The following is a 57200-nucleotide window of genomic DNA, read 5'->3' as shown; positions in this document are numbered from 1 at the left end:
TTCCACCTTCAATATACTTTAATATAATTGAACGAATGAGTGATATATGAGGTAGCGATAAATATGTCTCCGTCTGCTCAAATTGCTCATGAAACGGAGTATGGCCATAACGCGGTAAACCATATTGTGATAAACAAGAACGAATATTAAATTCCTCTCCAACAATACGTATACCATAATACGGTCTCTTCTCAATTTGTAATTTATAGCGGCCACATATATCTGTAACATCTTTCATAATTAAATTGACCGTTGATTTGCTCACATAAATCTCTTCTGCTAATTCTGAAAGCTTCACATATCCCTCTGTCGTTAAAACACGCTGCAGAATATACGCTATTCTTTCTTCATAAGAAGTTGGGATCTTTTCCGTCTGTTTTTGAAATAGGCTCACACAAAAGTCTTCAAATTTCTTCGTTTGTATAATTTCTAATTCGTACCCAGTCCCTCTTTGCGATTCGATTTTCGCTCCGTTTTCTTCCAATATATCATTTAATAATTTTATATCCTTTTGAATCGTCTTCGTCGATACATGTAAACGGCCCGCTAAAAAAGCTCGATTTAACATCGATTTCTCTTCTAAAAACTCCTCTAAAATAGAAATTAATCGCTGATGCACCTTTGTCATAGCTCTTCCTCTCGCTCTTTATATATAAAGGGGGAAAAGCTGCTGAAATCAGTAGTTTTTCCCCTTTATATTCCCTCTATTTCTTTAACGTGAATCCAAATTTATCCCATGCTTGTAAATAGTCTAGTAAGAAAATCTCTTCTTCTACAATTCGACCAACTACATTTGTTTTTCCTGTATTCACCATATCTTTTAATGCAATTTGTAATTCGCCTTTATACTGGCCATATTGTTCATTATCAATTAATAAATCTCCACGCTTAATTTCACGCGTATTATGAGGTTTAAACTCTTCTTTTTTATATTTCACACGACTTTGTGTAGAACGAATCATATATTCAGATACATCTCCGCGATAAAAATGTGGTTCGTCTAATACGATAATTCTTTCTAGTTCTGTCGTTGTATCATATATTTCTATATCAAATGTTTGTTTCTCTTTATTTAATGCACCTAGTGCTTGTAATTCTTCTTCTGATGCATATGCGTTTGCAATAATAACATCATCAATTAATTCCGTCGCGAATAAATGCTTTGCCTGTGTTGTCATCGGTAATTCACGATGCTGCTCTAACGTACATAATCCTTCTGTTACTGGCCAAGGTCCATATGTTGCATCAAATGATGAAATAAAAGCAGCCGTTCTCATACCGTAATCTTTAAATTGTTTCGAGCATTTAATAAAATGATCGTATGATAATCCTGAATAACGATGCGGATAAAAATTATGGCAACCAATTAAATTTTCGCGATTTGGTCTATGGCTCATAATGTTATCTACATACTTCGTACCATTGCTCATATTAATCTCAATTTTCAAACCATATGGATTATAAGTCATAATTGATTCTTCTAATCCTGAGAAACCGACATCTAAACGAATACCGTACGCACCTAATTCATGGAAGAATGATAAATCATTATACGAAATACCTAATTGTTCAAAAACAGACGGACTAATATCAACTAATACCTGAAACCCTAATGCATTCGCATGAGAAATCGTTTCTTTAAATTCTTCTATAATTTTCTCTTTTTCTCCATCCACAGACAATAAACATGTGAACACACGTGTAAATCCATATTTACTTGCTAATGTTAAATACTCCTTATCTTTCTCTACTGTTGAATGTTCTGGATAAATAGAAATACCTAATCGTCTCATATGTACACGCCTCTTTCTTCATCATATTGTAAACCTTTTCAAATATATGTAGTGAAAAAGTATATCTCCCCTTCTTGTTCACTACTCTTTTGAATCCGCTTTCTTTAAAGAAAAAACAATTTCTATCATTCTTAACACCTACAAGTCTATACATCTATACTTTACATCTTTTTTTCATAGTTGTGTAGCTTTTACACAAATTTGTCAGTTTTTCGCCTTAAAAATTGTTATCCGTTTTCAAGACACCTTCCTTGACTGTTGCATTGGCCAATACATATACTCGAAAGAAAAGAGATACAGTGAAACTTTAATCAGTGAGGGGGGTGTTCATCCCCCACTGATTATTAGTTGAACCAATCGGGCATTTACGGGCAGTTGATCTCCCACCTAACTTCTTTGCTCCAGTCCGATTTTGAGGTGGGAGTTTTACTGCCCGTTAATAGCGGGAAAATTTTATATAGGGGATGAATATATGGGAGAAGCAATACTCGTAAAACGAGAACCGTTATGGACAAAAGAGTTTGTTGCTTTAATTTTTGCAAACTTATGTATGTTTTTAGGGTTTCAAATGTTAATTCCAACCTTACCTGTTTATGTGAAAGAAATTGGTGGCACAAGTTCCAATATCGGATTGGTTGTCGGCATGTTTACCGTTGCGGCACTTTTTGTTAGACCGCTAACTGGGAACGCCTTGCAAAAATTTAATAAAAAAATCATCTTAATGATCGGTACTGCTATTTGTTTACTCGCTATGGGCAGTTACCTTTTCGCCTCAACAATCTTTCTCTTGCTTGCTGTTCGTATTTTACACGGAGCTGGTTTCGGTATTACAACGACTACATATGGAACTGTCGTTTCTGATTTAATTCCCTCAGCTCGCCGCGGAGAAGGCATGGGATATTTTGGTCTTTCTGGAACAATCGCAATGGCCCTCGGTCCACTTATCGGACTATGGCTTATGCAAACATATAACTTCACAATTCTTTTTTTATGTGCATTATCGTGCACAATTGTTTCATTAATATTAACGAAACTACTTCAAATCCAAAAAACGAAACAGCCTCCACAACAATCATCTAGTTCTTTTCTCGATGGATTTATTGAGCGTAAAGCTTTACTTCCTTCATTATTAATATTATGTATTACATTAATGTACGGAGGAATCGGAAGTTTTATAACACTATTTGCTACAGAAGTCGGCATAGCTGATATTAGTCTCTTCTTTTTATGTAACGCACTAGCAATCGCTGTAACTCGTCCATTCTCTGGAAAGCTATATGATGCGAAAGGCCATACATTCGTCATCATTCCGGGAGTTATTATAACGTTTACAGGCATTATTTTATTGTCGTATACGACGACAATTCCGAGCTTAATTATTGCTGCAGCATGTTACGGAAGTGGTTTTGGAGCGATCCAACCTGCACTACAAGCATGGATGATTGACCGCGTAGCACCGCATCGACGCGGCGTAGCAACAGCTACATTCTTCTCCGCATTTGACCTTGGAATCGGCGCTGGAGCGATTATATTTGGATTTATGGCTCATTTTACAAACTATGCAACTGTATATCGTTACTCCTCTCTATTACTTATTGCTTTTCTCTTCATTTACATTACAAGCATAAGAAAACAAAAGTATGGCGATAAAAACACGGAAAAAGCTGCTGGATAATTCAGTGGCTTTTTTATCGTGTAAAAAAAATTGTTTTCCCTCGTTTTACCGTTATAAAACTACATGCATTTTCCTACATATTTTTTTAACTTTCATCAAAAAATATACGATGAACTCGCAGACACTTTCCTTGATATTCAACTGAACAATACTATTCTAAAAAGTATGATTTCTTTACAAAATTAAGTTTTATACAAGATGAAAACCAATAAAATACAGCTGTTTCTTTAAGGTATTGTAAACTTTTCTACCCTTTGTAAATTTAGTGTAAATTTTACTAGCAAACCGTTTACAGTGAATCAAGGTTCAGTTAATAATTACATCGTACATGAAATTTAAGGAGTGGAATGCGTGGAATATAATGTTCAAGATATGATCTTCCAGTTCATTGGTGGATTAGGTATTTTCTTATTCGGGATTAAATACATGGGCGATGGACTGCAACAAGCAGCTGGAGATCGTCTTCGCGATATTCTAGATCGTTTTACAACAAACCCACTCATGGGTGTACTAGCAGGTATGTTAGTTACGGTATTAATCCAATCAAGCTCAGGAACAACCGCTTTAACAGTCGGACTTGTAAGTGCAGGATTTATGACATTAAGACAAGCAATTGGTGTTATTATGGGTGCAAACATCGGTACGACAGTTACTGCATTTATTATCGGAATTAAAATCGGAGAATACGCTCTCCCAATTATGGCAGTTGGAGCTATCTTATTATTCTTCTTTAAAAATAAAAAAGTACATTCTTTAGGTCAAGTTATATTCGGCTTTGGTATGTTATTCTTCGGTTTGGAATTAATGAGCGCAGGTATGAAACCTCTTCGCTCCTTAGAATCATTCCAAGAATTAACGGTTAGTATGAGTGATAACCCAATTTTAGGAGTTGTTGTCGGTACAGTCTTCACTTTAATTGTACAAAGCTCAAGCGCAACAATCGGTATTTTGCAAGAATTATTCGGTCAAGGTGCAATTGATTTACAAGCTGCCCTTCCTGTATTATTCGGTGATAACATCGGTACAACAATTACAGCTGTATTAGCAGCAATCGGTACTTCTATTGCCGCAAGACGTGCAGCATTAGTTCACGTTATCTTTAATATCGTCGGTACAATTATATTTACGATTTTATTAGTACCATTTACAAGCTTAATTCAATATTTCCAAACATCATTAAACTTAAATCCAGAAATGACAATTGCATTTGCACACGGAACATTTAACGTAACAAATGCAGTTATTCAATTCCCATTCATCGCTGTATTAGCATGGATTGTAACAAAACTTATTCGCGGCGAAGACTCTGCTATTGATTTCAAACCGCAACATTTAAACCCAATCTTTATTGAGCAATCTCCAGCTATCGCTTTAACAGAAGCTCAAAAAGAAATTATCCGTATGGCTGAGTTTTCATTACATGGATTAAAAGAAGCAAACCAATTTTTAAATACACAAGACAAAAAACACGCTGACATGGCTACTCAATTAGAAGGAGCTATTAACAATTTAGATAAAAAAATTACCGAGTATTTAGTTCTACTATCTGAAAAGCCGCTTTCACCTACGGATTCTGAAAAACATTCCGTTTTAGCAGGTGTTGTTGGAGATATTGAACGTGTTGGTGATCATGTAGAAAATCTTGTAGAACTTGTAGATTTCCAAATTTCAAATCGTGTTTCACTATCAGACGAAGCATTAGGTGAATTAAACGAAATGCTGGAATTAACGATTTCAACACTGCAAGACTCAGTTGAAGCTTTAACAAACTTCGATACTGAACTAGCTCAAACTGTTATTGCAAAAGAACGCAAAATCGACCAAATGGAACGTGTTCTTCGTAAACGTCACGTATTACGTCTAAACGAGCGTAGCTGTTCAGGTGATGCAAGTGTCATCTTCGTCGATATGGTAAGTAACTTAGAACGCATTGGCGATCACGCTGTAAATATTGCTGACGGTGTTTTAGGTGAACAAGGAAAAATCACTTTAAAACAATCATTATAATGAAGAAAAGAGACGCTACATTAAGCGTCTCTTTTTTCACTTTATTTTAACAACTATTCTTCCTTTTAACTTTCCTTGCAATATAAGTACAAACTTCTCATCTAATTCTTCTAATGTACATTCTTCTGTATAAGACGCTAACTTTGAATTTTCCCACTCATCCGCTAACAATGTCCACACATCTCTTCTCACATCTACTGGACATTGCACTGAATCTACCCCTAAAAGGCTTATGCCTCGTAAAATAAACGGATATACCGTTGTTTGTAGTTCCTGGCCTGCCACATTACCGCATGTCGTTACACAACCACCATACTTTACTGTTTTTAAAGCTGTTTCTAACATACGTCCACCTACAGTATCGATAACTCCGGCGTATATCCCTTTTAACATCGGTCTTCCTGATTCATCATTCAATTCCGCGCGATGAATCACTTTTTTCGCTCCTAGACGTAGTAGCATATCTTCCTCTTCCATTTTTCCTGTCGCTCCTACTACGTTAAACCCTAACTTACTTAATATACTAACAGCTACACTGCCTACGCCGCCTGTAGCACCCGTTACTAAAACATCTCCCATACTAGGCTTGATTCCTACTCCAATAAGCTTATATACCGACAAAGCAGCAGTAAAACCTGCTGTCCCATACATCATACTTTCCTTTAATGACATTCCCTCTGGTAAAGGGACAATCCAAGATGCCGGCACGCGAATATATTCTCCGAAACCACCAGAAGTATTCATCCCTAAATCATATCCCGTTACAATGACTTGATCTCCTACCTTAATAGTAGCATCTTCACTACTCACAACTTCCCCTGCTGCATCAATTCCTGGCGTATGAGGATATGTTCTCGTAACACCTTTATTACCAGTAGCTGAAAGCGCATCTTTATAATTTAATGAAGAATAATGAACCTGTATTAATACGTCCCCCTCAGGCAAACTATTTACTTCTCTCTCGACAACGTTTCTTACAAACTGCTTATTTTCTGTTTCGTTCACAACGATTGCTCGGAATGATGTATGATTCATTATGTCCTCTCCTTTATCCGTCAAATTCTTCTTTATTATATAGAAGAAACAAGTAAACCTACTCATTTCTTCTTGGCTATATTTCAACAAATCTTACTTCCCTATCACTTTCTCATAATATATGTTTTCATTTCTACTAAAAGCCCTTATACTTATTCTACATCTAAAAAAGAATATATAGAAAATCTGACTTTTTATAAATAAATTGAATTTTTACGAAATGTAAATGATTTGTAATGTTTTTTTTCGCTAAATTTCATTATAATAAGTGGATATGAGTGTCGTATTTCAATCCAAATGAAGGAGTACAGGAAATGGAGCAAAACCCATCTTTGCAAGAAAATACACGCAGTAACCCGAAAAAAAACAAGAAAAAAATAAAAATTATTATAAGCGCTATACTATTCGTTCTATTAATAGGCGGCGGTTATACTTGGTTTTTAGTAAATAAAGCATCTTCTGCTGTTCGAAATGCCGCACACGATTTAGCACGCGGTGATAAATCAGATTTACGAGATAAAGCTGTAAAACCTATTACAAATAACGTCTCTGTTTTAATAATGGGTGTTGATGAAAGCGATGTCCGAGGAAAAGAATATGGGGAAGCTATAAGAACAGATGCGCTTTTACTTGCAACATTTAATAAAGATAGCAAAACTGTTAAACTATTAAGTATCCCACGTGACACATATACTTATATTCCAATAGAAAAGAAAAAAGATAAAATTACACACGCTCATGCATTCGGTTCTGCTAAAAACGGGAAAAATGGTGGACCACAAGCAAGCATTGATGCAGTTGAAAAATTAATGAATGTTCCTGTCGATTATTTTGTGAAATTTAACTTTAAATCATTTATAAAAATCGTCGATGACTTGGGCGGTGTTGAAGTTGATGTACCAGTTGAATTTACTGAGCAAGATAGCAATGATAATGCTGAGGCAATTCACCTAGAAAAAGGTGTTCAAAAGTTAAATGGCGAAGAAGCTCTTGCTCTTGCTAGAACAAGACACATCGATAGTGATGCAATGCGTGGACAACGTCAACAACTCGTTATCGAAGCTATTTTAAAGAAACTAACAAATGCTGGTTCTGTAACAAAAGTTGGCAACATCATTGATGATATTAACGGACAATTCGTTACAAACTTAACGTTTGATGATATGCTTTCATTCTATAAGTACGGATCGGATTCGGAAATTGAGAAATTACAAATCCAAGGTGATGATTGCTATATGGCAAAAGGTGACGATACTTGTAGCAAATCTGCTGGTGGTGGTCGAACTTACTACTACAATCCAGATAAAAAAGAATTAGCTAATGTTACAAATGAACTTCGTACTCATCTTGGGCTACCTGCATATACAAAGTCTGACTCAGACTCTGATTCGAAAAAGACAAAAGAATCTAAGTCTGAAAATTCAAGTGAACGCGGATCAAGTAACAATGAAGTGAAAAATAAGAACAAAAATAGCAGTGAAGATACAGAAACATCGTCTAACGACAATGAATAGTAAAGAAGCCGTACTCTATGGAGGTAGAGTACGGCTTCTTTTTATTTCTTCAGAATCAAAAATCAGAACTTTCTAACTATCTTTTTTAATATTTTTAAATTATAATAAATAGTAGCAATCTATTCCAATTATCAGGGGGCTCATACATATGAAAGCTGCAGTAAAACATAACATCTCAGATTTTAAAGACTACTTAAAATCCAACGATATATACATGGAAGAAAATATAGATGAAAATGATGGCTCTGTTCATTTTTCAGTAGGATTAGAGACAGAAGCTGGCGCAAAAATTCAACTTATCGCCGCTTTCCAAAACGAACATCCTACGGTGGATATATACTGCTTCAATGTTGCTCACGTGCCTGATGCAACATCAACAAATGATATTTTACATGTCATCAATGAATTAAACACATCTTATCGCTTTGCAAAATTCACATTAAACAAGCAAAACGCAATTGATATTTCAGCATCTCTTGCATTCTCAGAACCAAACTTTAATCCAGCACTTGTCTTTGAACATACGAGAATGCTATATAAATTAGCAAATGACGAATATAAAAACTTAATGAAAGTTATTTGGGCATAAAGTAAAACTATAATCCGTGAGGTTTACGGGCAATAAATAAAAGGATGGGCTGTAAGCAGCACCATCCTTTTATTTTGATATCATATCGATCCACATCTTAACAGCAGTGCCGACAATTAAAATCGATAACATATATTGTAGTACTTTTTGATTTATCCTCTTCCCAACTCGCACTCCAAGCGGCGCAGCAAAGATACTTGCAACCGCAATAATAAGGGCTGGAATTACAACTACTTGCCCAGTTATCACTTTTCCAGTCGTAATCCCTACTGAGGAAATAAACGTAATAGCAATAGAAGTTGCTATCGTCATGCGCAGTGGTAATTTTAAAATAACTAGCATAATAGGAACTAGAAGAAATGCACCGCCAGCCCCAATAATACCGGAAACACCTCCTACAATAAACGCTAACACACTTGCTAACCATTTATTATAATTAACTGCTCCGCTATTATTTTTCTTCGGTACAAACATCATCATAGCTGCAATGGTCGCTAATACTGTATAAACAACATTTACAGCATGTTCATTTAGTAGATTTGCACTAAAACTTCCTATAAAACTTCCTATTAATATACTAGCTCCCATATACACAACTAATGTTTTATCCATATCATTACTTTTCCGATAGACCCATGCCCCTGCAAAAGTTGCAAAGAATACTTGCACCGCTGTAATACCACTCACTTCGTGTGATGTATATCCCGCAAATCCTAGCAATGCCGGAATGTATAAGATCATCGGATAATTAATAATCGCACCGCCAATTCCAACCATTCCTGATATAAACGATCCTATAAACCCAATTATAAAAAGTAATACGACTAAACTCACCTTATATCCCCCGCCTTCTAAAAAGAAGGTGATTTAAATGAATAAGTTCACATTCCCGTCCGAAGCATCTGCTAAATATGCCCCTACACCTGCAAACTCTACCCCTTCCATAATCTCTTCCTCTTTTAACCCTAATAAATCTACTGTCATTTGACAAGCTACAAGTTTAATCCCCTGTTCTTTCGCCAAATCTATTAAATCTGGTAAAGGCATCGCATTATGTTTTTTCATAATACCTTTAATCATCTTTGGTCCCATACCTGCAAAATTCATTTTTGATAATCCCATCTTATCAGCACCGCGCGGCATCATTTTTCCAAGCACTTTTTCTATAAATGTTTTCTTTACATTCACATGTTCATCTTTCCTTAAAGCATTTAATCCCCAAAAAGTATGAAAAATAGTCACCTCTTGATCATACGCCGCTGCACCATTTGCAATAATATAAGTAGCCATCGCTTTATCATAATCTCCGCTAAATAAAACGATTGTTGTCTTATTCTGTTGTTCCATGTTGTTCTCCCTCCAATTACCTATAGGGGTATTTATTTGTTTATAAAAAGCTGAAATCATTTACCCCATTCTTATACGACTTTACCTTCCCACGCTAACATACCACCTACCATATTGATTGCTTGAAAACCGTAGCTCTCTAAAAACTGAACTGCTCTTGCACTTCTTCCGCCAGAGCGACAAACGATAATATACTCTTTGTTTTTATCCAACTCATGCATTCGAAACTCTAGTAATCCTAACCTAATAGGAATCACTCCTGGCATTTTTCCTTCCGCCACTTCTTCTACTTCACGAACATCAATTACATGTAACTCTTCATTTCGTAACAATCTTTCCTCTACTTCTTTCGCTGTTATTTCTTTCATTTTTCTATTCCTTCCTTACAAAGCGTTCATACCACCTGAAACATTCATAACGTGCTGAAACCCTAATTTCTTTAATACCTTTGCTGCTTGCTTACTTCTCATCCCGCTCTGACAAATAACGATTACTTCCTTATTTTTATCTAATTGATTTGCTTTACTAGCTAACTCATTTAACGGGATATTCTGAAATCCTTTCATATGATTTCCTCTATATTCACCTACTGTACGAACATCGATAAGTTGTTTCTCCTTTTTTTCCACTATATTCTTTAATTCTTTTCCACTGATATTTTGCACACCTTTCACTGGTAAAAATCGTGAAATAACAAACCATGCAGCAAGTACAATGAAAAGCGTACTTACTATTGTGTTCATATAACCACCCTCTCTGCATTTATAACAATATTTTTTCCTACGCCTTCTTAATCCAAAACTTCAGCACATCAGCTTCTTCTACATGCTTTACGATGTCATGACCAATTTTATTTGCCCACGCTGGAATATCCTTAATTGACCCTTTATCCGTTACATGTATTTCTAACACTTCTCCAGTGTGTAAAGCATCCATTGCTCTCTTTGTTCTTACAATTGGCATTGGACATGCTAAACCCTTCGCATCTAATACTTGTTTTATATTCATCATCAATTCCTCCAATTTGTTATTTTTATAATGACTCATGCACTGCACAACGATTTGGACCAATCTCCATTTCACGCTCTTCTTCCACACTCGGATGAATTTTCCCCATATTCGTTTGACGAATTTCTTCATATGCATTTGGTTGTGGCGGTAAGTTTTCTGTCACAGTTTTACGAAACTCTACTTCATCAGCAATATTTAACCCTACATTCTCTTTAAATAGATCTTGTAAGCTCGCACTCACAATGCCTCTTTCATCCATTTCACTTATTTTTGAATAATGAGCTGGTAAAACAATTAAATCTTGAGACAGTTCCTTATAAAATGTATATAACGTATTTCTTAAATCACTCACCCAATCTTCAGCCTTACCAGCAAGATCAGGACGCCCGATTGAATCTACAAATAAAATATCGCCTGATAATAAATAAGAATCATCTACAATGAATGACGTACTTCCAATCGTATGCCCTGGTGAGTATAACGCGTCAATTTCAATTTTTGTACCCCCCACCGTAATAACAGATCCTTCTACAAGCGGTTCATATGAGAAAGCGACTTCCTCGGCATCTTTTGGCGGTAACCAATACGTACCACCTACCTTTTCAGCTAACTTACGTCCACCAGAAATATGGTCTGCATGTAAATGTGTATCCATTACATTCGTAATCGTAACGCCATGCTCTTTCGCAAACTCCTCATATGCTTCAACCGTTCTTACTGCATCAATAACTGCTGCTTCACCGTTTGAAACGACCATATAAGATAAACAGCCTTTTCCTAGGCGGTTAAACTGATACATACTTCCGCCATTTTTTAAATCTCCAACTTTTATAGGCTTTACATATTCACTCCAAGCCTTCATACCACCAGCTAAATAATAAATATTTTCTAATCCCGCCTCTGTTAATTGCTCTGCCACAAATATAGAAGACCCTTCTTTTGCACATACTACTAAAACATCTTTATCTTTAGGTAATTCACTTACAATATGATCTACACCATCTAACAAGTCAAAATAAGGTTCATTAATAGAAGAAACTTGTTTCCCTTCAATTTTCCAATCTTCATAATCCGCCTCATTACGAACATCTAAAATGAATAACTCTCCGAATAAAACTTTCTCTGCCACATCTTTTGCTTGTAACGGTTTAACATTCATTTCATTACCCCCATAGGTATATTTTTATTCAAAAAAATTTACTTCTCTATATTCCCTTGCCACTCTACCATACCTGGAATGACATTTTTCACATTTAAATAACCTTTCTCATTCAACATTTGGCAAGCTACATCACTACGGTTACCCGTTCGACAAATAACATAAATTTGCTTCGTCTCATCTAACACTGCGCTGTCTAATTCACCTAATGGTACCGAAATGGCGGATGGAATATGGCCAAAAGCAAATTCCGCTGCTTCGCGAACATCTAATACAATGCTCTCTTCTCCATGAGACAATATAGACTGTAATTCTGCATTCGTAATTGTATGAGGATATTTCACAATTTCATTCACTTCATGCTCGTTTGCTCTCCTAACATAATGCACCAATACATCACCCTCGTGTTTCGTCCCGATATATTGATGTCCTACTTTACTCGTCCAACTTTTTATATCTACCGTAGATCCTTTATCTGTTGCCTTAACTTCAATCACCTGCCCTGGTGCTAATCCTTCTATCGCCTTCTTCGTTTTCACAATAGGCATCGGACAAGCCAAACCTTTACAATCTAAACTCATATCCACTTTTATACTCATAATCGATTCCTCCACAATTTATATGCATATACCTGTAGGGGTATATTAAAATGTTTTTGAAAATCTGTCAACACTTACGTTTGACAGATTATCGGCTTTTTACAAGTAATTGAACAGCTTCTTTAATTAACTCTTCATTTGAACCATTGCCACTTTCAAACTGTTCACGTAAACAATGCTCTAAATTCGTTCCAACAACGAGTCCAATTGTACGATCAAGGGCAGAACGAGATGCCGTTAACTGTATAATAACTTCTCGGCAATCTTTTCCTTCTTCCATCATACGAAGCACACCACGAACTTGACCTTCAATGCGTTTCAATCTATTTTTCATATCTTGATTATATTCCACTGTAGACCACCTCCGTATTTATAACTATATTATACATTACTTTGTAACTTTGTATAACATCATATACCCTAAAGGGTATGTCGTAAAGTTTTTAATTTTTAGCCTAAATTTTATACTTACTTCACACTTTTTCTAAATCATATAAAAATAGGCCGAATCAACCATATAATTGGTTTCGGCCTATTTTTATTAATTTACGTTAATCATTATTAATTCAACTACATTTCTATCATTAATCACAATCTCTTTTTTCTCATTATTCGGCAGTAAAATTATATACTTTCCTTTTCTAGGAGTCTTCCAAATCAATTTTCCTTCCTGATTAGTTTTCCCTATCGAAATCACGATTTCTTTACTAGGCTGAGGTGATTCATCTTTTATAAGCATAATTTCAAAGTCTTTTATCTGTTGTTTCTCTTTATTTTGAACACAGAAAGTTATAGGATTAACAACTTTACTAACATTCTCCTCGTTATTTGCTATATAACTAGACATCATGATTATGACCAATATGCAATACAAAATCCAAATAGAATTACTATATTTATTCAGACCATTTTTTAATATTATTAAACACATTGTCTGTTATCCGATTTCCAGAATTCTTATTTTTATTTCCTCTTGTATGAATAGCTATTATTTTGATACCTGTATCAAAATAATGGTATACAGGTGATCCACTTTGCCCCTCATAAGTATCAATCTTATATGTTAAAATTCTAGGGTTAACGCCTTCAATTGGACCATAGTCTCTCCACATTGTGTAACGTTCATTTCCTACCTTATCAGCTGGATATCCAGGAATCACCGCAAGTAAACCTTTTGGTGAATCTACATAGGTAGTTCTATATCCCAACCAACCTGTATAATCTCCAGGAGACCCATTTAATTTAATCGCTCCATAATCATAATTTGAATTTTCATTATCAGTCCATCCACTTACCGAGTAAAGTTTTGTTCCTTTATATGGTAAATACGGTACTTGTCCTCCATTACGTCCTGGAGTTACAATAACATTTGTCGCCCATCCACCAATTTCTTTATTGTAAATACAATGTCCAGCTGTCAGCACTGTATCTTTACTAATTAGTGCCCCTGTACATCCATAAATTTCTCCGCTATTATACTGAGTTGCTATATGGACTATGGCGCTATACGGATATGAAGTTGTATCATTAACCCGTATTCGATCATCTATTCCTATAACAGAATAGGTAAGAATGTTAGGTGAATAATTTAACTTTGTATTTTCTAAAAAGGCTCCCCAATCTTCCCTATTATGTTTACGCCCTTCAAATGAAGGTGAAACAAGATCTTCTCCCCTTCGATCATTACTATACAAAGATTGTTCTTGAAAAAGTACACGTTCTCCCTCATTTGAAACTGATGTCCACGGTACATCTTCTGCATACACCTTCTGATTCACAAAAAATACTATACAAAAAAAGATAAAAAGAACACCAAAACTATAAAGAGCCAACCTACATCTTATAGAAATAAAGCTATCCAACATAACTTACCTCCTATACAAATGATAGCGAACAATTGAAGATCCCTTTATAAATTCTAGTTTTTCTTTTTTTAGAAGTCAATGTAAATAACAATGATTATCATTATTATTTACGTTGACTTAACAAAATCAAACAATGAGTCATATTCTTTACTCTGCGTTCAAAAATCTGTCTCATTAAATCTTAATTTTATTACATAAACCCATAACCTTCTTCACAATTAGCTCCGCAGTATTTTCCTCCGGTGGCATCAATAAATTCGTAACAGGCCCATATACAACAGGGTTTAGCTCTACTTCGTATCCACCATATGTAAACTCTTCCCTTGTCGGTAAATAACCAATATATCCATTCGTATATCCACCAAGAAAAACTATTTCATTTTGAAGACTCTCTTTCATTTCTAACGCAGTCTCTGAAAAAGGTTCCATCGGTATACCAGAGAACATACCATCATTAACTTGAAACAGTTGAACTTCTAAATCAATACGTAACTGCCGAATACCTTGCTTATATTTCTCTAGAATGATAGTAAGCCATTCATCTGTATTCACACCCCACTGCCTCTTCGCCAATTGAGCCATGCTTCGTATCTCATTCATTTCAGGAATATCTTTCAACTTCATTTGTATCGTACTCGAAATTGTTCTTAAATTTACAATTGGGCTATATACAACTGTTGGCAACATCGTTAATACATGTCCACTAAGTGTATAAGCCATTTTCTTTAATGCTTCTCTTGAACCACGATACTTCGCATTTACATTACCAGCAGCTCCTTGCACAATAATAACAGGACAGTTTACAATCTTTTCAAGAATCTCTCTCGTCATTCCCGGATAATCCGCTGACAATACATCGCTATCACCTTTTAAAACATTCGGATGCGCCGTACAAAATACTACAATCCCAGATAGCCCCTTCGTTTCAGCATTTCTTATTGCTAGCATACCAATTCGTTTATCTACAACACCCTCTATATTTGTTCCCATCTTTGCTCTTCCATCAGATGTTCTCTCTCTTCGGTTGACCCCAATATCACCTGTCGTAACACCCCAGCCAACTTCACATAGCTTCAAGTTGTTATTCGCAGTAACCGCACCTTGCACTACATTATTTACTAAAATCGTTTTATATGACTTTACTAAAGGTTGCTCACCGACTGTTTCTGGACCAGAATGTGTATGTGTATAAACAACTGTTATTCGCTCAAATGGCACATGAAGCGTACTCGCTACTCGCTCACGAATAATATTCGTATCTTCTACTAACATCCCAATATTATCAATACTTATAAACACAGTTTTCATTTCATCTTTTTCAAATACAAAAACTGTCCCATAAATATGCTCTTCAATATTATTTATTCCTGTCTCTCTGTAATATCCGACAAAATCAATACCTACAGGAGGCGTAATATCCATCTTGCATACCCCTATTTTGCTCATTTGAATCGCTCCATTTCTCTATGTAACTCCCTTTTTTCAAGAATAGCATATTTAACCTTGTTCCAAATAAAAAGAACGGACATAGAATTCTACGTCCGTTCTTTTCATCACACATACTTCCGATGCACCATCTTCCCATCATAAGAGAACACAACGCCCTTACTCTCCACAATTGACTCCATATGCACCGTCCTTCCCCATAACTGATGAATGTATGGCAGTACTTTTTCTAAGTATTTTAAATCGAGCTCAATTCCTTCATAACTATGTTTAATGTACAACTCTCCGTTCTTTAAGTAGTCACCATCTTCTACTACTAAGTACGGGAAGCCACCATTTGTACGCATATTTACAAGCTGATCACGTACATGTTCCCACTCTTTATCTATTACTTTATATTCTTTTCCTTGGCGCTGGAATAAGTACATATCTTCTCTCATTACGAGATCTTTGTTTAAGTAGTTCCTTAAGAATGATACATCCCATTCGATCTCGCGTACTTCAAAGATTTTGTCACGGCCAGATCCTGGTTTTACACCGCGTCGTTTCATTTCTTCTGTCGGGTTATTGTAGCGCTCCTCTATATCTTCAAACATTTTAATACCGAGGTAGTATGGGTTAATACTTGTTTTAGATGGTTGAACTACACCTGCATTAAGCTTTGCGAATTCAATCGCTTCAGAAGATGTTAAGTCCATTTCACGGAGTATGCGTTGATGCCAGTATGATGCCCAGCCTTCATTCATAATTTTTGTTTCAAGCTGCGGCCAGAAATATAGCATTTCCTCGCGCATCATCGTTAATATGTCTCGCTGCCAATCTTCTAGCTCACGGCTATATTCTTCAATGAAGAGGAGTAAATCTTTCTCTGGTTGCGGCGGAATTTTCTTCTTTTTATGCATATTAGGTCGTTCTCTCTTTTTGTTTCGATCATCTAAATTCCATAAGTCATCGTACTGTGATATCTTTTTCTTTTCTACATCCTCTTCTAAATCTTCAATACTCCACGCAAGTTTTGGACGCATAATCGATGGGTCAATATGCTCTTGAATGGCAAGTACGGCATCTAAAAATGTTTCTACCTCTTCCTTTCCATACTTATGCTCATATGCTTTAACACGGTCCGCTGTTGCCGCCATACTTTCTACCATATCTCGCTTCGTATTTGAAAAACGAATATTATTTTTGAAAAAGTCACAGTGTGCTAAAACGTGCGCTACAATTAATTTGTTTTGAATTAAAGAGTTCGTATCTAATAAAAAGGCGTAACATGGATCAGAGTTAATAACGAGTTCGTATATTTTACTAAGACCTAAATCGTATTGTAATTTCATTCTGAAAAACTGTTTTCCAAAACTCCAATGTGAAAACCGCGTCGGCATCCCATATGCACCAAATGTATAAATAATTTCCGCTGGACATATTTCATAACGCATCGGATAAAAATCAAGCCCAAATCCAGTCGCAATTTCCGTAATTTCCGCAATCGCATATTGCAGTGCTTTATCGTCACTTGCTCTCATTATTTTCCCTCCTTACACTTTCCCTTAAGAAAGTGTATGATGGAGAACAAGCTTTCATGAGGATTGATTGCATAATAAAAAGACACCCCCGCAAAAACGAGAATGTCTTATCTATTAACCTTCAATAATCTCCATCTTCTCCGTAATCGGAGTACGAGCTTTTCCTTCTGGTGCTTTATCGAAATAGCCAAGGTGAAGAATTCCAACGATACGTTGACCTCTTGTTAAACCAAGTCCTTCTATAAATAATGGATTATAGTTTAATCCGCCTGATTTCCAAACACAACCTAATCCACGTTCCCAAGCAAGAAGCTGAAAGTTTTGCATAAATGCACATGTTGCAGCGTAATCTTCGTCACGTTGAATTTGACGTGGGTCTTCATTCATGTAAACAACGATTTGTGCAGGCGTGCTTAAGAAACGATCTGATAAAATTTTACCGCGTTTCGCTCTTTCTTCTTCTGTGAAAGAGTTTAATACTGCGTCTACTAATTTCTTGCGGCCGTCCCCAATGTATAATTTACAATTCCATGGCTCACGGTGTTTATGATTTGGTGCCCATGTTGCATCGTTTAATAGTTCAATTAATAAATCTTTTTCTACTGCTTTATCTGTAAATGTACGTACAGAACGCCTTTCTTTAATCACATTAGCGATGGAAGTATATGTAGTCATATTTATCTCTCCCTTATTTTTATCTATATGTATAAGTTTATTGTTAGTATTGATATTGATTTTCAATTTCGATTATACCTTAGTTTTTTACTATTAATCAATGTTTTATGTTGGAAAACTTCTAAAAACGTCATTTCATGCTGTGAATAAAAAAACTTAACTTGTTCACAAGTATTTCACATTTTATGGAAATGATATGTGTACAGTTTTCCACATTATCCATCTAGGAGGAGTTTACATGTACAAAAAAATCGTAGTAAGTATGACTATGGCAGCATTATTATGCGGGATATCCACCTTCCCTACTTCCGCTGCCACGCCAAAAGAAGTAACAATGCATCACCATAAACCAATTTCAGAAGAAGAAATGCAATCGCTAGAAAAACTTGGCTACAACAAACATGAAATTTGGAGAGCTGCTCACATTGCAAGAATTAGTAAAAAAGAAATAAAAGATGTTTTATCTTACTATAAGCAAAATAAATCTTGGGAGAAAACAGCCGAGCATTTCGGTGTAGATCCAAGTAAGCTGAAAAAGCATCATATGAGTAAAGAAACAAAGCAAGCACTGCTACAACAGTTAGCAACTATGCAAAAATCCACACCGGAGCAGCTAAAACAAAAAATGAAAGAATATAACATCAAATTGCGTCATCTTACTGTGTTAACAATCATCTCTCAAAAGAGTAATACCCCTCTTGATGATGTATTAAAAATGAAAAAAGACGGAATGGACATGAAACAAATCGCCGAAAAATTAAATGTAAAAAGAGAAGATATAAGAGCGGAAATGATGAAATTAGTGAAGTCTATTAAAGAAACGAAAACAAATTAACACGCCACAAAGGAAGAGGTATTCACTACTCTTCCTTTTCTTTATAAACTTTCAACTTTGAAGTATAAATTCCCGTCTTTCCCAAAAACTAACACAAGTAAATGACGTATGTTAGGGGTGAGAAAATGTTCGGTTTATCATCTAAGAAATCAAAAAAGACTAATACAAAAACACTTTGTTCTATTCCAGAATTTATACAAACCATGAAAGAATCAAGCGATTTTGTCTCTTATAACATACTTAAAGATGAAACGTTGTGCCTGTTTTATTATAAATCTGTCGTGGAAGCACTTATTATTAAACAATTCATTTTAACTCCTATAAAAAAGGAATCGGAACAAATCCAAAACATCTCTGATTTATGTAATATCATCTCTATTGAAGACATTATTACCTCCCCTTCTATTGATAATATTCGTGAAAAATTATTAGGTGGATATATTTTAATACGCTTAAAAAACAATTCGAATCCTGATCAATATGCTTTAATTCGTGCCGAAAGTACTGTTTTAGGAAAACGATTATATAACGATACAGAAAATGAGTATAGCGTAATCGGGCCTAAAATCGGTTTCGTTGAAAACCTTGATACAAATATCCACTTATTACGCCGAAATATCGTAACGGAGCAACTCATTTTTAAAGAAGTTACCGTCGGATCTATATCAAAAACGAAAGTAGCAGTTGCTTATATAGAAGGAATTACAAATGAACAATTTGTCAACACCGCACTTCAACGGCTAGAAGACATTGACTTTGATGTCCCATTTGATTCAACTATGATTGAGCAATTTATTAGTGATAATAGCAATTCACCTTTTCCTGTTCTATTACCTACAGAACGATTAGATCGAGCTGTATTTGCATTAATTAACGGGGAAGTTTTAATCTTAACAGATGGCTCTCCATATGCTTTATCAGGACCAACAACGTTACTGGATTTTTTCATTTCACCAGAAGATTATTATTTACCGTGGATGATTGGATCGTTCTTTCGTATTATTCGTTTTTTCGGAGCTATATTTTCTCTTTTTTCCTCCGCTATTTATACAGCGGCTTTAACATATCATTATCAAATGATTCCTGCCGATTTACTAGGTCCTATTATTTTCTCGAGAGCTAACGTACCTTTCCCTCCTATTCTAGAAGCACTCTTTTTAGAAATTACAATTGAATTGCTTCGTGAAGCAGGAGCGCGTTTACCGACAAAAGTCGGACAAACGATTGGGATTGTTGGGGGGATTGTAATTGGCCAAGCATCTGTTGAAGCGGCTTTGACAAGTACAATTTTATTAATTGCAGTTGCTTTATCCGCTCTTGCATCATTCACAACACCAACCGTAAAGATGTCTTCTACTATTCGATTATTACGCTTTCCGCTTATTCTTTTAGCCGGTGCGTTCGGAGGATTAGGCCTTATTGTCGGATTTGTATTTATTTTAGCTCATTTAATTAAATTAAAATCACTTGGATCACCTTATTTATTACCTTTATATCCATTTCGTGGTTTAGGTACAGCAGAAGGTTTTCTTCGATTACCATTTAGTCAAACGGCACAAAGACCTTCTTTTCTTAGACCAAAATCAAAATGGCGCTATAATCCAAACAAATCGAAGCAAAAACGTGATGGTGAGAATGAATGAAAAAAGTTTTATTGCACCTTATCATTATCTTCTTCGTTTTACAAACTGGCTGTACACAAACGTATATAGTGGATGCACAGCGTATTATTCATATTGCTGGATTTGACATCACAAAAAACAAAAGATTCCAAGGAACTATTCTATTCCCAGAGTACACACATGGTGTAAAGTCTAAGCCAGAGACTCAAACAACATCTGCCCGTTCACTTGAAACAATTGCTTCACGATTGAATGCGAAATCTCCTCACAATGTTGTTGTAGGTCAAATGCGTGTTGTCCTATTTGGAAAGGCTCTAGGAGAACGCGGAATGGGAGAAATTATTACTAACTTACAACGTGACCCAAATATCGGGCGTGATGTACAACTAGCAATTGTAGATGGATCGGCTGAAGAGCTTTTAAATTACGGAAAAAAAAATGGGTCTTTATATATTGCTGATTTACTCGAGCAAAATATAAGAAATGAGAACATTCCACAAACTGAATTAAACATTTTTTTATATAATTATTACTCTTCTGTATGTGATGCCTATGTTCCTTATATTAAAATGGACGATAATCATTCTGTCGCTGTCAAAGGACTTGCCTTTTTAAAAGGCGATAAAGTCGTCATGTATACGGATAAAAGACATTCTGTTTTAGCAAAATTACTTATTAACCCTACGAAAAATGGACGTTACGAAGCAGCGATAACAAAGGATAAACATAAAGGTATGGTTGTTATACAAAACTTAGCTGGGGAAAATAAGTATGATATAGATCAAACTGGCGACATACCAAAAGTAAAAATCCATTTAAAATTAAATGGATTAATTAAAAACTCTCCTAATTGGATTGATCTAAGAAAAAAACAAATATCAACTATATAAAAAAACAAATTGAACGAAATGTCGAAAAAGACTGTGAAGATTTAATAAAACAATTTCAAGAAAAGGAAATTGATCCTTTAGGAATACGAGATGAAATTAGAAGCCATACGAGAAAATGGAATATAAAACAAATTCGAAATATGTATAAAAATGTAGCGGTGGATATAAATTTAGATCTTAATATTGTACAATCTGGAATCGGAGAATAGTGAGGTGAAATAAGCAATGAATACAATGAATAAAACAAAGACAGTCTCTCCATATTTTGCATTTATTTTATTGCATTCTCTCCAGATTGGTATAGGAATTCTCGGATATCAACGTGTAATTTTAAAAAACGCTGGTTATGATGCCTGGATTTCTCTTATTATTGCGGGAATTACAACTCATATTGTGCTGTTTTGTATGTTAAAAATGCTTGAAAAAGACGGAGATTTAATTAGCATTCATACAACAACCTTTGGAAAGTGGTTTGGCTCTATATTTTCTGTAATTTTCACTCTTTATTGCTTATTATTTTGCCTTACTGTTCTTCGTACATATATGGAAGTGATACAAGTTTGGATTTTCCCTACCATTAAGTTATGGAAACTTACGCTTATGTTTTTATTAGTCACTTACTACATTATAAAAGGTGGCTTCCGTTCTGTGACAGGGATATGTTTTTGGGGTATTGTTCTTCCTATTTTCGTTGTATTCTTTTTAATCTATCCAATGAAATATGCTCATTTCCGTAATATTTTACCTATTTTTACACATTCACCTTTTGACATGCTTATATCTGCAAAACAATCCGCATTGGAATTTCTGGGGTTTGAAACAATTCTTATCTTTTATCCCTTTATTGAAAAAGGAAAATCTTTAAAGCGATGGGCCCATGCTGGAATTGCTTTTAGCACCTTAATTTATGTAGTTTTAGCTATCGTATCTTTTATGTATTACAGCGAGGGACAATTAAACCGTACTATTTGGCCTACTTTAACGATGTTAAAAATAATTAAAGTTCCTTTTATCCAGCGCTTTGAATATATTATTATTTTCGTTTGGTTTTTAATTATTTTACCAAACCTCTGCTTAACCATTTGGTCATCATGTCAAACGATGAAGCGTTCCTTTCATATTTCATTTAAATTTACATTACCGTTTTTTATTTTCATCATATTTTCAGCTTCTCTACTTTTCACAAACCGTGAAAGTATCAACACATTAAATACCGTACTATCTCAAGCGGGTTTATATATTGTATACGCTTATATCCCTATTTTATTTTTATTTCATTCACTACGATGGCACTTCAAAAATCGTTCAAAAAAAACTTCTCCCTAGGTGTCCCTTAGTCTGATACAATTTGATTAATACATTTGTAAAGGGGACAAGCGAATGAAAAAGTATGTATTTTCTTTACTTGCAGTACTAAGCTTAATTCTTGCTGGATGCGGAAGTACTGGTACAAATGACCAAAAATCTTCTGAATCAAAAAAAGAAGAACATGACCACGCATCGCACACTCAGCAAGCTGACATTCAAGAGAAAACAAAAGGAGTCGACACACTTCCGACCTTCCTAGATAAGCTTGATCCACAAATGAAAGATATCTACACCGTCGCTGGACAAAATGCAGAGCTATTAGATTGGATTCCATGCTATTGTGGTTGCGGTGAAAGTGTAGGACATAAAAATAATAAAAACTGCTTTATTCGTGAAATTAAAAAGAATGGTGAAGTTGTTTGGGACTCCCATGCAACGACTTGCGTCAATTGCCTAGAAATCGCAGTTGAATCTGCTTCCATGAAACAAAAAGGAAAATCAACGCTTGAAATTCGTAACTATATCGATAATAAATACAAAGAAGGCTATGGCAAACCAACACCTACGCCAATGCCAAAAGCTTAAAAAACGAGGAAACTCCTCGTTTTTTCTTTTCATTCACTTTTTTTCTTAACAAATTCTTTCAAGTGTATTTCTCCTTACTTATCACACACTATATATAACTCTCGGTAAGGAGGGTACACAGTGCAAACATATAACGACTATGATAAAGCTCTCTATTACACGTATTGCTGTAATTGGGATAAATTACTCGTTCTCATGGTTCAAACGAACGATCAATTATTTTCTAAGCGTATTGAGCATTTTTTACACGCTTATCAATACAGTAAAGAACTCCCAGAAGTTGATAAACAATTGCAGCTCCTATTTCAATATATTGACCACGCATCCCAAAAGTCGCATGTAGAAGAAGTAGAACAAATTCAAATGTAAACTATAGCGCTATTCTCTTCCGGAGAATGGCGCTTTTTTAAAATATTTATATCAATAAAAGTTTCTCCTTATAAAACTTTTATTGATAAACATATTTTTCTTTCTTTTCCATACCACTTCATACTATAATTTAGTATGTAACTATTATAAGAGAGGTATAAAATATGGGACGAGAAAAAAAGCAAGAATATGCTTTACTTACCGCATGGGGAGCTTCTTTTATTGCTACACTAGGAAGTCTGTACTTTTCCGAAATCATGAAATTTGAGCCTTGTGTTCTTTGTTGGTATCAACGTATTTTTATGTATCCATTCGTTTTATGGCTCGGTATCGCTGTGGCAAAGAAAGACTATCGCATCGCAAATTATTCTTTACCAATCGCAACTATTGGTGCTTGTATTTCTTTATATCACTATGCAATTCAAAAAGTCGCAGCATTTTCAGCCGCTGGGGCAGCTTGTGGACGTGTACCATGTACGGGAGAATACATAAACTGGTTCGGCTTTGTGACAATCCCGTTTTTAGCACTTATCGGCTTTATTACAATCGCTGTTTGTAGCTTTATTGTCATCAAAAACAAATAAGGAGATGAAAGAATGAAAAAAATGCTTATATTTGGTGGTATTATTATCGCCTTGTTTGCGGCAATTTTCGCTGTAACACAAATGGAAGAAAAAAACGCTTCAACTAGCCAGAAAATTGATAATCCTGCTGAAAGTAAGACAAACGGTCCTGACTACTACACAAATAAAATTTCTCTTTCAGATCTTCAAAAGAACTTAAAAGAGAAAAAAGAAGAAACAGTATACTTTTATCAAACATCTTGCGTTCATTGCCAAAAATTATCTCCTGTCCTAGTGCCAATGGCTAAAGACTTAAACGTTGATATGAAAGTTATGGATATTGAAAAATTAGATGCTCCTTGGGATGAATATAAAATTCAAGGAACACCAACAATCATTCATTTTAAAGATGGCAAAGAAGTGAGCCGTATTAGCGGTGAACAGCCGAAAGATAAATTAAAAGAATGGCTTGAGCAAACGAAAAAGTAACGAGAAAAGGAAACTCCTTCTACACATGAAATGGGTGTAAAATCCCACACTAATGTATAAGGAGGGGGTTTTATGCCAGAAGTAAGATGTTCTGTTTCCAACTGTTCTTTTTGGGGACAAGGTAACTTTTGTCAAGCAAGTGCGATCGTCGTTCAGCCTGATGCAGATGAAACTGGTCAAACTGAAAATGATTCATATACAGCTGCTGTTTTAACAAACGAGACGCTAGAAAGTTCTGTAGCAACGAGTGTAGAGACTTGTTGTCATACATTTAAGCCTAAATATTAAACATAAAAAGCATACGATTCATCGTATGCTTTTTTACATCCCTCTCCAAAAATCATGCATAATAAAAAAATACAAAATAACGAGAACGGCCGTCCCGCATAGGGTAATGCGCCGATATATACTCTTCTCTCCTTCCCTCGCTTTCACAAACGCCCAAATAAATCCGAAGAATAATATTAAATCAACATATGGAACATAAAAAGAAAAGACGAGAAACGCATATAAATACACGATAAATAAACAGGTCGTTACTAAGAAAACTTTAAACGCAAATTCACTTTTCATAATATAACCGCCCCCTATCTGTACTGTATTATATTCAGCAAAATACAATAGTTGCAGTTAAACTCCAAGTATAAATAAGCTACCGTCTATAATACGGTAGCCATTACGGAACATTGTATTTCCGTTTATATATATTACTTAAAATCGAAGAAGGAATTTGCTCGTAACGAATTTTCTCTCCTGTTTCATCTATAATATACGAATTGTTTCCTATATAATATATTCCATCTTTTCGTTTTGAGTACACTGGATATCTTTCATTTGGCAATACCGTTTTCACTTTCGTTAACTGTCCATTTGGCTCTTGCCAATATATATCCGCGCGGTCTACTAACGTAAGTAGTCCAATTTGTTCTTCTTCTATTTTTCGACCATTCCAGCTCACAACGCGATAACCAAGCTTATTCGCTTCATATTCGGGGCTCGTATGAAAACGAGAAATGATTACTTTTGTTTGCAATTGGACTCGATCATATAACCATTGTATATCCCTGTCATGCATGCGAATACACCCATTTGATTCCCTACTTCCAATCGTCCATTCCCGATTTGTCCCATGAATCGCATATTCATTCTTATCCAGCCCAAGCCATCTCGTACCAAGAGGGTTATTTGGTGCACCCCCAGCTATTTTTTTTCGATGGTATTCTTTATTTTTATATTTAGTTATAATACAAAAATTACCTTCAGGCGTAGGCGTACGATCTCTTCCAGTTGTTACGGGGAATGTTTTTGTATAATTTCCATTTTCAAAAAAAGACAACTGGTTTGTCGTAAGATTCACTAATATTAAATGATCTGTATCAGCAAAAGCACTAACCGGTAGGATGAAAAATAATAGTATGACGAAACATAACTTTTTCATCTATATCCCCCCTAGCGCTCACTATAATAAGTGGAATTAACTTTACTTTGCTCTTATAAATGAAAACTATCCATTTACAATAACGCCCCCATTTACATGTATCATTTGCCCAGTAACATAGGATGAATCCTCAGACGCTAAGTATACGTATGCTGGCGCTAATTCATATGGTTGACCAGGTCTTTGCATCGGAACATTGCTCCCGAACTGAGAGACTTTCTTCTCATCAAAGCTCGATGGAATAAGCGGTGTCCAAATCGGCCCCGGCGCAACACCATTTACACGAATCCCTTTTTGCACTACCGATTGAGAAAGTGATCTTGTAAAAGCTACGATTGCTCCTTTCGTTGCGGAATAATCAATTAACGTTTCATTTCCTTCATATGCAACGATAGATGCCGTATTTATAATGACATCCCCTTTCTTCAAATGAGAAAGGGCTGCTTTCGTAACGTGAAAATAAGAAAAAATATTAATACGAAATGTTTTTTCTAGCTGTTCTGCTGTAATATACTCTAGCCCTTGCTGCGGATATTGCTGTGCAACGTTATTTACTAAAATATTTAAACTACCTAACTGCCGGGCGGTCTCTTCCACAATATCTTTACAATGCTGTTCATTACTCAAATCCCCCGGCAACAACACACACTTTACACCTTCTTTTTCAACACGTTGTTTCGTCTCATTTGCATCTTCTTCCTCATCTAAATAAGCAATCGCAATATTTGCTCCCTCTTTTGCAAAAGCGATGGAAACTGCTCGTCCAATTCCGCTATCTCCTCCCGTAATTAACACATTCTTTCCTTTTAATTTTTCACTTCCTTTATAATTTGGATCTTCAAACTGCGGAAGGGGGCTCATTAATGATTCAATACCAGGCTGCTTATTTTGATGTTGCGCAGGCATTGTTATAAAGTTTTTTTGCTGTGGCATAGCTACTTTCAACTCCTTTTTCTTAGCATGTGCACAATAAAAAGCTGAAATTCACACATTGGTTTACGATTAATATTCGAATTTAAGACACAAAATATGAATTGTTATAAACTTTTTATGCAAAACTATTGCAAAATAGTTAAAAAACGAATATTATATATAACTGTTGTGAAAATTATTCGTAAACAGAAAGGATGTTTATATGTTTAACCTTTCAAAACATAAAACTTCTATTAAAACTGAAATTATGGCAGGTATTATTACCTTCTTAACAATGGCATATATCATTGTCGTAAACCCTGTTATCCTTGGAGATGCAGGTGTTCCATTTGAACAAGCATTTACAGCAACAATTATTGCTGCTGTTGTCGGAACATTATTTATGGCAATCTTTACAAACTTACCAATCGCAATCGCGCCAGGTATGGGATTAAATGCTTACTTCTCTTACTCTGTTGTAAAAGCGCATGAAGGCATGACTTTCGCAATTGCATTCTCTGCTGTATTCGTAGCAGGTATGATTTTAATTTTGCTATCATTTACATCTTTCCGTACAAAATTAATGGAAGCAATTCCTGAAAACTTAAAACATGCAATTACTGCTGGTATCGGGCTATTTATCGCCTTTATCGGCTTACGTTTAACAGGTATCGTTACAAAAAATGATGCAAACTTAGTTGGACTTGGTGATCTTCACTCTCCTCCAGTTCTACTAGCATTAGCTGGACTTGGAATTACTATTATCCTTATGTCTTTAAATGTAAATGGCGCACTATTTATCGGCATGCTATTAACTGGTATTATCGCTTTCTTCACAGGACAATTAACATTCTCAAACGGTGTTACATCAATGCCTGGATTACCAGAAGGAATTATCGTTTCAAATCCAATTACTGCTGTATCTGACGTAATTAACTACGGATTATACGGCGTTGTATTCTCATTCTTCCTTGTTACACTATTCGATACAACAGGTACATTACTTGGCGTTGCACAACAAGGTGGATTTATGAAAGACGGAAAGCTTCCAAAAGCAGGACGAGCTCTTCTATCTGACTCATTCTCAGCAACAATTGGTTCTATGTTCGGAACAACACCATCAACAGCTTACATTGAATCATCTGCTGGTGTTGCAGCTGGTGGTCGTACTGGTTTAACAACTGTTACAGTAGCTGTTCTATTCGCGCTAGCAGCATTCTTCGGACCATTAGTAAGTGCTGTTTCTGGTGTATCAGCTATTACTGCACCATCATTAATTATCGTTGGTAGTCTTATGATGGGCTCTGTTCGCCACATCGATTGGGACGCATTTGATGAAGCATTCCCAGCATTCTTAGTAATCTTAAGCATGCCACTTACATCAAGTATCGCAACAGGTATCGCACTTGGATTTATTTCCTACCCACTTATGAAAGTGGCAAAAGGTAAATTCCGTTCTGTTCACCCACTTGTATATGTATTCGGAATCTTGTTCGCTTATCAATTGGTATTCTTACCACATTAAAATCCCTCATAAAGAGGGATTTTTTTATACATAAAAAAGTAGCGCATCGAAATTCGATGCGCTACTTTTCTTTTACAACAATTATTCAAACTATAAAGGCATCTCCAAAATATGAAGGTGCTTATAACCTTTTAATACTTCTCTTCTACCTGTAATTCTTTACTGCACTTTTGAATGAAAACCGATAAAATAACCATTACTATGCCCACACTAAAACCAATAAGTTGATCTAATAGCATTTCATCATGAATAAACCAGCGAAGTAAAAATACACCACCAAAAATAAGCAACATAGTAAATCCAGTATGTCTAAGCCCTTTATATACATTTTCCATATGTATCACCTCTCCACATACTTTTATCCATATTATACCACACACCCATCAAGCAAACGTATCGTCCTCTGGCAGTATGCAGCTACCTTTTGGTCATGTGTAACAACTAGCACCGTTTTCCCTTGTTTATTAATTTCTTTTAAAATACTCATGATTTTTTCTCCGTTTTCTTGATCGAGAGCACCAGTCGGTTCATCCGCGAGTATAATTTTTGTGTCTTGTGCTAAAGCCCTTGCTATCGCCGTTCTTTGCTGCTCTCCTCCAGATAATTCGTGGGGATATTTGTTAATATGCCTCTCCAGCCCTACCATCTCAAGCATTTCTTTTGATATTTGTATACGTTTCTTATGAGCAATTTTTCTATATATAAGCGGGAGCATTACATTTTCAATAATTGTATAATCATCTAGTAGCGAAAAGTTCTGAAACACAAATCCAACTTCCTTATTTCTATACTTATGATAGTTTGACTTTAATGTACTCGTATCCATGCCATCTAAAAAATACTTTCCAGTAGAAGGGCTATCAATTAAGCCAATAATATTAAGTAAGGTTGATTTCCCTGAACCAGATGGTCCCATAATGGCTATCATTTCTCCTTTTTCTATTGTAAGATTAATATCTTTTAAAGCACTAAAATTACTCTTTCCGTATCCCTTAGCCACATTTGCGAGCTGAATCATCTATAACACCTCTTTCATATATGTATTTTTTATTTTTAGTACATTGAAATAAATGATTGCATATATAACGAGGATCATTACAAGTGATAAAGCAACTATAACAACCAATGATTCTATAGAGACTTTTAACGTTCCAAAGAAAGATAATATACTATTTTCTAGCCCTTTCTGAATTTCAATTACTCCGCTATTCTCCCATTGAAAATACATAATTCCTATACATATAGATAAAACGAATAACAACATATACTCAATAACAAACGGAAGACATAGTTGAAAAGTACTTGCTCCTAATGCTGATTTAATAGAAATATTTTTACGTTCCATATAAAGCGTGGCCATTGATGTTAATAAAATAGATATAAATGAAAAAGATAAGACTGTACCGCTTAATAATAAGGGATATGACATATTATCAATGCCTTGCTTTTCATTTTCTAATAATCTATCCGGATTTGTAACATAATACGAATACCCCTTACCTTCTGTTACCTTTAATACTTTCTTTTGAAATTCATTCATATTTATCTTCTCATTTGTTTCTATAATTAACCCATTGTATAAAAGGTCTACACTATAGAACTCTATTTCTTCTGTTCCAATTGGTAAAATCGCCATGTCATCTAATAATGTAATACGATTATCCGATATTTCACCGCTTCGAGGATATGTAAATGCTGAATTTTTTTCTAAAAAGCCAATTACTTTTAGTTTCATTTTTCCAGATGGTATGATATCACCAATAGATGCCTTTCCTTTATAATTAGCCCCTAATATAACAGGTCTACTATCAAATACTGATTTATGAAATTCCGATTCCTCAAAATATCTTCCTTGCGAAAGACGTATATGAAAATATTTATTAATATCTTTATCCACAAGCAAAGTTTTTATCGTTTTATTTTCTTTATTTAAGGTAAATGAATATGTAAGAAACAAATAATTTGTTATATTTGTAATCGGTATCGTATTAGATAATCCTCTCATGAAATGTTGATAGTCATCTTTTGCTTTTTCTTTGCTAAACAACGTTATATTTTGTGTTGCATACAGCTCGTAGAAATTTTTATTAGTCGATAAATTATTTGCTACCGTCATCATTTTTCGATATCCCGAAAGATTACTAACAAATTCTATTGCTGAAGAAAATGCAATAATTAAAGAAATTACTATAATCAAACTTGGTAACAACCGTTTTTTCACAGACCGTATAGACTCAAATATAAAAAACATGACGACCTCCTACGTTCTTAAATGATTTCCGGGATATATATTTATAACGTGCTTGATTGGAATTACAGTAACAAAAAATGTAAGAAAAATTATAAAAACAACATTACATATCAATACATATAGTGTTAACGGTTTTACTAAGTATGTCTGAAAATACGTATGAATTGTTCCCGAAAATATTTCTAGCGTAATAAAAACTAAGAACATCGCTGCTAGAGAAATAAACAAAATTTGAATATATAGTTCGCAGTAAATAGATATATTAGAAGCACCTACTGCCTTTTTTAATGAAATCTCTCTTTCTTTTTTATAAATCCAAAATAAAACCGCAGAAATGCCAGAAACAATTGCAACAAGAATGAATTTATAATAATACTTATTTGCTGGATCTATATGTGTCACATGTAGTTCCTGAAGATCTCGTTCATTCAGTATTTGAACATCTCCCGAAAGCACTTCTTTACTCCTATCCATAAACTTTTTTATTTCGTTATGAATAGATGATGTAGGATTAACAACTGTTAATTGTAATTGTTTACTCGCGATAATACCTTTTTTAGATATAGTAGGTAAGTTTTGAAGTGGAACGTATATGCCTGCTACACCGACGTCACTGTCTTTTCTCGATATAGTTCCTATTTTTTTATATGTATCATCAAATTCATATAATTCCTCTACATTCGTTTGATCGCCAACAACCATATCGTTTACATTTTCACGATAAAAATATTGTCCCTCAGAAATATATGGCTTCCAATAATAATCATCTTTTAAGTTCACAGCTATGATCTTTGTTGCCCCTGAACTATTTAATGCTTTTAAATGCTCTACGTAAATATCACTTTTCACAAAAGTATCTTGTATGAAAGGAATTATTTCTTCCAATTCAGTTGCATTCGCTATCGGAACAGTTAAAACTTGATTCTTCTCTGGAAAACCGATTTGAAAAGCAGATATAAAGTTTCGTTTAGACTCTGTTAAAAGTGCGGCTATTGATATAGAAAGAAAAGAAATAAAAAATGACATAAGGAGAATTAAGAAAAACAGTTTATTGCTTTTTATATTTTTAAAAGCTAGGTACATGTCTGTGCTCCTTTTAAATAAGAAGGAGATGATGAACATCCCCTTCTCCTTATCCAAATATTTATAAAGACAACTGTTTAATGCTTTTTACCACTGTAATCGTAAGTTACCATTACTATCAAAAGTACCTTTGTGTGTATCTTCTTGATAGTCATTATCCTCATTCGCATAATGCTCCGAGTATACTCCTTTTGCACCAAAGCCGTTAAACGCATCGTTACTCACAGTAGCATTTAATGCCCTTCCCGATTCATAAGGTCCTAATTTATCCGAGGCACTTTCAATATATGTATAACTTCCATTTGAATTAATAAAAGAAATCGTTACAGAACAATGGGATGCATTTTGATTCGTAGTAGTTTGAGCTCTATAAGATAGCAGATTATCGTTTTTATGAACGCTTAACGTTGAGTAGAAGGCACTAGTTGAGATTGCTGTTGCTAATAACACGAATGTTGTTATTGTAAAAACTTTTCCCTTCATAACAATCACCTCTTAAATAAATAATTCAATAGTGCTACATCGTCATAGTATCTTTCAATCGCATGTTCCTCAATAAGAAAACTATATGTTTTACAAACTCTTAAAAAGCTTAAACATTTATACATTTTTTAAAAACAATATAAAAAGACTGCAGAGAACTCCATCTCCACAGCCTAATTATTATTTTTGCAAAAACGCCTGCAAATCTGCAAATTGTCTCTTTGCATCTTCATAGCCTTGCTCGTATAAATTTTGTAGTTTTGCTGTATCTTTTTCCATACGATCTACTTGAAGCGGCACTTCTGGGCGAATAACAAATAAATTACCAGCTTGCTCTTCTTTTTCAATATAGTGTAGTGTTTCATTATACACTTCATAACGATTGAGCATCGTGTTAACAAGATTCGGATATTTTTTATAAGCTTTTCCTGCAATCCATCCGAATTTTGATTTTTTCTTCGCGTAACCATGATTTCTCGTTAAAATAACGACTGATTTTTCAAATCCATCTTCCTGTGCTTTACGAACTGGAATTGGATCAGAAATCCCACCATCTAATAACTGCTTACCACGATAATTTACTACCGGTGCAATGAAAGGCAATGAACTAGACGCTTGTAATAAATTTAGCGCATCATCATTCGTTCCTTCTTTTTCAAAATAAACTGATTGTCCTGTTTCACAATCCGTCGTTCCTACAAGGAAACGCTCTGGGCTATTAAAGTATGTTTCAAAATCAAACGGTACATGCTTTTCTGGAATTTCATGAAAAATGAAATCCATATCAAATAGTTGACGTTTTCTCCATAAGTTTTTATACGATAAATATTTCGGATGTGATGCATAATCAATATTGACCGTTTTATTTCTATTTCTTTGTCTGGAAAGATACGACGCTGCATGACAAGCACCAGCTGATACACCAATTACATATGGAAAATATAAATCTTGTTCCATAAAGTATTCTAATATCCCGCCCGTATATACACCACGCATACCGCCGCCTTCTAATACTAACCCCGTACTTTCAAGCATGTTACTCTCTCCTCTATATATATTGACTCTTTAATTATTCACCATGTTAAGTATCTTTTTCTATTATATATGAGTTCTTTCAGAAATTATATTGAAAAGACTTGAGAAAAAGGAGTTTTTTCTTCCAATTATATTTCCAAATAATCGGAGACATCCTTTATAAACCTTTGAATAAAGTCTTGCTCTTCTTTCGTATATCCATCTAAAAGTAACAACCACTTTTCTTCAGCTTGCTTATGCAATTTTTCATGAGCTATATATATTTCATTTCCACTTTCCGTTAAGCGGAAGAAGATTTCTTTTTGATTATCTAACATTTGCATCTTCTCAACGAATTGCTTTTGAAACAACTTTGTACAAATTTTAGAGATTGCTCCCTTCGTCATGCCCATTTCTGTCGTAATTGCCGTTACATTCATCAAACCATTTTTTCCGATACATTCGATTACATGTAACTCAGATAATGACATGCCACTTACACCTGTCTCACGAAGAAATTTCTCGTTTTGTCGTTTTAAATGTTCTTCTTTTTTATGCAAAAGTGTACGAATGTCCGAAAGTATTTCCATTTGTTTCGTTGCATGATCCAATCCGTTCGCCCCCTAAGTTTCCAAAGAAACAATTTAACTATATATCATTTTAAAATTATTTTTTCATATTTACAAGTGAGAAAAACATGTTAAAATAAATTTAGTTTCCAAGGAAACTAAATTACAAGGAGGTTAACATGATGAAAAAATCTAAACTAAATTTCATTTTATATGTTATCTGTATTAGTGCCTTACTTGGTTCCTTCGCTCAAAATATTTATACACCTATCTTACCGATGATTCAAAATTCATTTCATACTTCTCTTTATCTTGTAAATGTAACAGTTTCACTTTTCACATTCGTTCTTGCGATTATGCAGCTCATATATGGACCTTTAATTGATACAAAAGGGAGAAAATCTGTCCTTATCCCTAGTTTAGTCATTAGTACAATTGGTTCAATCGGATGTGCTTTTTCGGCGAACATTTATTTATTTCTATTTTTTAGAGCTGTTCAAGCTATAGGAATAGCGGCTATACCTGTAGTTTCAGCAACGATTATCGGCGATTTATTTGAGGGAAAAGAACGAGGTAAAGCGATGAGCCTATACCAAATGTTACTTGCCCTCGCACCTGCAATGGCCCCTTTCATAGGTGGTTATCTCGGCAGTATAAATGGTCACTTATCTGTATTTCTCTTTTTATCTATACTTGGCATTATCTTATTAATTATAAACATTTCACTACTTCCAGAAACAAAGCCAAATGTAATTAAGCAGTCTAAAGCACGAAAGAATTACTCTCTTATCTTAAAAAATAAAACTGGATTTTCTATTACTCTTATTGGCTTCATTCAATTTTGTATTTACTTTTGCTTCCTCGTTTTTTTACCGAGCATTTTAACAAATTCATTTCACTTAACTGCAAGTGAAATTGGTCTTATGTTTGTACCAATGTCTCTTTCTATTATGCTAGGGAGTTATTGCTACAAGTTTTTGCAAAAACGCCTCACAACAAAGCAAGCTTTATTTATTACGAGTTTCTTCAATATTATATGTGTCGTTTTATTCTCTTTCACATATAGCATCAATATCCCATTCATCATTATCGCTACATCTTTGTACGGTTTTAGTATGGGACTTTCTATGCCAACTCACACTACTTTATTAACAGCAGAATTCGTACAAGAGCGCGCAACAGCTATCGGTATGTACAACTTCATCCGCTATATTGGTATGGGCACAGGGCCACTTATAGGTGGATTTCTTTTATTTAACCAAAATCACTTTTGGATTTTCTTCCTAGGCGCAATTATATTTTTACTTGTAATCTTATATGCAATGAAAATGCTACGCTTTCATGCTGTACAAAAAGTAAAATAGAGCCCCCCAAAAAGGTCGGCTCTATTTTATCCTCTTTGATCCGCAACAATATGAATATCAATATACTTTGTTTGTCTCATAATTTCATTTACAATAGAGCCTTTTCGTATTTCTTCCCATCTTGTTCTTGCCGATTGTCCAAGTAAAATTTGCGTCACCTGTAATCTTTTTGCCACTTCAATAATAACATCTGCTGGCTTTCTTCCCTTTGCTTCTTCTAATATAAAACTTGCATCAAATTGATTCGTTAGCAACTTCCACTCTTCAATCGTCTGCTTTTTTCCAGCTGAAATAGAATCTATATTTTCCCTCTCAACGTTTAATACGTACAATTCAGCATTTAACCGATCAGCCATGCGCCATCCCCGTCGTATTAATTTCTCCGCTGTTGAACTGTATTGTACACAAACGAGAATTTTTTCTTTTACACCAATCGGTTCTATTACTGTTTGGCTAATTTTCTCGTCCATATCATCAGCAACTTCTCGAAGTGATAATTCCCTAAGTGCTCCTAAATTATTAAGTGTAAAGAAGTTTTGTAAACTTTGCTGAATTTTTTCTTCTTTATATATCTTTCCGTCTATTAGTCTCTTCCTTAATACCTCGGGCGTTGCATCAACAAGCTGAATTTCATTTGCCTTTTGTAAAATAAAATCTGGAATTCGTTCTCTTACTTTTACATTCGTAATTTGAGCTACAATATCATGAACACTTTCTAAATGTTGAATATTAAAAGCTGATAATACCGATATACCAGCCTCTAACAATTCCTGCACATCCATATAACGTTTTTTATGCTTAGAACCAGGAACATTACTATGTGCGAGTTCATCCACTACAACTACTTGCGGTGCGCGTTTTTTTATTCCTTCCACATCAAGCTCATAAAATACCTTTCCTTTATACTGTATTTCTTTCAAAGGAAATTTTTCTAAATCAGCAATTGCTTCTTCCGTCTCTTTTCTTCCGTGCGTTTCAATTAAACCAATTACAATATCAATTCCATCTTTTTTCATCTCTCTTGCATCAAAGAGCATTTTATAACTTTTTCCTACGCCTGGAGCTGCCCCTACATATAGCTTTAACTTCCCGCGGTTTTGCTGACGAATATATTCTAAATATTCCTCTGGCGTTCGCCTTTGAAACGTCGGTTTATAGTCATCTGCATACAAAACATTCACAACCTTTCTTTCGAAACAACGCTACCTCAATCCATTAGATTGAGGTAGCACTGTTACTATTTCAGTAGTTTCTGTAATTCTAAATTTAGCTTTAAAACGTTCACGCGATCTTCTCCTAATAAACCAAGTGCTGCACCTTCTGTTTGATCTTTAATCAACTGATCCAGCGTTTCTTTCGGGATTCTCGTTAATTTCGAGATGCGCTCTACCTGTACGGACGCCGCCTTCGGACTAATATCAGGATCTAGCCCTGAACCTGAATTCGTTACTAAATCGATCGGCACTTCTGTAACTGGAACAGTTGGATTTTGTTTCTTCCACTCTTCAATACTTTTCTCTACACGTTTTGCTAAATCTGGATTAGATGGTGCATAGTTATTTGAACCAGATGCTTCAGCCTTATATTCAATACTAGAAACACGCCCTTGAAAATAACTTGGATCCGTGAAGTTTTGCCCGATTAATTTAGAACCAATCACTTCATTTTTATCATTATATATTAGACTTCCATCCGCATTATCCTTCATCACTGCTTGTGCAATACCAGTAACAATAAGTGGGTATACAAGTCCACACAACACTAGAAATGTAAAAGTAATACGAATAATTGGTGATAGTATACTTTGTTTCTTCTCCATCTTTTTCCCCTCTTCCTTATATGAACAAGCCGACAATCATATCAATTACCTTAATTCCAATGAACGGAACGATAACTCCACCAAGCCCATAAATAAGTAAGTTTCGGCTAAGCAATGCATTAGAACTCATCGGTTTATATGCGATACCTTTCATCGCTAACGGAATGAGTAATGGAATAATAACAGCGTTAAATATTAATGCTGATAAAATCGCTGACAGTGGTGATGTTAACTTCATTATGTTCAATGCTTCCATTTGCGGAATTGCAAGTGTAAACATCGCTGGAATAATCGCAAAGTATTTCGCTATATCATTCGCAATACTAAATGTCGTTAACGCACCACGCGTCATTAACAATTGCTTACCAATTCCTACAACCTCAATAATTTTTGTCGGATTCGAGTCTAAATCAATCATGTTCGCCGCTTCTTTCGCTGCTGTCGTACCACTATTCATCGCTAATCCAACGTCAGCCTGTGCTAATGCTGGAGCATCATTTGTACCATCACCTGTCATCGCTACAAGTTTCCCTTTATCTTGCTCTGCTTTAATAACAGCAATTTTATCTTCTGGTTTACACTCGGCAACGAATTCATCTACCCCTGCTTCTTTTGCAATCGTTGCTGCTGTTAACGGATTATCACCTGTACACATAACCGTTTTAATCCCCATTTGGCGTAACTGTTCAAAACGCTCACGCATACCCGGTTTTACTGTATCTTTTAAATAAATTAAACCGTAAATACGATTATCTACTGCAACTACAAGTGGTGTTCCACCCTCTTTTGAAATTAAGTCTGCTTTTTGATTTACATCTTTCGGAATTGTTCCGCCTTGTGACCCAACCCATTCAATAACGGCACCTACAGCACCTTTTCTCACTTTCGTTCCGTCTTGTAAATCAACACCACTCATTCTCGTTTCTGCTTTAAACGGAACAAACTCACCTTGTTCTGCAAGTTCTCTATTATATGATATAGATTTTCCCTGCACATACTCGATAACAGATCGACCTTCTGGTGTTTCATCTAAAACAGAACTAATAGCAGCCCACTTTCCAACTTGCTCAATCGTTTCATTTCCTACAGGCAATAATGTATGAGCCATCCGGTTCCCAAAAGTAATTGTACCTGTTTTATCTAAAATAATTGTATTAATATCGCCCGCAGCTTCTACTGCTTTCCCTGACATCGCTAACACGTTAAATTTTGTCACCCGGTCCATCCCAGCAATACCAATCGCTGATAGCAAACCACCAATTGTCGTTGGAATTAAACATACTAACAATGCTACGAGTACAGCTGTATCAATTTGAAAACCTAAATAATTTGTAAAAATCGGCAACGTCACAACGACAATCAAGAAAATAAGAGTTAAACTCGTTAATACTGTATTTAAAGCAATCTCATTCGGCGTTTTTTGACGAGCAGCTCCTTCTACTAAAGAAATCATTTTGTCGATAAATGATTCACCAGGATTACTCGTAATGACAATTGTAATTTCATCACTTACCACCATCGTTCCACCTGTTACGGAACAAAAATCACCGCCTGCTTCTTTTATAACAGGAGCTGATTCCCCTGTAATTGCAGATTCATCTACAGACGCTAATCCTTTAATAACTTCACCATCATTCGGAATCATTTCTCCTTGTTTTACGATAACAACGTCACCTTTTCTAAGATCAGTTGCTGAAACTTGGACAATGTCTCCATTTTCTTTTACAACATTTGCAAACACATCTTTCTTCGACTGCTTTAAAGAATCGGCTTGCGCTTTACCACGACCTTCTGCTAATGCTTCTGCAAAATTTGCAAATAAAACTGTAAATAATAGAATAAGAGAAACTGTTATATTAAACCATCCTGGTATACTACTAGAACTGCTTGGAATAAAAGATAAAATGAACGTAATGATAAACCCAATTTCCACAACGAACATAATCGGATTCTTTATCATGACTTTCGGATTCAATTTCGCAACGGATTGTTTCATCGCATGTGTTACGATATCACGATCCATCGTTTTTGCTTGTCTAACTTCATCTTCTACAGCATGTATTTGTGACTTATTTAATTGTTTTTCTTTTACTACTACCGGTCTCATCATTTACCCTCCATTACTTCAATGTAAGAAATTCTGCAATTGGTCCAAGTACTAACATCGGGAAGAATGTTAATGCACCGACAATTACAATTGTTCCGATGAAGATGCCACCAAATAAACTATTATCTGTACGGAACGTTCCGACTGTTTCTGGCACTACCGCTTTTTCTTTCAGCGAAGCTGCCACAGCTAACATCGTAATTAAACTGAAGTAGCGTCCTAAAAACATAACTAAACCAGTCGTAATATTCCAAAACGGTGTATTATCTCCTAATCCTTCAAATCCAGATCCGTTATTCGCAGCTGACGATGTATATTCATATACAACTTGCGTTAAACCGTGGAAACCGGAATGAGAAATAGCATCCGTCCCTAAATTTGTTGAAAGAGCTAATGCCGAAAATCCTAAAATGAGCAATGGATGAAATAAAATCGTGACCGCAATTAATTTCATTTCCTTACCTTCAATCTTTTTACCTAAAAACTCTGGTGTCCGTCCAACCATTAACCCAGATATAAACACTGCAATAATTGCATACATAATAATGTTTACAAAACCTGCTCCAACGCCGCCATACACTGTATTTAACATCATATTTACAAGTGGAACTAGACCGCCAATTGGTGTTAATGTATCATGCATCGTATTAACAGCGCCTGTTTCAGCAGCTGTCGTTACCGTTGCGTATAGTGAAGAAAGTACTGTTCCAAATCGTACTTCCTTCCCTTCTGTACTCCCTTGTACATGTTCGATACCCATTCCATTTAATGCCGGATTCCCGTTTAGTTCAGATGTCGTAATTGTTATAAACCCTAGTAAAAATACCATAAATAGTGACACGAAAAGGATGCGACCTTGTTTTTTATTTCCTACCATTCGTCCGTACGTAAACGGAAGTGCTGTTGGTAATAACATCATAAGCATCATTTGCAAAATATTACTCATTTGTCCTGGATTTTCGAAAGGATGCGTAGAGTTTGCTCCGAAAAATCCACCGCCGTTATTTCCAAGTTCCTTAATGGAAACGAATGATGCAACAGGTCCACGTAAAATACTTTGCTTTGCACCTTCAATCGTTTGTGCTGTAACCGCCCCATCTAACGTTTGTGGTACGCCAAGTGCGACAAAAACTAGTGCTGCAATAAATGCGATAGGAAGAAACACTCTCGTTAACGCTCTCGTAAAATCAACGAAAAAGTTACCAAGTTCTTTTCCAGCAAGTCCTCTTATAAAAGCCATAACGAGCGCTAATGTCGTTGCTGGTGCCGCAAACATTAAAAATGTAATCCCGATCAATTGTGATAAATAGGATAAACCATTTTCACCGCTATAATGCTGTAAGTTTGTATCAGCCATAAAACTAATCGCTGTATTAAAAGCGAGCGTAGGCTCCATCCCTTCAATATGCGCTGGATTTAGCGGCAACACACCTTGTAATCTGAAAATGAAATATACAACAACAATCATAAATCCGTTGAGTAAAACTAATGATAATGCGTACTGTTTCCACGTTTGATTGTATTCTTTTACACCCGTAATTTTAAAAATAAGTTTTTCAAAAGGCCCGAATACTTTATCTAGCGTTTTGCTACCTTGAAAAGCTTTTTCTAAATAAATCCCCGTTGGCTTTGCTACTAAAATAAACAAGAGCATTGTAATAATGACTGCAACCCAAATCATAATGAATGATTCCCCCTAATTAAAACTTCTCTGGATTTAATAATGCATACACTAAATACACTGTAATTGCTGCGACAATAACCGATAAGACAATCATCATGATTGTTTTCCTTCTTTCACAACTTTATCTGACCAACTTGCAAGACTTGCCATCGATGCAACTAATAAAATAAAAATCCCGACCATTACAACATCTAACATAGCTATCCCTCACTTCTTTTGTTAAAATTTACCATTTAAATATTAAAAAAGAACACTGAGCTCTACTCAGTGTTCAAAAATGAACAACAAAAAGTAAACCTCCTCTCTAAACGCTTACGAGGTTAGCTGTCGGATTCGGGCCTAAAGAGTAGCCCTACTTTCAAAACTGAAAGATTCACCCCAAGTGACGATGCACAAAATTGGTTCCCCCGCTCCATTTCTGGAACTCAGCGATTTTAGGTTTTTTTGGAAATTTTATGAATGATTTATGAGAGTAAATATACTCCTCTATATTTCACTTGTAAAGGGGTAAATTACTGAAAATAATAATATTTACATTCATTTAAACGCTTACATTGAAGATTATTACTATTATTTCATCTATTTTCTTTATTTCTCTTCTTTTTTCTTAAAAATGACCTTTTAAATATGAAATAAAAAGAGCGAATGACATGAAGTGCATAGCTTGTCGCACTCAGCATTCGCTCTTTTTTATTCAACCTTTATTCTCCTCGTAAAAATGCACGTAAATTTCTCCCGCGAATATAAACTTGTGTCAATTCTGCATGTAGCTGCTCATACTCGGTAATATCCATCTCTAAATACAAAGCATCTTTTGATGGTAATATAATATATGGCCCTGGAAAAAGGGGATCGATCTGAACCAATTCTTGAACTCGCTCTACCGATACTGCCCAACGATTTGCTATATCTCCAAGTAATAATACCTTCATCATTTCTTCCCCCGCCCTATTCAAAAAATAAAAAAGAAATATTATCACAATTTGTAAACACGACAAACTTAGCTCCAATTGTTTCATAGAGCCTCGCTGGATATCGTTTATTCCTTGTAACAACAGTAATAGGTGCTTGAAAAGAAAAGCGAATGTGTTCTGTGAAAAAACTAACGATTGGAAGCTCATCCCCTAGTAAAATCACCTTCTTAATACACTCACAAATACTAGTAAAGTCCTGCTCCTTACTGCAGCTATAAGTCCAATCAAACCCACAATTCCTAACTTCAGCCGCTATCTCTTCATTTGCTGTACAAATAATTAACTCATGTTGAAATGATACTAGCTCTCTTAAACTCTTTATCTTGTTCTCTTCTCCAACACAAATAAGTGTTAGTTCCATGTACCTCATCCTCCTTAGTATAAAAGAAATCAAGCATAGATTGATATTCCCCTATACTAATCAGATCGATGAAGTGATGTATCCATCATGGCACCGTCCTCTCTCAAGACGCTTACGAAGTTAGCTGTCGGATTCGGACTTTGAGAGTAGCCCTACTTTCAAAATTGAAAGATTCACCCCTAGTGCCGACGCACAAATTGGTTCCCCCGCTCCATATAATTGGACTCAGCGTTTACAAAAAATATATTCTGGCTGATATATTACTCCTGTATTTTGAAAAAGTAAACAGAAAAAAAGCCAGTTATCAAACTGACTTTTTACTCACCTATGCGCGCGTTTTATTCAACTTATATGCAAAATGATTCGTCGGCCCATGGCCACTACCAATATTCAATGGCTCTTCAATTGCTATACTAATAAATCGTTTTGCTTCTTGAACAGCATCTTCAATTGAGTATCCTTTCGCAAGTCCTGCTGTAACCGCTGAAGCAAATGTACACCCACTTCCGTGCGTTTGCTTTGAAGGAATTCGCTCGCTTCTAAACTCAATAAATTTTTCTCCATCAAAGAGGAAATCAATTACTTCATTACCTTGATATTCTGCATGTCCGCCCTTCATAAGCACATATTTAGCACCTAATTCGTGCAATACTTTTGCAGCTTCCTTACTATCTTCAACGTTATGAATCTCCATCCCAGTTAACACTTCTGCTTCTGGGACATTCGGTGTTATAACAGTTGCTACTGGTAATAAATATTCTTTTAATGCTTGAACTGCTTCTTGCTGTAATAATGATGCACCGCCTTTTGCAATCATAACGGGATCTAGCACAATATTATTCCAGCCAAACTTTTTAATTTGTTCTGCAACAATTTGAATTATTTCACTACTAAATAACATTCCTAGTTTCACTGCATCTGGTGTTAAATCCGTACCAATTGAATTCAGCTGTTCTGTAACACCTTCTAACGGAACAGGATATACCCCTTGAACGCCAAGCGTGTTTTGAGCAGTAATTGCCGTAATAGCCGTCATTCCGTATACACCAAGCTCTTGGAATGTTTTTAAATCTGCCTGAATTCCAGCACCGCCGCCGCTATCAGACCCTGCAATTGTTAAAGCTTTATTTACTTTCATCCCACTCATCCTTTTCTATCCAAAATAACGATGATAAACTGTTTTTGCTTCACTTATATCTTTCGTTCCATGTACAAGTACGCGACCATCTTTGAAGGCAACTAATCTCTTCTCTTCCACAGAAAATGATAATAAATATGGATTTACATTTAAATCATTCACACGATCATTCAGCAGCTCTTTGTATCGTTCAAAATTCATTTCCTCTTTATGAGGTGGTCTAATTTGAACTGTATTTCGCCCGCATAAAACTGCTGTTTTTGATGTGTTCTCTTTATTTAAATACGGATATAATGCATTCTCTCCGCATGAAGGACAATTATGCTGGCGAAGCTTTTGCACATTCATACATGAATACTCATTCTTCCACATATCAAACGATACAAGTCCATCTCGAAGTGATTCGTAATCTTCTACTAACAGTTTAAGAGCTTCCGTTACTTGATGAGAAACGACGAGAGATACAGCAGGCGATATAATGCCAGCTGTATCACATGTCGCTCCGCCAAGCGGAATCGATTGTAATAAACAAGATAAACATGGCGTTTTACTAGGAAGGATTGTGTAAGAAAGGCCGTAACTCCCTACACATGCTCCGTAAATCCATGGAATAGAATATTTTTGTGCTATATCATTCACAATGAAGCGCGTTTCGAAATTATCAGTTGCATCAATCATTACATTAACGTTTGTAACAAGCTCTTCTAATTCCTCAGCTGTTACATCTTGAACGAGCGCTTCTACTCTTACTTCACTATTAATCTCTTCTAGACGCTTCTTTGCTGCTACAGCCTTCGGAAGATTATTTTCCACATCACTCTCTGCATACAATTGTTGCCTTTGTAAATTACTCCAATCGACATAATCACGGTCAACAATTGTTACTGTGCCAACACCTGCTCTTACAAACATTTCTGCATTTGCACTACCTAGTGCGCCCGCGCCGATAATAAGCACATGCTTTTCTCTTATCTTTTGCTGGCCTTCTTCCCCAATCGGAGAAAATAATTCTTGGCGAGAATATCGATTATTCAACTACGCTCATTCCTTCTAAAGGACTACTTGCCGTTGCACAACGTTTACGTGCAATACGACCTGCTTCAAAGCCTAAACGTCCTGCCTCAATACTTAATTTCATTGCTTGTGCCATCTTAATAGGATCTTTTGCTCCTGACACAGCCGTATTTAATAACACACCATCCGCTCCTAATTCCATTGCAAATGCCGCATCAGCTGGGCTACCAATACCGGCATCAACGATAACTGGTACTGTCGCTTGTTCAATAATGAAGCTCAAATTTAATGGATTTACAATACCAAGTCCTGATCCGATTGGAGATGCTCCTGGCATAATCGCATGCACGCCAAGTTCTTGTAATTTACGTGCTAATACAACATCATCAGATGTATACGGAAGTACGATAAATCCTTCTTCCAGTAACATTTCAGATGCCTTTAACGTTTCTACCGGATCCGGTAATAACGTTCTATCATCACCAATAACTTCTACCTTTATCATGTCACAAAGCCCAGAAGCTTTTGCTAATTTTGCAATACGAACAGCCTCTTCAGCGTTTTTTGCCCCTGCTGTATTTGGTAATAACGTATATTTTTTCACATCAAGTTTCTCTAATAAATTAGGTTGCTTTGCATCAAAGATATCCATACGACGTACTGCAAACGTTAAAATTTCAGCTTCAGAAACGTCAATTGCTTTTTGTTGTACGTCAAAATCAGGGAATTTACCTGTTCCTAATAAAAGTCTAGAATGAAATGAAAATGGCCCAATGTTTAACATAATCAACCGCCTCCTACGAAAGTTACAATCTCAATTTGGTCTCCATCAAAAACAGATGTATCTGTATGATCATCTTTTTGTAAAATATCTTTATTACGCTCTACTACAACAATTCTGTTATCTAGCTCTAAATGTGTAAGTAGCTCAGCTACTGTTTTTACACTCGCTGGCACTTCAATTTGGTTACCATTAATTTTTAATTTCAAACTTCCATCCCCTTTCTAAACTCTTCTAGAAAGCAATGAATCTAGTAAATGATTCTCTTGCTTTCCTTCTATTAAATCGGCCATATATTGGCCAGAAATAGGACTTAATAAAATACCGTTTCGATAATGGCCCGTGCAAGCATAGAAACCTTTTATTTCTTCATGCTCTCCCATATAAGGAGCTTCATGATTCGATTGTGGTCTTAACCCTGCCCACGTGCTTTCCCATTCTGCTCCTTTTAAAGCTGGCAATATTGTATAAGCCCGCTCTAATATAGAAGTAATACTTTCTGGCTGTACAGTTTTATTGAACGTATGAGGCTTCATTGTTGCCCCAATTACGTAACGTCCACCGCGCTTTGGAGCAATATAAAATCTTTCTTGAAAAATAGGTGCTTTTAAAAGTTGTTTTCTACTTCTTACTGCAACCACTTCTCCTTTAACTGGATATGTACCCCAATCGCGGTGAAAATAACTTAGTAACTTCGTGCTCCATGAACCACCAGCAATAACAACTTTCTCGCATGCAATCATACCTTCACTTGTAACAATTCCGGTCACTTTATTATTTTCAATACGAATATCAAACACTTCTGTCTGTTCATATATATCCGCACCGGAAGTTGCCGCAGAATGTGCGAATGCTTTCGTAAGCTCTGGTGCAATAACGTGACCATCTTTCGGATAATATACTGCTCCTATAATGGATTCAGATAGGTACGGCTCTTTTTCCCGCAAATGGTTCCCCGTTAGAAAATAGGAATCTTCACCTGTTTTTTGCTGCCAATCCATAATGTGAAGAATTCTTTTCTTCTCATCTTCATTTTGAGCAATACGATAAATTCCTTTTTCTTCATATCCAATATCAATACCCGTCTTTTCACGTAAAACTGTTGCAAGTTGTGGAAATATAGCTCGGCTTTCTCTAGCAAGTTCAAATAGCGGATCATACGCATCCCATTCTGCTTGAACACCAAGTAAACCAGCAGCTGCTTTCGAAGCTTCCGATGCAATTCTTTGCTTCTCGACAATCGCTACTTTATGTCCTCTTTCTGCTAGAAAATGTGCAACTGAACTACCAATTACACCACCACCAATAATCGCTACATCATACTTCTCACACATGTTTTTCCGCCCACTTTCTTATTGATTCCTTATAAGATTTCGCTTTGCTATATGGGTTACTACTACTTATAATTCCGGACATAACTGCTATACCGCTTACACCGTTAGTAAGAACATCCATTGTGTTTTCTGGAGTAATTCCTCCAATTGCTGTAATCGGTATAGATAAACACCTTGAAATGTCTGCGATTTCTTCAAGCCCTCTCGCTGGCACACCTTTTTTACATTCTGTCGGAAATACATGGCCATAAACGAGTGAATCCGCTCCATTTTTAAATGCTACAATCGCTTCATCTAGCGAATGCACAGAATAACCGACATGCAAATACGAAAACTTTTCTTTCACTGACTTTACATCTGTGCTTCGATATCCTAGTTGAACACGAGGAATATTTAATAAAATGGCGATATCAATTCGATCGTTTATAACAATTTTAGAAGCTGGAAATCCCTCCATTAAAAGACCTTCTACCCCTTCATATAATTCCTTCGTACTCTTCTCACGCTCACGAATATGCAAATAATCAATCTCACTCTCAATCTGCATCGCTACATTCACTAACTCTTCGAATGACATATGGCCATTTGAGATTACGTGGAGCTCATTTTTCATATTCATTCGCCTACTTTAAAATATTTTCGAATAGCTCATCGGCCGGAACGATTTCTTTCGCCATTCCTTTGTCCTTCAGCCATTTATTTTGTTTCTCCCAAGACTCTTTTGAATCTGATAAGAATGGCTCATCTTTCGTTTCCATCTTCTCTAATAAAATTTTCATACTTTCCTTTTCAACTTCCGGCACAAGTGGGAAGTTTTCTTTTTCTTGATGATTTAATAAAATATTCAATGCTTCATCTGGGTTTTTCTTCATGAAATCATAGCCTTTTTTCGTACCACGTAAGAAAGCTTGCAACGCTTCTTTATCTTTTTTCAACGTTTTATCACCCGTTACAAACACAAGCTCATGATAATTTGGTACTCCGTAATCAGCTGGATTAAAGTACGCTGGTTCATGGCCTTCATGACGCATAACAGGTACTTCATGGTTAATGTACGCCCCTGTTACAGCATCTACTTTCTTCGTAATTAATGCTGGTACTAAATCAAATCCAACATCAACTACTTTCACTGTATCAGGATTACCACCAGCTTCTTTTACCATCGTTTTTAAATACATCTCACTTAAAGGTGTTCCAGAGTATCCTACTGTTTTTCCTTCTAAATCTTTCGGTGATTGAATGCCTGCTGATTTCAGTGATACAACATGATTTAATGGTGAACGTACGACAGCCCCAATTGATTTCACTGGAATTTGCTCATTCGCTCTCGCCATAACAACATCTGGCTGATAGTACAAGCCAACTGTCACCTTCCCTGCTGCTGCCAGTGTTAATGGATCAGTCGGATTAGAAGGGAATTTAATATTTACCTTTACACCTTCTTCTTTAAAGTATCCTTTTTCAATTGCTGCATAGATAAAGCTATGTACCGCATTTGGATACCAATCTAACATGACTGTTATTTCTTTCTCTTTTTTACTTTTGTCTGATGCTGAATTACTCGAACATCCTGCAATCATTGCAATTAATAATGTAAACACAAAGATGCGCTTTAAAAATTTCATGAATGCTTCCTCCAACTAATGAATTTCTTTTCTAATATGGAAATAAGTACGACGAAGAAAATAGCTAATAATGATAACAATACAATGGGTGCAAATACGCCAGCTCCATCTAACTGCGTCATCATTCTCTTACTGAAATACCCAAGCCCAGCTTGTGCACCGAGCCATTCTCCAATTGCTGCTCCGATAACACTAAGCGGAACTGCAATTTTTAAAGCTGAGAAAAAATAAGGAAGAGCAGACGGCAACTTTAATTTAAGAAAAATATCTCTTTTTGTTGCTCCATATGTAACTAAGAGCTCCTCCCATTCTTTTTTTGTACTACGCAGTCCATCATACGTATTGACCGCAATTGGGAAAAACGTAATTAAAACTGTGACAACAACCTTACTCCAAATTGTGTATCCAAACCATAAAACAAATAGCGGAGCAAGCGCAGTAATCGGAATCGTTTGTGAAGCAACTAATAATGGATAAAATGCTCTCTCCATCCATGTACTCGCATTCATTAACATCGCTAGCCCTACACCTAATACGATAGAGATAACAACACCTATTAAAACGACGTATAGCGTTGCAGGTAAATGAACTGTAAATAATATGTCTTTTAGTTTCCATATCTTCATTACAATCGCAGACGGTGACGGTAAAATGTACATCTCATCTACAATTCTTGCTCCTATTTCCCACACAGCAAGTAAAATACTAGAAAGTGTAATAGCAGGAACTAATTCTTTCAATTGGTTCATCACACAAGTACCTGCCTTTGTAACATACTAAGAAGCTCATCTTTCAGCGCTAATATTTCCGGTTTATATAAATCTTTTCGTGTTCTGTTATGATCAAGCGGTACAATCCGCTCAGTCAAAGTCGTTATCGGCTGCTGTTCCACTACTAAAACTCGGTTCGAAAGAAATAACGCTTCTTCAACATCATGAGTAATGAATAAAATTGTTTTTTCCCACTCTTGCCATTGTTCAAACAACCATTCTTGCAAAGAGGCCTTCGTTAAAGCATCTAACGCGCTAAACGGTTCATCTAATAACAATATCTCCCCGCCCGTTAATAAAGTTCGGATAAAAGATACGCGTTGCCTCATACCACCAGATAAATCTTTCGGATGTTTTGTCTCATATCCTTGTAAACCAAATTTATGTAACAGTTCCTTTGCCTTTACTTGTGCTTCGTTCTTCTGTACACCTTGGCACTCTAGCGGCAACGCGGCATTCTCAATAATTGTTCTCCACGGCAAAAGCATATCTTTTTGCGGCATATACCCTACAGGATGGTGCTTCGTTTCTGTCAGTTCTATCTGTCCAGTACTTACCTTCTCTAGACCTGTAATAAGGCGAAATAAAGTACTTTTCCCACATCCACTCGGTCCGATAATACTTACAAACTCTTTCTCGTGTATAGAAGCATTTAATTCATGGATGATTGGCTTCTCATCATAATGAAAAGAAACATTATGAAACTGTAGTATGTTCTTGCTCCTCAAATCCCCACATCTCCTTACGATAGGACATATCCCAGAATAAATATTCAAATCGACTGGAATATAGGAAAATCTCCTCTAATCGGTCTAGTTCCTTCTCAGACTTTCCAACTGCCATTTCATTTAATAAATCTATTAACCAAATACAAAGGTTACCATATTCTTCAGAACTATATCCTTGAATCCACTCACCAAAGAACTCATGATCTCTTGCCCCAGGAATATCATTTAAACGCTTTCCAATTTCCCAGTAACTCCACATACATGGAAGAAGCGCTGCTATTAATTCCGCAAGTGTGCCATTTTGAGATACAGACATCATGTAATTTGTATAAGCTAAATTTTTAGCAGATGGTTTCGCAGACTCTATCTCCTCTATAGAAATTCCAAGCCTTTTTGCATATTGTTTATGAATTGTCATTTCGCCATTTAATATTCCATCAATTTGTTCAGCAAACTTTCCCATTACTTGTGGATTCGTTGCTTTTACAACACCAATCGCATATAACTTTGCATAATCTAGCAGATATAAATAATCTTGAATAATATAATACTGGAATTTATCTTTTTCTAACGTGCCATCTCCCATACCCACTACAAACGGATGATTATGACTCATCTCCCAAACCGGTTGCACAGTTTCTAATAATCTATCGCAAAATTTCATTTCTCTATCCCCTTTCAATATATGTATCTAAATAAAAAAACACTTCTATATATAAGAAGTGGTTACAGCAAATAAAATTATACATTTATTCGATGTTCCACTTCCCTTCGCTAGTATTACCTAGATCAGGTGTTGTAAGGGTTAAGGATTATTCCTCTCTCAGCAAATCAAGCACCCCTAGTGGTTTCAATATGAAATTTTCAAATAAAAAGCCCCGTTTCTATACGCAAAGAAACGGGGACTCATTGTTAGTGTCCGAATTGCTTCCCTACGCTAGCATAATCTAGATCAGGTAATAAAAAGGATCAAAGGCTTACGGCCTACTCTCAGCTGGCAACACCAGCTCTCCTAGCAAACTATAAAATTATCACTGTCAGTATAACACCCTAATAAGACATCATCAACTGTTTTAATTTTCTTAATTATCAACAAAATATCTAAATTATACAATACATTCATTCTATTTTAGAATATAAAACCCTAATTAATCGTATAAAAAGGAATCATTATCCTCAAAAAATTTATTTTTATATTGATTTCATATTACATTTATGTGAATACACCCACTATATTATATCTTTATACTATAATAAAATTACAACTATACAACTAGAGGAGGTCTCTATTCCATGAATATGAAAGCTACTGCTTTAACAGCAACTACTGTAGCGATTGCTTCTTTACTTCCTTCTATGGGTGAAACAAATGTACAAAAAGCAAACGCTGAACAATTATCTAATATTAAAACTGGGTATGTCAAAGTTGATCAAGTAGCATTGCATACAGAAGATAATGTAAAAAGCACATCAATTGATACAATTCGCTTTAATACAAAAGTGAACATCCTTGAAACAACTAATGTTTGGTATAAAGTATCTGTTCATAATAAAGTAGGTTATGTACAAAAAGATGCTATTTTACTAAAAAACAAACTTCAATCTAATGATCAATACATCGTTAATGCTAATGCATTAAACGTTCGCTCTGAACCTAATTTAGAATCTTCTATTTTAGATGTATTACCAAATGGCAAGTTTATTACCGTTCAAGAAGATCAAGGCGAATGGTATAAAATATCACATAATGGCCAAACAGGTTACGTACAAAAAACATTCATCTCTAATGGTTCACAACCCTTAGTAAAAGGAATCACCGTTCAAAATAATACAAAATATACTGTTGCAACATCTAATCTAAATGTACGTAGCAACGCTAGTACAAGTAGCGCTCTACTCGGTTCATTACAAAACGGTACACAAGTACAAGTAGTAGAAACTGTAGGAACTTGGTATAAAATTCGTTTTGGCACAGGATACGGATATGTAGCAAAACACTATGTAGTACAAAATCAACCACAAGCTAAAACAGATCAGCCTTCATCAATTCCAGCTGCTTTCAAATTCCCCGCTCAAGGAAGAATTAGCTCAACCTTTGATATACGCTGGGAACAAATGCATTATGGTATAGATATTGCCGCTCCAGGAAACGTCTCTATCCAAGCTGCTGCTGCAGGTAAAGTTGTGAAATCTTATTATTCAGCTAGCTATGGCAATGTTGTTTTCATTGCGCATCAAATCAATGGGAAATTATATACAACTGTTTATGCTCATATGAAGGATCGCACTGTACAAGCTGGTGATCAAGTACAAACTGGACAATTAATAGGTCATATGGGAAACACAGGTCATTCATACGGGCAACATCTTCATTTTGAATTACATAATGGAGAATGGAATTTTGAAAAAACAAATGCAGTAAATCCACTGCCATATTTAGTTAGGTAAATTGTATGCCACGCAATATACCTCTTATAATTGAATACGTAGCCTTTTTAGGTTTAATCTGTTGTTTAATCATTTACAATACAAACATTGTATTTTTATCTATTATTATTGCTTTTGTTGCATTAGAAATTATGATGGAATCATTTCAAGTGCAACTAAAACAAAAAATTGCCCATATTTATAATGCTATTTTTCTTTTGAGTGCTCTCATAACAAATATAATTAGTAATGGCTTTTATTTATCTACTGTATTTCCAGTATTCTTTATGGCTGTTTTATTATTTGTAGCTAGATATATTAATGTCCCTTATAAACAAAAACAAGAACAAGAAGCTTAGAAAGAGGGGACACTGTGTACCAATCTTTCAAAGATACTCCAATAAAATACATATTGAATTTGTATAAGAAAGCCAATACTTTTTTTGGTATACAAGGAAGTTATACTGCACAACTTCTCCTATATGGAATGTTATTTCTTGTCTTAATCACTTTCTCCTTGTTTTACTAACAAAAAAGGATCTCACATAAACTGGAGATCCTTTTTAATTTATATTAATTTTTCATATCGAAAATATTGTTTATCCACAAGCATATTTTTCATAAATAAAGCTCAGATTATATTTTTTCTCTAAGCTCATTCGTTGTTCGTCATCGCACCAATAGAAAAGAATATCATGAATCGTTGCGTAACGCTTATTTTTAAGAAATAGCCTAAAGAATGATGGTAAACAATCATGTAATTGTATAAATATATAATTGCGTAGTGTTTCTTCTTTATATTCAATGCCCTTACAAATATACAGTAATTCCTCACAATAATATGCATGTTGTGGAACTTGTATCATTTCGAAAAATGGTACATAAGATAGTAGCTTGCCAATAAAATGACCGTATCGATCCATTACTCCTAGCGTCATATGCTCCATCATTTCTTTCATCACATATAAATAATCATCTACATGAGTTGTCTTTAACGGGTCTAAGCGATCGGAAATTTGAGATAATACAGCTCTTTGACATGCTAAAACTGCCTGACTAGGTCCATAATATGATAGGAAATCTGTACACTTACGATATTTACGTAATAAATCATGTGTATATAAATCATATACGAAAGTATTACAATACATTGCTAAACTCATCATATCACTATTTAATTGCTCTTTTGATAATGATTTTGCTCTCTTGCACATATAAAAGAATGTAAATTCCAATACTTCTTTATGAGATAATAAATGTTTACACTCTGTTATACATTTCTCATTAAATTTAACTCTATCCCAAATTTCAATATCCCTATCTATCAACTCACCGATACGATATTTAATAATTAAATAGTTTAAAGCAACTGATTGCGTCAAAAGATCCCATGTTTCATATTCCAATGAAGTATGAACAAACTCAGCTAATCCTTGCGCTATCATAAAAGTATTTGCCTCTTCATACCAACCAATCTCTTGGCATAAGCGAAGAATACGCACTAAAGTTGGAATTTCATCTTTATGAAACTGCGGTAAATTCTTTACTTTATTCATGCCATATACGATAAATGCCGCTAAATTTTCTTCTTTATAAAATTCTTTCTCTTTCCATACTAATATAGTTCGTTCTTTCCCCTCACCTTTTGGGTGGCAAGGTACAAGCAAAGAAAATAATTCAGCGAAATTATTTGGTTCTATATATGTATCTGTAACCAAATTCCAATTTGGATCGCCCTGTACAGCCTTCATATAATTCCCCTTCCCTTTTCATCTATGTAGGAAATATTAATTTATTATCGTACTATTAAAAATTAATATTGTTATATTCGAAATCTATCATAATACTTATATCTATCAGTATATCATCTTTTCTCTTATTAAAAATTAAGAATAACAAATTTTAAAAAACTGTCGAAAGTATTCACCATATACTTATTATATAATGCCTCAGATACATCACGCTAACATATTAGTTTAATCCATATATACTAGAATAATGCATCTGAACTTTATATATAATTTAGCTCTTTATGAGTGATCATTAAAATCTTGGTTAATTAAATTTTCGATTTATTCCGTATGCTCTGAGATTTCGCTCAAGGCAAATCCAGCTTGATCATCTGCCGATTCCCTTATAGCTAAATCTCCTAGTGCTAACATGCCAATAAGCTGACCACTATCAACTACTGGTAACCGTCTAATTTGATACTGTGCCATTAGCTCTGTAGCTTTTTCAATAGAATCATTTGGAGAAACTGAGATAATATTTGTTGTCATTACATTTGTAATTTTATTAGATCCAGGATGTTTTTCAGCAATCCCTCGAACAACTAAATCTCGATCAGTAACAAGCCCAACAACTTGCTCATTTTCAACAACAGGAATTAATCCAACCGATTCTTCCTTCATTTTTACAGCTGCCTCATATACATTGTCTAGCGGTGTACAATGTACAATACGGGTACTCATTAAGTCTCTAACTCGTGTCATTATTTATTTCCTCCTTTTTATACATACCATAGCTTTTCCAAAATTCCTTTATTTATTTCTGGAAAGTAACATTATAAAAAGGATCAACAAAATAAAAAAGAGCCAGCATAATGCTGACTCTTTTTTGTATGACCCGTACGGGATTCGAACCCGTGTTACCGCCGTGAAAGGGCGGTGTCTTAACCACTTGACCAACGGGCCATGGCTCCGCAGGTAGGACTCGAACCTACGACCGATCGGTTAACAGCCGATAGCTCTACCACTGAGCTACTGCGGAATAATATATGGTGGGCCTAAATGGACTCGAACCATCGACCTCACGCTTATCAGGCGTGCGCTCTAACCAGCTGAGCTATAGGCCCATATACTTTACAGGGGCAGTAGGAATCGAACCCACACTGGAGGTTTTGGAGACCTCAGTTCTACCTTTAAACTATGCCCCTAAATGATGCCGGCTAGAGGACTTGAACCCCCAACCTACTGATTACAAGTCAGTTGCTCTACCAATTGAGCTAAGCCGGCATAAAAAAAAATGGTGGCTCGGGACGGAATCGAACCGCCGACACGAGGATTTTCAGTCCTCTGCTCTACCGACTGAGCTACCGAGCCAACATAAATGGCGGTCCCGACCGGGGTCGAACCGGCGATCTCCTGCGTGACAGGCAGGCATGTTAACCACTACACCACGGGACCATTTGGTTGCGGGGACAGGATTTGAACCTGCGACCTTCGGGTTATGAGCCCGACGAGCTACCGTACTGCTCCACCCCGCGACAATATTAAATTAAAAAAATGGAGGAGGTAGAGGGATTCGAACCCCCGCGCGACTCTCGCCGCCTGTCGGTTTTCAAGACCGATCCCTTCAGCCGAACTTGGGTATACCTCCATGAAGGAAAAAATAAATATATTATTTTTATATGTCTAAACCATTTAAAAAGAAAATGGAGGAGGTAGAGGGATTCGAACCCCCGCGCGATTCTCACCGCCTGTCGGTTTTCAAGACCGATCCCTTCAGCCGAACTTGGGTATACCTCCGAGACATATATTAAATAAAGTGGAGCCTAGCGGGATCGAACCGCTGACCTCCTGCGTGCAAGGCAGGCGCTCTCCCAGCTGAGCTAAGGCCCCATGTTTTTTGGAATATCGGGAAGACAGGATTTGAACCTGCGACCCCCTGGTCCCAAACCAGGTGCTCTACCAAGCTGAGCCACTTCCCGTTAATAAAAGCGCGCCCGAGAGGAGTCGAACCCCTAACCTCTTGATCCGTAGTCAAACGCTCTATCCAATTGAGCTACGGGCGCATATGGTGCCGAGGGCGGGGGTCGAACCCGCACGGTGGTCACCCACCGCAGGATTTTAAGTCCTGTGCGTCTGCCTGTTCCGCCACCCCGGCATGTCATATTGAAAATTGGAGCGGAAGACGGGATTCGAACCCGCGACCCCAACCTTGGCAAGGTTGTATTCTACCACTGAACTACTTCCGCAAGACATGTATGAGTTATTTTATTAAAAGTGCGGGTGAAGGGAGTCGAACCCCCACGCCAAAGGCGCTAGATCCTAAGTCTAGTGCGTCTGCCAATTCCGCCACACCCGCATATTTCATTGAAAATGGTGAGCCATGAAGGATTCGAACCTTCGACCCTCTGATTAAAAGTCAGATGCTCTACCAACTGAGCTAATGGCTCTTAATGGCTGGGCTAGCTGGATTCGAACCAGCGCATGACGGAGTCAAAGTCCGTTGCCTTACCGCTTGGCTATAGCCCAATAATTAAGAATGGTGGAGGGGGGCAGATTCGAACTGCCGAACCCGAAGGAGCGGATTTACAGTCCGCCGCGTTTAGCCACTTCGCTACCCCTCCGACATATATGGTGGAGGATGACGGGATCGAACCGCCGACCCCCTGCTTGTAAGGCAGGTGCTCTCCCAGCTGAGCTAATCCTCCATTTTGCCTGGCAACGTCCTACTCTCACAGGGACAAGGTCCCAACTACCATCGGCGCTAGAGAGCTTAACTTCCGTGTTCGGTATGGGAACGGGTGTGACCTCTCTGCCATCATTACCAGACTGTATTCATTTAAGACAAGAATCATTTTAACTTATTTACTTTTGAAAGTCAACAAGTTTTTTATATTCTTTCAAAACTAGATAACATTGCTTCATATTATATGGTTAAGTCCTCGATCTATTAGTATTCGTCAGCTCCACATGTCACCATGCTTCCACCTCGAACCTATCAACCTGATCATCTTTCAGGGATCTTACTAGCTTACGCTATGGGAAATCTCATCTTGAGGGGGGCTTCATGCTTAGATGCTTTCAGCACTTATCCCTTCCGCACATAGCTACCCAGCTATGCCCTTGGCAGAACAACTGGTACACCAGCGGTGCGTCCATCCCGGTCCTCTCGT

General features: G+C 35.9%; 62 protein-coding genes, 20 tRNA genes, 2 rRNA genes, 1 pseudogene and 4 riboswitches (2 of these 89 cut by a window edge). Of the genes and pseudogenes, 17 read left to right on the top strand and 68 right to left on the bottom strand.

All coding sequences use genetic code 11. The features are described from left to right. On the bottom strand, nucleotides 1-628 hold the 5' portion of the coding sequence (locus JFU02_RS23530) for a BglG family transcription antiterminator (RefSeq protein ID WP_201071708.1). Its footprint begins 1313 nt before the window's first position; the window shows 628 of its 1941 coding nt (coding positions 1-628); the start codon lies at nucleotides 626-628; its stop codon lies beyond the left edge, outside the window. Between the two features lie 76 nt (nucleotides 629-704). Next, nucleotides 705-1793, bottom strand: coding sequence for a DUF871 domain-containing protein (locus tag JFU02_RS23525; RefSeq protein ID WP_001253348.1), 1089 nt, complete (start codon nucleotides 1791-1793; stop codon nucleotides 705-707). Nucleotides 1794-2265: 472 nt separating this feature from the next. Between JFU02_RS23525 and JFU02_RS23520 the strand changes: the two genes are divergently transcribed. Further along, a complete protein-coding gene (locus tag JFU02_RS23520; protein ID WP_097888282.1) occupies nucleotides 2266-3468 on the top strand; it encodes an MFS transporter in 1203 nt (400 codons plus the stop codon). Between the two features lie 351 nt (nucleotides 3469-3819). Further along, nucleotides 3820-5475, top strand: coding sequence for a Na/Pi symporter (locus JFU02_RS23515; RefSeq protein ID WP_201071705.1), 1656 nt, complete (start codon nucleotides 3820-3822; stop codon nucleotides 5473-5475). A gap of 36 nt (nucleotides 5476-5511) precedes the next feature. On the opposite strand, the gene JFU02_RS23510 is transcribed toward JFU02_RS23515, so the two are convergent. Continuing rightward, the gene (locus JFU02_RS23510) at nucleotides 5512-6597 is read right to left on the bottom strand and encodes a YhdH/YhfP family quinone oxidoreductase (RefSeq protein WP_201072170.1); all 1086 of its coding nucleotides are present in this window, start codon (nucleotides 6595-6597) and stop codon (nucleotides 5512-5514) included. A 227-nt stretch (nucleotides 6598-6824) separates the two neighbouring features. Between JFU02_RS23510 and JFU02_RS23505 the strand changes: the two genes are divergently transcribed. Continuing rightward, a complete protein-coding gene (locus JFU02_RS23505; RefSeq protein WP_000437429.1) occupies nucleotides 6825-8024 on the top strand; it encodes an LCP family protein in 1200 nt (399 codons plus the stop codon). Nucleotides 8025-8172: 148 nt separating this feature from the next. After that, nucleotides 8173-8613, top strand: a complete 441-nt coding sequence (locus tag JFU02_RS23500; protein WP_000642361.1) for a hypothetical protein — start codon at nucleotides 8173-8175, stop codon at nucleotides 8611-8613. A 69-nt stretch (nucleotides 8614-8682) separates the two neighbouring features. Here the strand turns inward: JFU02_RS23500 and JFU02_RS23495 are convergent, their stop codons facing one another. From JFU02_RS23495 to JFU02_RS23435, 13 genes are all read right to left on the bottom strand, one after another. Continuing rightward, nucleotides 8683-9447, bottom strand: coding sequence for a sulfite exporter TauE/SafE family protein (locus JFU02_RS23495; RefSeq protein WP_061667642.1), 765 nt, complete (start codon nucleotides 9445-9447; stop codon nucleotides 8683-8685). Nucleotides 9448-9480: 33 nt separating this feature from the next. After that, nucleotides 9481-9960 (bottom strand): DsrE/DsrF/DrsH-like family protein, encoded by a 480-nt coding sequence (locus JFU02_RS23490; protein ID WP_097820843.1) that lies wholly within the window; start codon nucleotides 9958-9960, stop codon nucleotides 9481-9483. A gap of 71 nt (nucleotides 9961-10031) precedes the next feature. Continuing rightward, nucleotides 10032-10328 (bottom strand): rhodanese-like domain-containing protein, encoded by a 297-nt coding sequence (locus tag JFU02_RS23485; protein WP_000659148.1) that lies wholly within the window; start codon nucleotides 10326-10328, stop codon nucleotides 10032-10034. A gap of 15 nt (nucleotides 10329-10343) precedes the next feature. Next, nucleotides 10344-10703: a rhodanese-like domain-containing protein gene (locus JFU02_RS23480; RefSeq protein WP_001092537.1), complete on the bottom strand. Its 360-nt coding sequence runs from the start codon at nucleotides 10701-10703 to the stop codon at nucleotides 10344-10346. 37 nt (nucleotides 10704-10740) lie between these two features. Further along, the gene (locus JFU02_RS23475; protein ID WP_003306356.1) at nucleotides 10741-10971 is read right to left on the bottom strand and encodes a sulfurtransferase TusA family protein; all 231 of its coding nucleotides are present in this window, start codon (nucleotides 10969-10971) and stop codon (nucleotides 10741-10743) included. Nucleotides 10972-10993: 22 nt separating this feature from the next. After that, nucleotides 10994-12130: an MBL fold metallo-hydrolase gene (locus JFU02_RS23470; protein WP_061667644.1), complete on the bottom strand. Its 1137-nt coding sequence runs from the start codon at nucleotides 12128-12130 to the stop codon at nucleotides 10994-10996. A 38-nt stretch (nucleotides 12131-12168) separates the two neighbouring features. After that, a complete protein-coding gene (locus JFU02_RS23465) occupies nucleotides 12169-12729 on the bottom strand; it encodes a sulfurtransferase TusA family protein (protein ID WP_086406537.1) in 561 nt (186 codons plus the stop codon). A gap of 88 nt (nucleotides 12730-12817) precedes the next feature. Continuing rightward, a complete protein-coding gene (locus tag JFU02_RS23460; RefSeq protein ID WP_098516129.1) occupies nucleotides 12818-13081 on the bottom strand; it encodes a metal-sensitive transcriptional regulator in 264 nt (87 codons plus the stop codon). A 189-nt stretch (nucleotides 13082-13270) separates the two neighbouring features. After that, nucleotides 13271-13660 (bottom strand): DUF2606 family protein, encoded by a 390-nt coding sequence (locus JFU02_RS23455; RefSeq protein ID WP_000335659.1) that lies wholly within the window; start codon nucleotides 13658-13660, stop codon nucleotides 13271-13273. After that, nucleotides 13626-14594 carry a trypsin-like serine peptidase gene (locus tag JFU02_RS23450; protein ID WP_141560304.1) on the bottom strand — a complete coding sequence of 323 codons (969 nt, stop codon included), beginning with the start codon at nucleotides 14592-14594 and terminating at the stop codon, nucleotides 13626-13628. Before JFU02_RS23450 ends, JFU02_RS23455 begins: the two co-directional genes overlap by 35 nt. A gap of 174 nt (nucleotides 14595-14768) precedes the next feature. Further along, a complete protein-coding gene (locus JFU02_RS23445; RefSeq protein WP_042972344.1) occupies nucleotides 14769-16040 on the bottom strand; it encodes a neutral/alkaline non-lysosomal ceramidase N-terminal domain-containing protein in 1272 nt (423 codons plus the stop codon). 107 nt (nucleotides 16041-16147) lie between these two features. Beyond that, on the bottom strand, nucleotides 16148-17563 hold the full coding sequence (spoVR, locus tag JFU02_RS23440) for a stage V sporulation protein SpoVR (protein WP_061667648.1): 1416 nt from the start codon (nucleotides 17561-17563) through the stop codon (nucleotides 16148-16150). Nucleotides 17564-17677: 114 nt separating this feature from the next. Beyond that, entirely contained in the window at nucleotides 17678-18238 is a 561-nt protein-coding gene (locus JFU02_RS23435) for a nitroreductase family protein (protein WP_061667649.1), read from the bottom strand. A gap of 238 nt (nucleotides 18239-18476) precedes the next feature. On the opposite strand from JFU02_RS23435, the gene JFU02_RS23430 reads away from it, so the two are divergent. The 9 genes and pseudogenes from JFU02_RS23430 (at nucleotide 18477) to JFU02_RS23390 (ending at nucleotide 25187) form a co-directional block, all read left to right on the top strand. Beyond that, nucleotides 18477-19073 carry a hypothetical protein gene (locus tag JFU02_RS23430; RefSeq protein WP_000277040.1) on the top strand — a complete coding sequence of 199 codons (597 nt, stop codon included), beginning with the start codon at nucleotides 18477-18479 and terminating at the stop codon, nucleotides 19071-19073. Between the two features lie 125 nt (nucleotides 19074-19198). Next, the gene (locus JFU02_RS23425) at nucleotides 19199-20716 is read left to right on the top strand and encodes a spore germination protein (protein WP_061667650.1); all 1518 of its coding nucleotides are present in this window, start codon (nucleotides 19199-19201) and stop codon (nucleotides 20714-20716) included. Further along, nucleotides 20713-21794 (top strand): annotated as a pseudogene (locus tag JFU02_RS23420) (Ger(x)C family spore germination protein). The gene JFU02_RS23425 and the pseudogene JFU02_RS23420 overlap by 4 nt, the downstream one beginning before the upstream one ends. A gap of 16 nt (nucleotides 21795-21810) precedes the next feature. Further along, nucleotides 21811-22911, top strand: a complete 1101-nt coding sequence (locus JFU02_RS23415) for a GerAB/ArcD/ProY family transporter (protein WP_061667651.1) — start codon at nucleotides 21811-21813, stop codon at nucleotides 22909-22911. 54 nt (nucleotides 22912-22965) lie between these two features. Further along, nucleotides 22966-23478, top strand: coding sequence for a PCYCGC domain-containing protein (locus JFU02_RS23410; RefSeq protein WP_000761026.1), 513 nt, complete (start codon nucleotides 22966-22968; stop codon nucleotides 23476-23478). Between the two features lie 120 nt (nucleotides 23479-23598). Beyond that, nucleotides 23599-23847, top strand: coding sequence for a YhdB family protein (locus JFU02_RS23405; protein ID WP_001195459.1), 249 nt, complete (start codon nucleotides 23599-23601; stop codon nucleotides 23845-23847). Nucleotides 23848-24011: 164 nt separating this feature from the next. After that, a complete protein-coding gene (locus tag JFU02_RS23400) occupies nucleotides 24012-24431 on the top strand; it encodes a disulfide formation protein C (protein ID WP_000532261.1) in 420 nt (139 codons plus the stop codon). A 12-nt stretch (nucleotides 24432-24443) separates the two neighbouring features. Beyond that, complete coding sequence (locus JFU02_RS23395) at nucleotides 24444-24899, top strand: thioredoxin family protein (RefSeq protein ID WP_061667652.1); 456 nt, start codon at nucleotides 24444-24446, stop codon at nucleotides 24897-24899. A 72-nt stretch (nucleotides 24900-24971) separates the two neighbouring features. After that, nucleotides 24972-25187: a DUF1540 domain-containing protein gene (locus tag JFU02_RS23390; RefSeq protein ID WP_001115488.1), complete on the top strand. Its 216-nt coding sequence runs from the start codon at nucleotides 24972-24974 to the stop codon at nucleotides 25185-25187. A 33-nt stretch (nucleotides 25188-25220) separates the two neighbouring features. Here the strand turns inward: JFU02_RS23390 and JFU02_RS23385 are convergent, their stop codons facing one another. The 3 genes from JFU02_RS23385 to JFU02_RS23375 all read right to left on the bottom strand — a co-directional run bounded on the left by JFU02_RS23385 (nucleotide 25221) and on the right by JFU02_RS23375 (nucleotide 27270). Continuing rightward, on the bottom strand, nucleotides 25221-25472 hold the full coding sequence (locus JFU02_RS23385; protein ID WP_000834195.1) for a hypothetical protein: 252 nt from the start codon (nucleotides 25470-25472) through the stop codon (nucleotides 25221-25223). A gap of 103 nt (nucleotides 25473-25575) precedes the next feature. Continuing rightward, the gene (locus tag JFU02_RS23380; RefSeq protein ID WP_061667653.1) at nucleotides 25576-26337 is read right to left on the bottom strand and encodes a L,D-transpeptidase; all 762 of its coding nucleotides are present in this window, start codon (nucleotides 26335-26337) and stop codon (nucleotides 25576-25578) included. Between the two features lie 66 nt (nucleotides 26338-26403). Then, a complete protein-coding gene (locus JFU02_RS23375) occupies nucleotides 26404-27270 on the bottom strand; it encodes an SDR family oxidoreductase (protein WP_001136263.1) in 867 nt (288 codons plus the stop codon). A 202-nt stretch (nucleotides 27271-27472) separates the two neighbouring features. Between JFU02_RS23375 and JFU02_RS23370 the strand changes: the two genes are divergently transcribed. Further along, nucleotides 27473-28774 (top strand): NCS2 family permease, encoded by a 1302-nt coding sequence (locus tag JFU02_RS23370; protein WP_061667654.1) that lies wholly within the window; start codon nucleotides 27473-27475, stop codon nucleotides 28772-28774. A gap of 131 nt (nucleotides 28775-28905) precedes the next feature. Here the strand turns inward: JFU02_RS23370 and JFU02_RS23365 are convergent, their stop codons facing one another. The 7 genes from JFU02_RS23365 to JFU02_RS23335 all read right to left on the bottom strand — a co-directional run bounded on the left by JFU02_RS23365 (nucleotide 28906) and on the right by JFU02_RS23335 (nucleotide 34216). Beyond that, nucleotides 28906-29109 carry a hypothetical protein gene (locus tag JFU02_RS23365; RefSeq protein WP_000432820.1) on the bottom strand — a complete coding sequence of 68 codons (204 nt, stop codon included), beginning with the start codon at nucleotides 29107-29109 and terminating at the stop codon, nucleotides 28906-28908. 32 nt (nucleotides 29110-29141) lie between these two features. Continuing rightward, on the bottom strand, nucleotides 29142-29792 hold the full coding sequence (locus JFU02_RS23360) for an ABC transporter ATP-binding protein (RefSeq protein WP_000615292.1): 651 nt from the start codon (nucleotides 29790-29792) through the stop codon (nucleotides 29142-29144). Further along, nucleotides 29793-31025, bottom strand: a complete 1233-nt coding sequence (locus JFU02_RS23355; protein ID WP_201071702.1) for an ABC transporter permease — start codon at nucleotides 31023-31025, stop codon at nucleotides 29793-29795. Between the two features lie 9 nt (nucleotides 31026-31034). Next, on the bottom strand, nucleotides 31035-32108 hold the full coding sequence (locus JFU02_RS23350; protein ID WP_201071699.1) for an ABC transporter permease: 1074 nt from the start codon (nucleotides 32106-32108) through the stop codon (nucleotides 31035-31037). An 87-nt stretch (nucleotides 32109-32195) separates the two neighbouring features. Then, nucleotides 32196-32591 carry a hypothetical protein gene (locus JFU02_RS23345; RefSeq protein WP_000676994.1) on the bottom strand — a complete coding sequence of 132 codons (396 nt, stop codon included), beginning with the start codon at nucleotides 32589-32591 and terminating at the stop codon, nucleotides 32196-32198. A gap of 180 nt (nucleotides 32592-32771) precedes the next feature. After that, nucleotides 32772-33626: a patatin-like phospholipase family protein gene (locus JFU02_RS23340; protein WP_061667656.1), complete on the bottom strand. Its 855-nt coding sequence runs from the start codon at nucleotides 33624-33626 to the stop codon at nucleotides 32772-32774. A 128-nt stretch (nucleotides 33627-33754) separates the two neighbouring features. Then, nucleotides 33755-34216, bottom strand: a complete 462-nt coding sequence (locus JFU02_RS23335) for a MarR family transcriptional regulator (protein WP_061667657.1) — start codon at nucleotides 34214-34216, stop codon at nucleotides 33755-33757. Between the two features lie 140 nt (nucleotides 34217-34356). On the opposite strand from JFU02_RS23335, the gene JFU02_RS23330 reads away from it, so the two are divergent. After that, a complete protein-coding gene (locus JFU02_RS23330; protein WP_097820849.1) occupies nucleotides 34357-35538 on the top strand; it encodes an MFS transporter in 1182 nt (393 codons plus the stop codon). 26 nt (nucleotides 35539-35564) lie between these two features. Here JFU02_RS23330 and kdpDN read toward each other — a convergent pair whose 3' ends face one another. The 18 genes from kdpDN to tenA form a co-directional block, all read right to left on the bottom strand. Then, the gene (gene kdpDN, locus JFU02_RS23325) at nucleotides 35565-36719 is read right to left on the bottom strand and encodes a KdpD-like non-kinase potassium sensor (RefSeq protein WP_003306340.1); all 1155 of its coding nucleotides are present in this window, start codon (nucleotides 36717-36719) and stop codon (nucleotides 35565-35567) included. Between the two features lie 56 nt (nucleotides 36720-36775). Continuing rightward, complete coding sequence (gene kdpC / locus JFU02_RS23320; RefSeq protein ID WP_097820851.1) at nucleotides 36776-37357, bottom strand: K(+)-transporting ATPase subunit C; 582 nt, start codon at nucleotides 37355-37357, stop codon at nucleotides 36776-36778. A gap of 16 nt (nucleotides 37358-37373) precedes the next feature. Next, entirely contained in the window at nucleotides 37374-39464 is a 2091-nt protein-coding gene (gene kdpB, locus JFU02_RS23315; protein WP_001248005.1) for a potassium-transporting ATPase subunit KdpB, read from the bottom strand. 13 nt (nucleotides 39465-39477) lie between these two features. After that, on the bottom strand, nucleotides 39478-41145 hold the full coding sequence (kdpA, locus tag JFU02_RS23310; protein ID WP_097959976.1) for a potassium-transporting ATPase subunit KdpA: 1668 nt from the start codon (nucleotides 41143-41145) through the stop codon (nucleotides 39478-39480). 19 nt (nucleotides 41146-41164) lie between these two features. Then, entirely contained in the window at nucleotides 41165-41242 is a 78-nt protein-coding gene (gene kdpF / locus JFU02_RS23305; protein ID WP_223153441.1) for a K(+)-transporting ATPase subunit F, read from the bottom strand. After that, the gene (locus tag JFU02_RS23300; protein WP_000887894.1) at nucleotides 41242-41346 is read right to left on the bottom strand and encodes a SipW-dependent-type signal peptide-containing protein; all 105 of its coding nucleotides are present in this window, start codon (nucleotides 41344-41346) and stop codon (nucleotides 41242-41244) included. The genes kdpF and JFU02_RS23300 overlap by 1 nt, the downstream gene beginning before the upstream one ends. A gap of 97 nt (nucleotides 41347-41443) precedes the next feature. After that, nucleotides 41444-41589, bottom strand: a riboswitch (cyclic di-AMP (ydaO/yuaA leader). Nucleotides 41590-41849: 260 nt separating this feature from the next. Further along, nucleotides 41850-42083, bottom strand: a complete 234-nt coding sequence (locus JFU02_RS23295) for a hypothetical protein (protein ID WP_002025339.1) — start codon at nucleotides 42081-42083, stop codon at nucleotides 41850-41852. A gap of 13 nt (nucleotides 42084-42096) precedes the next feature. After that, entirely contained in the window at nucleotides 42097-42483 is a 387-nt protein-coding gene (locus JFU02_RS23290; protein WP_000424064.1) for a hypothetical protein, read from the bottom strand. A 93-nt stretch (nucleotides 42484-42576) separates the two neighbouring features. After that, nucleotides 42577-42724, bottom strand: a riboswitch (cyclic di-AMP (ydaO/yuaA leader). 84 nt (nucleotides 42725-42808) lie between these two features. Further along, nucleotides 42809-43621 carry a bifunctional hydroxymethylpyrimidine kinase/phosphomethylpyrimidine kinase gene (gene thiD, locus JFU02_RS23285; RefSeq protein ID WP_000867391.1) on the bottom strand — a complete coding sequence of 271 codons (813 nt, stop codon included), beginning with the start codon at nucleotides 43619-43621 and terminating at the stop codon, nucleotides 42809-42811. Nucleotides 43622-43636: 15 nt separating this feature from the next. Then, nucleotides 43637-44656, bottom strand: a complete 1020-nt coding sequence (gene thiF / locus JFU02_RS23280) for a thiazole biosynthesis adenylyltransferase ThiF (protein ID WP_097820853.1) — start codon at nucleotides 44654-44656, stop codon at nucleotides 43637-43639. Beyond that, the gene (thiG, locus tag JFU02_RS23275) at nucleotides 44649-45419 is read right to left on the bottom strand and encodes a thiazole synthase (RefSeq protein WP_000931981.1); all 771 of its coding nucleotides are present in this window, start codon (nucleotides 45417-45419) and stop codon (nucleotides 44649-44651) included. Before thiG ends, thiF begins: the two co-directional genes overlap by 8 nt. 2 nt (nucleotides 45420-45421) lie before the next feature. Then, nucleotides 45422-45625 (bottom strand): sulfur carrier protein ThiS, encoded by a 204-nt coding sequence (gene thiS / locus JFU02_RS23270; protein WP_000768350.1) that lies wholly within the window; start codon nucleotides 45623-45625, stop codon nucleotides 45422-45424. Nucleotides 45626-45640: 15 nt separating this feature from the next. Then, the gene (thiO, locus tag JFU02_RS23265) at nucleotides 45641-46750 is read right to left on the bottom strand and encodes a glycine oxidase ThiO (protein ID WP_000333303.1); all 1110 of its coding nucleotides are present in this window, start codon (nucleotides 46748-46750) and stop codon (nucleotides 45641-45643) included. Continuing rightward, nucleotides 46743-47363: a thiazole tautomerase TenI gene (tenI, locus tag JFU02_RS23260; RefSeq protein WP_000787177.1), complete on the bottom strand. Its 621-nt coding sequence runs from the start codon at nucleotides 47361-47363 to the stop codon at nucleotides 46743-46745. Before tenI ends, thiO begins: the two co-directional genes overlap by 8 nt. A 10-nt stretch (nucleotides 47364-47373) precedes the next feature. Beyond that, on the bottom strand, nucleotides 47374-48375 hold the full coding sequence (locus JFU02_RS23255) for an ABC transporter substrate-binding protein (protein ID WP_097959975.1): 1002 nt from the start codon (nucleotides 48373-48375) through the stop codon (nucleotides 47374-47376). After that, the gene (locus JFU02_RS23250; RefSeq protein WP_001072530.1) at nucleotides 48372-49124 is read right to left on the bottom strand and encodes an ABC transporter permease; all 753 of its coding nucleotides are present in this window, start codon (nucleotides 49122-49124) and stop codon (nucleotides 48372-48374) included. Before JFU02_RS23250 ends, JFU02_RS23255 begins: the two co-directional genes overlap by 4 nt. Next, nucleotides 49124-49873 carry an ABC transporter ATP-binding protein gene (locus JFU02_RS23245; protein ID WP_201071696.1) on the bottom strand — a complete coding sequence of 250 codons (750 nt, stop codon included), beginning with the start codon at nucleotides 49871-49873 and terminating at the stop codon, nucleotides 49124-49126. The genes JFU02_RS23250 and JFU02_RS23245 overlap by 1 nt, the downstream gene beginning before the upstream one ends. Continuing rightward, nucleotides 49842-50537, bottom strand: a complete 696-nt coding sequence (gene tenA, locus JFU02_RS23240) for a thiaminase II (RefSeq protein ID WP_000666826.1) — start codon at nucleotides 50535-50537, stop codon at nucleotides 49842-49844. Before tenA ends, JFU02_RS23245 begins: the two co-directional genes overlap by 32 nt. 85 nt (nucleotides 50538-50622) lie before the next feature. After that, a riboswitch (TPP riboswitch) is annotated at nucleotides 50623-50726 on the bottom strand. 59 nt (nucleotides 50727-50785) lie between these two features. Then, a riboswitch (TPP riboswitch) is annotated at nucleotides 50786-50897 on the bottom strand. A 269-nt stretch (nucleotides 50898-51166) separates the two neighbouring features. On the opposite strand from tenA, the gene JFU02_RS23235 reads away from it, so the two are divergent. Then, complete coding sequence (locus JFU02_RS23235; RefSeq protein ID WP_098723039.1) at nucleotides 51167-52321, top strand: SH3 domain-containing protein; 1155 nt, start codon at nucleotides 51167-51169, stop codon at nucleotides 52319-52321. 5 nt (nucleotides 52322-52326) lie between these two features. After that, nucleotides 52327-52659 carry a hypothetical protein gene (locus JFU02_RS23230; protein WP_001137821.1) on the top strand — a complete coding sequence of 111 codons (333 nt, stop codon included), beginning with the start codon at nucleotides 52327-52329 and terminating at the stop codon, nucleotides 52657-52659. 240 nt (nucleotides 52660-52899) lie between these two features. Here JFU02_RS23230 and JFU02_RS23225 read toward each other — a convergent pair whose 3' ends face one another. From JFU02_RS23225 to JFU02_RS23110, 24 genes are all read right to left on the bottom strand, one after another. Further along, complete coding sequence (locus JFU02_RS23225; RefSeq protein ID WP_000648917.1) at nucleotides 52900-54051, bottom strand: DUF3965 domain-containing protein; 1152 nt, start codon at nucleotides 54049-54051, stop codon at nucleotides 52900-52902. 321 nt (nucleotides 54052-54372) lie between these two features. Next, nucleotides 54373-54792: a CBS domain-containing protein gene (locus tag JFU02_RS23220; RefSeq protein ID WP_000199019.1), complete on the bottom strand. Its 420-nt coding sequence runs from the start codon at nucleotides 54790-54792 to the stop codon at nucleotides 54373-54375. A 129-nt stretch (nucleotides 54793-54921) separates the two neighbouring features. Then, nucleotides 54922-54993, bottom strand: a tRNA-Glu gene (locus JFU02_RS23215). 1 nt (nucleotide 54994) lies between these two features. Continuing rightward, nucleotides 54995-55069: transfer RNA gene (locus tag JFU02_RS23210), tRNA-Asn, on the bottom strand. An 8-nt stretch (nucleotides 55070-55077) separates the two neighbouring features. Next, nucleotides 55078-55154, bottom strand: a tRNA-Ile gene (locus JFU02_RS23205). A 10-nt stretch (nucleotides 55155-55164) separates the two neighbouring features. Then, nucleotides 55165-55235 (bottom strand) — tRNA-Trp (locus tag JFU02_RS23200). 6 nt (nucleotides 55236-55241) lie between these two features. Next, nucleotides 55242-55314: transfer RNA gene (locus JFU02_RS23195), tRNA-Thr, on the bottom strand. An 11-nt stretch (nucleotides 55315-55325) separates the two neighbouring features. Then, nucleotides 55326-55401 (bottom strand) — tRNA-Phe (locus tag JFU02_RS23190). An 8-nt stretch (nucleotides 55402-55409) separates the two neighbouring features. Beyond that, nucleotides 55410-55485 (bottom strand) — tRNA-Asp (locus JFU02_RS23185). A gap of 3 nt (nucleotides 55486-55488) precedes the next feature. Then, a tRNA-Met gene (locus tag JFU02_RS23180) sits at nucleotides 55489-55565 on the bottom strand. A gap of 20 nt (nucleotides 55566-55585) precedes the next feature. Further along, nucleotides 55586-55678: transfer RNA gene (locus JFU02_RS23175), tRNA-Ser, on the bottom strand. Nucleotides 55679-55734: 56 nt separating this feature from the next. Beyond that, a tRNA-Ser gene (locus tag JFU02_RS23170) sits at nucleotides 55735-55827 on the bottom strand. A gap of 20 nt (nucleotides 55828-55847) precedes the next feature. Continuing rightward, nucleotides 55848-55920 (bottom strand) — tRNA-Ala (locus JFU02_RS23165). 15 nt (nucleotides 55921-55935) lie between these two features. Then, nucleotides 55936-56009 (bottom strand) — tRNA-Pro (locus JFU02_RS23160). Between the two features lie 10 nt (nucleotides 56010-56019). Next, nucleotides 56020-56093 (bottom strand) — tRNA-Arg (locus JFU02_RS23155). A 3-nt stretch (nucleotides 56094-56096) separates the two neighbouring features. Further along, a tRNA-Leu gene (locus JFU02_RS23150) sits at nucleotides 56097-56185 on the bottom strand. 16 nt (nucleotides 56186-56201) lie between these two features. Further along, nucleotides 56202-56276: transfer RNA gene (locus tag JFU02_RS23145), tRNA-Gly, on the bottom strand. Between the two features lie 29 nt (nucleotides 56277-56305). Then, nucleotides 56306-56386: transfer RNA gene (locus tag JFU02_RS23140), tRNA-Leu, on the bottom strand. Nucleotides 56387-56401: 15 nt separating this feature from the next. After that, nucleotides 56402-56477 (bottom strand) — tRNA-Lys (locus JFU02_RS23135). A 4-nt stretch (nucleotides 56478-56481) separates the two neighbouring features. Continuing rightward, nucleotides 56482-56556: transfer RNA gene (locus JFU02_RS23130), tRNA-Gln, on the bottom strand. A gap of 11 nt (nucleotides 56557-56567) precedes the next feature. Beyond that, nucleotides 56568-56651: transfer RNA gene (locus JFU02_RS23125), tRNA-Tyr, on the bottom strand. 8 nt (nucleotides 56652-56659) lie between these two features. After that, a tRNA-Val gene (locus JFU02_RS23120) sits at nucleotides 56660-56735 on the bottom strand. Between the two features lie 5 nt (nucleotides 56736-56740). Then, a 5S ribosomal RNA gene (gene rrf / locus JFU02_RS23115) occupies nucleotides 56741-56856 on the bottom strand. 101 nt (nucleotides 56857-56957) lie between these two features. Then, nucleotides 56958-57200: ribosomal RNA gene (locus JFU02_RS23110) — 23S ribosomal RNA — on the bottom strand (it continues 2679 nt past the right edge of the window).

This window comes from Bacillus sp. TH13 (genome assembly GCF_016651175.1).
Taxonomy (GTDB): domain Bacteria; phylum Bacillota; class Bacilli; order Bacillales; family Bacillaceae_G; genus Bacillus_A; species Bacillus_A thuringiensis_S.
Note: the sequence above shows the minus strand (reverse complement) of the source record. Positions and strands in the feature narration are given on the sequence as shown.

Coding starts and splice junctions, on each gene's coding strand:
- JFU02_RS23525 (WP_001253348.1), bottom strand. CDS start 1,793: ATGAGACGATTAGGTATTTCTATTTATCCAGAACATTCAACAGTAGAG.
- JFU02_RS23520 (WP_097888282.1), top strand. CDS start 2,266: ATGGGAGAAGCAATACTCGTAAAACGAGAACCGTTATGGACAAAAGAG.
- JFU02_RS23505 (WP_000437429.1), top strand. CDS start 6,825: ATGGAGCAAAACCCATCTTTGCAAGAAAATACACGCAGTAACCCGAAA.
- JFU02_RS23500 (WP_000642361.1), top strand. CDS start 8,173: ATGAAAGCTGCAGTAAAACATAACATCTCAGATTTTAAAGACTACTTA.
- JFU02_RS23490 (WP_097820843.1), bottom strand. CDS start 9,960: ATGGAACAACAGAATAAGACAACAATCGTTTTATTTAGCGGAGATTAT.
- JFU02_RS23485 (WP_000659148.1), bottom strand. CDS start 10,328: ATGAAAGAAATAACAGCGAAAGAAGTAGAGGAAAGATTGTTACGAAAT.
- JFU02_RS23480 (WP_001092537.1), bottom strand. CDS start 10,703: ATGAACACAATAGTAAGTACGCTTTTCATTGTACTTGCTGCATGGTTT.
- JFU02_RS23475 (WP_003306356.1), bottom strand. CDS start 10,971: ATGATGAATATAAAACAAGTATTAGATGCGAAGGGTTTAGCATGTCCA.
- JFU02_RS23470 (WP_061667644.1), bottom strand. CDS start 12,130: ATGAATGTTAAACCGTTACAAGCAAAAGATGTGGCAGAGAAAGTTTTA.
- JFU02_RS23465 (WP_086406537.1), bottom strand. CDS start 12,729: ATGAGTATAAAAGTGGATATGAGTTTAGATTGTAAAGGTTTGGCTTGT.
- JFU02_RS23455 (WP_000335659.1), bottom strand. CDS start 13,660: ATGTGTTTAATAATATTAAAAAATGGTCTGAATAAATATAGTAATTCT.
- JFU02_RS23450 (WP_141560304.1), bottom strand. CDS start 14,594: ATGTTGGATAGCTTTATTTCTATAAGATGTAGGTTGGCTCTTTATAGT.
- JFU02_RS23445 (WP_042972344.1), bottom strand. CDS start 16,040: ATGAGCAAAATAGGGGTATGCAAGATGGATATTACGCCTCCTGTAGGT.
- spoVR (WP_061667648.1), bottom strand. CDS start 17,563: ATGAGAGCAAGTGACGATAAAGCACTGCAATATGCGATTGCGGAAATT.
- JFU02_RS23435 (WP_061667649.1), bottom strand. CDS start 18,238: ATGACTACATATACTTCCATCGCTAATGTGATTAAAGAAAGGCGTTCT.
- JFU02_RS23430 (WP_000277040.1), top strand. CDS start 18,477: ATGTACAAAAAAATCGTAGTAAGTATGACTATGGCAGCATTATTATGC.
- JFU02_RS23425 (WP_061667650.1), top strand. CDS start 19,199: ATGTTCGGTTTATCATCTAAGAAATCAAAAAAGACTAATACAAAAACA.
- JFU02_RS23415 (WP_061667651.1), top strand. CDS start 21,811: ATGAATACAATGAATAAAACAAAGACAGTCTCTCCATATTTTGCATTT.
- JFU02_RS23410 (WP_000761026.1), top strand. CDS start 22,966: ATGAAAAAGTATGTATTTTCTTTACTTGCAGTACTAAGCTTAATTCTT.
- JFU02_RS23400 (WP_000532261.1), top strand. CDS start 24,012: ATGGGACGAGAAAAAAAGCAAGAATATGCTTTACTTACCGCATGGGGA.
- JFU02_RS23395 (WP_061667652.1), top strand. CDS start 24,444: ATGAAAAAAATGCTTATATTTGGTGGTATTATTATCGCCTTGTTTGCG.
- JFU02_RS23390 (WP_001115488.1), top strand. CDS start 24,972: ATGCCAGAAGTAAGATGTTCTGTTTCCAACTGTTCTTTTTGGGGACAA.
- JFU02_RS23385 (WP_000834195.1), bottom strand. CDS start 25,472: ATGAAAAGTGAATTTGCGTTTAAAGTTTTCTTAGTAACGACCTGTTTA.
- JFU02_RS23380 (WP_061667653.1), bottom strand. CDS start 26,337: ATGAAAAAGTTATGTTTCGTCATACTATTATTTTTCATCCTACCGGTT.
- JFU02_RS23375 (WP_001136263.1), bottom strand. CDS start 27,270: ATGCCACAGCAAAAAAACTTTATAACAATGCCTGCGCAACATCAAAAT.
- JFU02_RS23370 (WP_061667654.1), top strand. CDS start 27,473: ATGTTTAACCTTTCAAAACATAAAACTTCTATTAAAACTGAAATTATG.
- JFU02_RS23365 (WP_000432820.1), bottom strand. CDS start 29,109: ATGGAAAATGTATATAAAGGGCTTAGACATACTGGATTTACTATGTTG.
- JFU02_RS23360 (WP_000615292.1), bottom strand. CDS start 29,792: ATGATTCAGCTCGCAAATGTGGCTAAGGGATACGGAAAGAGTAATTTT.
- JFU02_RS23355 (WP_201071702.1), bottom strand. CDS start 31,025: ATGTTTTTTATATTTGAGTCTATACGGTCTGTGAAAAAACGGTTGTTA.
- JFU02_RS23350 (WP_201071699.1), bottom strand. CDS start 32,108: ATGTACCTAGCTTTTAAAAATATAAAAAGCAATAAACTGTTTTTCTTA.
- JFU02_RS23345 (WP_000676994.1), bottom strand. CDS start 32,591: ATGAAGGGAAAAGTTTTTACAATAACAACATTCGTGTTATTAGCAACA.
- JFU02_RS23340 (WP_061667656.1), bottom strand. CDS start 33,626: ATGCTTGAAAGTACGGGGTTAGTATTAGAAGGCGGCGGTATGCGTGGT.
- JFU02_RS23330 (WP_097820849.1), top strand. CDS start 34,357: ATGAAAAAATCTAAACTAAATTTCATTTTATATGTTATCTGTATTAGT.
- kdpC (WP_097820851.1), bottom strand. CDS start 37,357: ATGGAGAAGAAACAAAGTATACTATCACCAATTATTCGTATTACTTTT.
- kdpB (WP_001248005.1), bottom strand. CDS start 39,464: ATGAGACCGGTAGTAGTAAAAGAAAAACAATTAAATAAGTCACAAATA.
- kdpA (WP_097959976.1), bottom strand. CDS start 41,145: ATGATTTGGGTTGCAGTCATTATTACAATGCTCTTGTTTATTTTAGTA.
- kdpF (WP_223153441.1), bottom strand. CDS start 41,242: ATGATTGTCTTATCGGTTATTGTCGCAGCAATTACAGTGTATTTAGTG.
- JFU02_RS23300 (WP_000887894.1), bottom strand. CDS start 41,346: ATGTTAGATGTTGTAATGGTCGGGATTTTTATTTTATTAGTTGCATCG.
- JFU02_RS23295 (WP_002025339.1), bottom strand. CDS start 42,083: ATGATGAAGGTATTATTACTTGGAGATATAGCAAATCGTTGGGCAGTA.
- JFU02_RS23290 (WP_000424064.1), bottom strand. CDS start 42,483: ATGGAACTAACACTTATTTGTGTTGGAGAAGAGAACAAGATAAAGAGT.
- thiD (WP_000867391.1), bottom strand. CDS start 43,621: ATGAAAGTAAATAAAGCTTTAACAATTGCAGGGTCTGATAGCGGCGGC.
- thiG (WP_000931981.1), bottom strand. CDS start 45,419: ATGTTAAACATTGGGCCATTTTCATTTCATTCTAGACTTTTATTAGGA.
- thiO (WP_000333303.1), bottom strand. CDS start 46,750: ATGTGTGAGAAGTATGATGTAGCGATTATTGGTGGTGGTGTAATTGGT.
- tenI (WP_000787177.1), bottom strand. CDS start 47,363: ATGAAAAATGAGCTCCACGTAATCTCAAATGGCCATATGTCATTCGAA.
- JFU02_RS23255 (WP_097959975.1), bottom strand. CDS start 48,375: ATGAAATTTTTAAAGCGCATCTTTGTGTTTACATTATTAATTGCAATG.
- JFU02_RS23250 (WP_001072530.1), bottom strand. CDS start 49,124: ATGAACCAATTGAAAGAATTAGTTCCTGCTATTACACTTTCTAGTATT.
- tenA (WP_000666826.1), bottom strand. CDS start 50,537: ATGAAATTTTGCGATAGATTATTAGAAACTGTGCAACCGGTTTGGGAG.
- JFU02_RS23235 (WP_098723039.1), top strand. CDS start 51,167: ATGAATATGAAAGCTACTGCTTTAACAGCAACTACTGTAGCGATTGCT.
- JFU02_RS23230 (WP_001137821.1), top strand. CDS start 52,327: ATGCCACGCAATATACCTCTTATAATTGAATACGTAGCCTTTTTAGGT.
- JFU02_RS23225 (WP_000648917.1), bottom strand. CDS start 54,051: ATGAAGGCTGTACAGGGCGATCCAAATTGGAATTTGGTTACAGATACA.
- JFU02_RS23220 (WP_000199019.1), bottom strand. CDS start 54,792: ATGACACGAGTTAGAGACTTAATGAGTACCCGTATTGTACATTGTACA.